The sequence below is a fragment of the Mycolicibacterium sp. XJ879 genome, assembly GCF_053483935.1.
The window spans coordinates 285785-341951 of the sequence record NZ_JBEFTH010000001.1; the positions used below are offsets into that span (position 1 = coordinate 285785).

57 protein-coding genes and 2 pseudogenes (2 of these 59 cut by a window edge) are annotated in these 56167 nt (G+C 67.8%); 43 read left to right on the forward strand and 16 right to left on the reverse strand.

Annotated features, from left to right (window positions below; all coding sequences use genetic code 11):
- Positions 1–56 carry the 5' portion of a phosphotransferase gene (locus ABQF13_RS01410; RefSeq protein ID WP_448390875.1) on the reverse strand. The gene continues 1048 nt to the left of window position 1, outside the view, so 56 of the gene's 1104 nt are visible here — the first part of the coding sequence; its start codon is at positions 54–56; the stop codon falls past the left edge of the window.
- A gap of 53 nt (positions 57–109) precedes the next feature.
- Between ABQF13_RS01410 and ABQF13_RS01415 the strand changes: the two genes are divergently transcribed.
- A complete protein-coding gene (locus tag ABQF13_RS01415; protein ID WP_448390876.1) occupies positions 110–1276 on the forward strand; it encodes a CaiB/BaiF CoA transferase family protein in 1167 nt (388 codons plus the stop codon).
- Here the strand turns inward: ABQF13_RS01415 and ABQF13_RS01420 are convergent.
- Positions 1257–1793, reverse strand: coding sequence for a TetR/AcrR family transcriptional regulator (locus tag ABQF13_RS01420; RefSeq protein ID WP_448390877.1), 537 nt, complete (start codon positions 1791–1793; stop codon positions 1257–1259). The two genes, ABQF13_RS01415 and ABQF13_RS01420, sit on opposite strands and share 20 nt — an antisense overlap.
- A 44-nt stretch (positions 1794–1837) precedes the next feature.
- Here ABQF13_RS01420 and ABQF13_RS01425 point away from each other — a divergent pair, with 44 nt between their 5' ends.
- From ABQF13_RS01425 to ABQF13_RS01435, 3 genes are read left to right on the forward strand one after another with little or no spacing between them, the layout of a single operon-like run.
- Positions 1838–3091, forward strand: a complete 1254-nt coding sequence (locus ABQF13_RS01425) for a cytochrome P450 (protein WP_448390878.1) — start codon at positions 1838–1840, stop codon at positions 3089–3091.
- A gap of 8 nt (positions 3092–3099) precedes the next feature.
- On the forward strand, positions 3100–3291 hold the full coding sequence (locus tag ABQF13_RS01430) for a ferredoxin (RefSeq protein WP_448390879.1): 192 nt from the start codon (positions 3100–3102) through the stop codon (positions 3289–3291).
- Positions 3292–3334: 43 nt separating this feature from the next.
- Positions 3335–4120, forward strand: a complete 786-nt coding sequence (locus ABQF13_RS01435; protein ID WP_448390880.1) for a MarP family serine protease — start codon at positions 3335–3337, stop codon at positions 4118–4120.
- On the opposite strand, the gene ABQF13_RS01440 is transcribed toward ABQF13_RS01435, so the two are convergent.
- The gene (locus ABQF13_RS01440) at positions 4117–4932 is read right to left on the reverse strand and encodes a thioesterase family protein (RefSeq protein WP_448390881.1); all 816 of its coding nucleotides are present in this window, start codon (positions 4930–4932) and stop codon (positions 4117–4119) included. The genes ABQF13_RS01435 and ABQF13_RS01440 overlap by 4 nt on opposite strands.
- A gap of 61 nt (positions 4933–4993) precedes the next feature.
- Entirely contained in the window at positions 4994–5830 is an 837-nt protein-coding gene (locus tag ABQF13_RS01445) for an SMP-30/gluconolactonase/LRE family protein (RefSeq protein ID WP_448390883.1), read from the reverse strand.
- Between the two features lie 49 nt (positions 5831–5879).
- Between ABQF13_RS01445 and ABQF13_RS01450 the strand changes: the two genes are divergently transcribed.
- Genes ABQF13_RS01450 through ABQF13_RS01480 form a run of 7 tightly spaced genes read left to right on the forward strand, consistent with a single transcriptional unit; the run spans position 5880 to position 12639 of the window.
- Positions 5880–6584, forward strand: a complete 705-nt coding sequence (locus tag ABQF13_RS01450) for an NIPSNAP family protein (protein WP_448390884.1) — start codon at positions 5880–5882, stop codon at positions 6582–6584.
- The gene (locus ABQF13_RS01455) at positions 6581–7810 is read left to right on the forward strand and encodes a cytochrome P450 (protein WP_448390885.1); all 1230 of its coding nucleotides are present in this window, start codon (positions 6581–6583) and stop codon (positions 7808–7810) included. The genes ABQF13_RS01450 and ABQF13_RS01455 overlap by 4 nt, the downstream gene beginning before the upstream one ends.
- A 1-nt stretch (position 7811) precedes the next feature.
- Positions 7812–8780 carry a zinc-binding dehydrogenase gene (locus ABQF13_RS01460; protein ID WP_448390886.1) on the forward strand — a complete coding sequence of 323 codons (969 nt, stop codon included), beginning with the start codon at positions 7812–7814 and terminating at the stop codon, positions 8778–8780.
- A complete protein-coding gene (locus ABQF13_RS01465) occupies positions 8777–9520 on the forward strand; it encodes an HpcH/HpaI aldolase family protein (protein WP_448390887.1) in 744 nt (247 codons plus the stop codon). The genes ABQF13_RS01460 and ABQF13_RS01465 overlap by 4 nt, the downstream gene beginning before the upstream one ends.
- Before the next feature lie 2 nt (positions 9521–9522).
- Positions 9523–10224, forward strand: a complete 702-nt coding sequence (locus tag ABQF13_RS01470) for an SDR family NAD(P)-dependent oxidoreductase (protein WP_448390888.1) — start codon at positions 9523–9525, stop codon at positions 10222–10224.
- Positions 10206–11723: a flavin-containing monooxygenase gene (locus ABQF13_RS01475; protein ID WP_448390889.1), complete on the forward strand. Its 1518-nt coding sequence runs from the start codon at positions 10206–10208 to the stop codon at positions 11721–11723. Before ABQF13_RS01470 ends, ABQF13_RS01475 begins: the two co-directional genes overlap by 19 nt.
- Before the next feature lie 7 nt (positions 11724–11730).
- The gene (locus ABQF13_RS01480) at positions 11731–12639 is read left to right on the forward strand and encodes an alpha/beta hydrolase (RefSeq protein ID WP_448390890.1); all 909 of its coding nucleotides are present in this window, start codon (positions 11731–11733) and stop codon (positions 12637–12639) included.
- Positions 12640–12684: 45 nt separating this feature from the next.
- On the opposite strand, the gene ABQF13_RS01485 is transcribed toward ABQF13_RS01480, so the two are convergent.
- On the reverse strand, positions 12685–13155 hold the full coding sequence (locus ABQF13_RS01485) for an SRPBCC family protein (protein WP_448390891.1): 471 nt from the start codon (positions 13153–13155) through the stop codon (positions 12685–12687).
- Between the two features lie 43 nt (positions 13156–13198).
- Here ABQF13_RS01485 and ABQF13_RS01490 point away from each other — a divergent pair, with 43 nt between their 5' ends.
- Positions 13199–14362 (forward strand): acyl-CoA dehydrogenase family protein, encoded by a 1164-nt coding sequence (locus ABQF13_RS01490; RefSeq protein ID WP_448390893.1) that lies wholly within the window; start codon positions 13199–13201, stop codon positions 14360–14362.
- Here ABQF13_RS01490 and ABQF13_RS01495 read toward each other — a convergent pair.
- Positions 14359–15285 (reverse strand): LLM class flavin-dependent oxidoreductase, encoded by a 927-nt coding sequence (locus ABQF13_RS01495; RefSeq protein WP_448391369.1) that lies wholly within the window; start codon positions 15283–15285, stop codon positions 14359–14361. The two genes, ABQF13_RS01490 and ABQF13_RS01495, sit on opposite strands and share 4 nt — an antisense overlap.
- Positions 15286–15383: 98 nt before the next feature.
- Here ABQF13_RS01495 and ABQF13_RS01500 point away from each other — a divergent pair, with 98 nt between their 5' ends.
- Positions 15384–16301, forward strand: a complete 918-nt coding sequence (locus ABQF13_RS01500) for an LLM class F420-dependent oxidoreductase (RefSeq protein WP_448390894.1) — start codon at positions 15384–15386, stop codon at positions 16299–16301.
- A gap of 15 nt (positions 16302–16316) precedes the next feature.
- On the opposite strand, the gene ABQF13_RS01505 is transcribed toward ABQF13_RS01500, so the two are convergent.
- On the reverse strand, positions 16317–17012 hold the full coding sequence (locus ABQF13_RS01505; RefSeq protein WP_448390895.1) for a DUF427 domain-containing protein: 696 nt from the start codon (positions 17010–17012) through the stop codon (positions 16317–16319).
- A 167-nt stretch (positions 17013–17179) separates the two neighbouring features.
- Here ABQF13_RS01505 and ABQF13_RS01510 point away from each other — a divergent pair, with 167 nt between their 5' ends.
- A complete protein-coding gene (locus tag ABQF13_RS01510) occupies positions 17180–17707 on the forward strand; it encodes a hypothetical protein (protein ID WP_448390896.1) in 528 nt (175 codons plus the stop codon).
- Here ABQF13_RS01510 and ABQF13_RS01515 read toward each other — a convergent pair.
- On the reverse strand, positions 17704–17967 hold the full coding sequence (locus tag ABQF13_RS01515) for a DUF2631 domain-containing protein (protein WP_448390897.1): 264 nt from the start codon (positions 17965–17967) through the stop codon (positions 17704–17706). The two genes, ABQF13_RS01510 and ABQF13_RS01515, sit on opposite strands and share 4 nt — an antisense overlap.
- Positions 17968–18049: 82 nt before the next feature.
- Between ABQF13_RS01515 and ABQF13_RS01520 the strand changes: the two genes are divergently transcribed.
- The 10 genes and pseudogenes from ABQF13_RS01520 to ABQF13_RS01565 all read left to right on the forward strand — a co-directional run bounded on the left by ABQF13_RS01520 (position 18050) and on the right by ABQF13_RS01565 (position 27770).
- Positions 18050–18883: a mycofactocin-coupled SDR family oxidoreductase gene (locus ABQF13_RS01520; RefSeq protein WP_448390899.1), complete on the forward strand. Its 834-nt coding sequence runs from the start codon at positions 18050–18052 to the stop codon at positions 18881–18883.
- A gap of 10 nt (positions 18884–18893) precedes the next feature.
- Positions 18894–19542, forward strand: a pseudogene (locus ABQF13_RS01525) (LLM class flavin-dependent oxidoreductase).
- Positions 19539–19940, forward strand: a complete 402-nt coding sequence (locus tag ABQF13_RS01530) for an ester cyclase (RefSeq protein ID WP_448390900.1) — start codon at positions 19539–19541, stop codon at positions 19938–19940. The pseudogene ABQF13_RS01525 and the gene ABQF13_RS01530 overlap by 4 nt, the downstream one beginning before the upstream one ends.
- A gap of 109 nt (positions 19941–20049) precedes the next feature.
- Positions 20050–21210, forward strand: coding sequence for a 1-deoxy-D-xylulose-5-phosphate reductoisomerase (dxr, locus tag ABQF13_RS01535; RefSeq protein ID WP_448390902.1), 1161 nt, complete (start codon positions 20050–20052; stop codon positions 21208–21210).
- Positions 21207–22436 carry a M50 family metallopeptidase gene (locus ABQF13_RS01540; protein WP_448390903.1) on the forward strand — a complete coding sequence of 410 codons (1230 nt, stop codon included), beginning with the start codon at positions 21207–21209 and terminating at the stop codon, positions 22434–22436. Before dxr ends, ABQF13_RS01540 begins: the two co-directional genes overlap by 4 nt.
- A gap of 41 nt (positions 22437–22477) precedes the next feature.
- Positions 22478–23641, forward strand: a complete 1164-nt coding sequence (ispG, locus tag ABQF13_RS01545) for a flavodoxin-dependent (E)-4-hydroxy-3-methylbut-2-enyl-diphosphate synthase (RefSeq protein ID WP_448391370.1) — start codon at positions 22478–22480, stop codon at positions 23639–23641.
- Between the two features lie 55 nt (positions 23642–23696).
- Positions 23697–24551 (forward strand): GNAT family N-acetyltransferase, encoded by an 855-nt coding sequence (locus tag ABQF13_RS01550; protein WP_448390904.1) that lies wholly within the window; start codon positions 23697–23699, stop codon positions 24549–24551.
- 24 nt (positions 24552–24575) lie between these two features.
- Positions 24576–25235 (forward strand): GNAT family N-acetyltransferase, encoded by a 660-nt coding sequence (locus tag ABQF13_RS01555; protein WP_448390905.1) that lies wholly within the window; start codon positions 24576–24578, stop codon positions 25233–25235.
- A 125-nt stretch (positions 25236–25360) separates the two neighbouring features.
- Entirely contained in the window at positions 25361–27166 is a 1806-nt protein-coding gene (locus ABQF13_RS01560) for a penicillin-binding transpeptidase domain-containing protein (RefSeq protein WP_448390906.1), read from the forward strand.
- Between the two features lie 19 nt (positions 27167–27185).
- Positions 27186–27770 carry a DUF1707 SHOCT-like domain-containing protein gene (locus ABQF13_RS01565; protein WP_448390908.1) on the forward strand — a complete coding sequence of 195 codons (585 nt, stop codon included), beginning with the start codon at positions 27186–27188 and terminating at the stop codon, positions 27768–27770.
- Between the two features lie 70 nt (positions 27771–27840).
- Here ABQF13_RS01565 and ABQF13_RS01570 read toward each other — a convergent pair whose 3' ends face one another.
- A complete protein-coding gene (locus ABQF13_RS01570; RefSeq protein WP_448390909.1) occupies positions 27841–28023 on the reverse strand; it encodes a Cif family virulence factor in 183 nt (60 codons plus the stop codon).
- Positions 28024–28064: 41 nt separating this feature from the next.
- Between ABQF13_RS01570 and map the strand changes: the two genes are divergently transcribed.
- From map to ABQF13_RS01590, 4 genes are all read left to right on the forward strand, one after another.
- Positions 28065–28922 carry a type I methionyl aminopeptidase gene (gene map / locus ABQF13_RS01575; RefSeq protein WP_448390910.1) on the forward strand — a complete coding sequence of 286 codons (858 nt, stop codon included), beginning with the start codon at positions 28065–28067 and terminating at the stop codon, positions 28920–28922.
- Positions 28923–29001: 79 nt separating this feature from the next.
- Complete coding sequence (locus tag ABQF13_RS01580) at positions 29002–30501, forward strand: cobyric acid synthase (RefSeq protein ID WP_448390912.1); 1500 nt, start codon at positions 29002–29004, stop codon at positions 30499–30501.
- The gene (locus ABQF13_RS01585; protein WP_448390913.1) at positions 30498–31157 is read left to right on the forward strand and encodes a hypothetical protein; all 660 of its coding nucleotides are present in this window, start codon (positions 30498–30500) and stop codon (positions 31155–31157) included. The genes ABQF13_RS01580 and ABQF13_RS01585 overlap by 4 nt, the downstream gene beginning before the upstream one ends.
- 74 nt (positions 31158–31231) lie before the next feature.
- Entirely contained in the window at positions 31232–31783 is a 552-nt protein-coding gene (locus ABQF13_RS01590) for an alpha/beta fold hydrolase (RefSeq protein WP_448391371.1), read from the forward strand.
- Positions 31784–31786: 3 nt separating this feature from the next.
- On the opposite strand, the gene ngg is transcribed toward ABQF13_RS01590, so the two are convergent.
- Together ngg and ABQF13_RS01600 are read right to left on the reverse strand one after the other, a co-directional pair.
- Complete coding sequence (gene ngg / locus ABQF13_RS01595; RefSeq protein WP_448390914.1) at positions 31787–33577, reverse strand: N-acetylglutaminylglutamine synthetase; 1791 nt, start codon at positions 33575–33577, stop codon at positions 31787–31789.
- Positions 33574–35379, reverse strand: a complete 1806-nt coding sequence (locus tag ABQF13_RS01600; protein WP_448390915.1) for an N-acetylglutaminylglutamine amidotransferase — start codon at positions 35377–35379, stop codon at positions 33574–33576. Before ABQF13_RS01600 ends, ngg begins: the two co-directional genes overlap by 4 nt.
- A gap of 130 nt (positions 35380–35509) precedes the next feature.
- On the opposite strand from ABQF13_RS01600, the gene ABQF13_RS01605 reads away from it, so the two are divergent.
- From ABQF13_RS01605 to ABQF13_RS01625, 5 genes and pseudogenes are all read left to right on the forward strand, one after another.
- Positions 35510–36877: a glutamine synthetase family protein gene (locus tag ABQF13_RS01605; RefSeq protein ID WP_448390917.1), complete on the forward strand. Its 1368-nt coding sequence runs from the start codon at positions 35510–35512 to the stop codon at positions 36875–36877.
- Positions 36864–37631, forward strand: coding sequence for a gamma-glutamyl-gamma-aminobutyrate hydrolase family protein (locus ABQF13_RS01610; RefSeq protein WP_448390918.1), 768 nt, complete (start codon positions 36864–36866; stop codon positions 37629–37631). The genes ABQF13_RS01605 and ABQF13_RS01610 overlap by 14 nt, the downstream gene beginning before the upstream one ends.
- Positions 37628–38992 (forward strand): aldehyde dehydrogenase family protein, encoded by a 1365-nt coding sequence (locus ABQF13_RS01615; RefSeq protein ID WP_448390920.1) that lies wholly within the window; start codon positions 37628–37630, stop codon positions 38990–38992. The genes ABQF13_RS01610 and ABQF13_RS01615 overlap by 4 nt, the downstream gene beginning before the upstream one ends.
- Complete coding sequence (locus ABQF13_RS01620; RefSeq protein ID WP_448390922.1) at positions 38993–39766, forward strand: 3-oxoacyl-ACP reductase; 774 nt, start codon at positions 38993–38995, stop codon at positions 39764–39766.
- A gap of 4 nt (positions 39767–39770) precedes the next feature.
- Positions 39771–40489 (forward strand): annotated as a pseudogene (locus ABQF13_RS01625) (FadR/GntR family transcriptional regulator).
- Between the two features lie 91 nt (positions 40490–40580).
- Here ABQF13_RS01625 and ABQF13_RS01630 read toward each other — a convergent pair.
- On the reverse strand, positions 40581–42515 hold the full coding sequence (locus ABQF13_RS01630; protein WP_448390923.1) for a hypothetical protein: 1935 nt from the start codon (positions 42513–42515) through the stop codon (positions 40581–40583).
- 135 nt (positions 42516–42650) lie between these two features.
- On the opposite strand from ABQF13_RS01630, the gene ABQF13_RS01635 reads away from it, so the two are divergent.
- From ABQF13_RS01635 to ABQF13_RS01645, 3 genes are all read left to right on the forward strand, one after another.
- Positions 42651–42989: an ArsR/SmtB family transcription factor gene (locus ABQF13_RS01635; RefSeq protein ID WP_448390924.1), complete on the forward strand. Its 339-nt coding sequence runs from the start codon at positions 42651–42653 to the stop codon at positions 42987–42989.
- Between the two features lie 152 nt (positions 42990–43141).
- Positions 43142–44536, forward strand: a complete 1395-nt coding sequence (locus ABQF13_RS01640) for a PGRS repeat-containing protein (RefSeq protein WP_448390925.1) — start codon at positions 43142–43144, stop codon at positions 44534–44536.
- 83 nt (positions 44537–44619) lie between these two features.
- Positions 44620–47505, forward strand: coding sequence for an AfsR/SARP family transcriptional regulator (locus ABQF13_RS01645; RefSeq protein WP_448390926.1), 2886 nt, complete (start codon positions 44620–44622; stop codon positions 47503–47505).
- Positions 47506–47561: 56 nt separating this feature from the next.
- Here the strand turns inward: ABQF13_RS01645 and ABQF13_RS01650 are convergent, their stop codons facing one another.
- Positions 47562–48089 carry a hypothetical protein gene (locus ABQF13_RS01650; protein WP_448390927.1) on the reverse strand — a complete coding sequence of 176 codons (528 nt, stop codon included), beginning with the start codon at positions 48087–48089 and terminating at the stop codon, positions 47562–47564.
- Positions 48090–48322: 233 nt separating this feature from the next.
- Between ABQF13_RS01650 and ABQF13_RS01655 the strand changes: the two genes are divergently transcribed.
- From ABQF13_RS01655 to ABQF13_RS01665, 3 genes are all read left to right on the forward strand, one after another.
- Positions 48323–49153, forward strand: coding sequence for a class I SAM-dependent methyltransferase (locus ABQF13_RS01655; protein WP_448390928.1), 831 nt, complete (start codon positions 48323–48325; stop codon positions 49151–49153).
- A gap of 102 nt (positions 49154–49255) precedes the next feature.
- The gene (locus ABQF13_RS01660; protein WP_448391372.1) at positions 49256–49933 is read left to right on the forward strand and encodes an energy-coupling factor ABC transporter permease; all 678 of its coding nucleotides are present in this window, start codon (positions 49256–49258) and stop codon (positions 49931–49933) included.
- On the forward strand, positions 49930–50301 hold the full coding sequence (locus ABQF13_RS01665; protein ID WP_448390929.1) for a PDGLE domain-containing protein: 372 nt from the start codon (positions 49930–49932) through the stop codon (positions 50299–50301). Before ABQF13_RS01660 ends, ABQF13_RS01665 begins: the two co-directional genes overlap by 4 nt.
- Positions 50302–50319: 18 nt before the next feature.
- On the opposite strand, the gene ABQF13_RS01670 is transcribed toward ABQF13_RS01665, so the two are convergent.
- Complete coding sequence (locus ABQF13_RS01670; protein WP_448390930.1) at positions 50320–50892, reverse strand: hypothetical protein; 573 nt, start codon at positions 50890–50892, stop codon at positions 50320–50322.
- A gap of 349 nt (positions 50893–51241) precedes the next feature.
- On the opposite strand from ABQF13_RS01670, the gene cbiQ reads away from it, so the two are divergent.
- On the forward strand, positions 51242–52015 hold the full coding sequence (gene cbiQ, locus ABQF13_RS01675) for a cobalt ECF transporter T component CbiQ (RefSeq protein WP_448390931.1): 774 nt from the start codon (positions 51242–51244) through the stop codon (positions 52013–52015).
- Positions 52012–52743 (forward strand): energy-coupling factor ABC transporter ATP-binding protein, encoded by a 732-nt coding sequence (locus ABQF13_RS01680; RefSeq protein WP_448390932.1) that lies wholly within the window; start codon positions 52012–52014, stop codon positions 52741–52743. The genes cbiQ and ABQF13_RS01680 overlap by 4 nt, the downstream gene beginning before the upstream one ends.
- An 88-nt stretch (positions 52744–52831) precedes the next feature.
- Here ABQF13_RS01680 and mtr read toward each other — a convergent pair whose 3' ends face one another.
- Entirely contained in the window at positions 52832–54247 is a 1416-nt protein-coding gene (mtr, locus tag ABQF13_RS01685) for a mycothione reductase (RefSeq protein ID WP_448390933.1), read from the reverse strand.
- Between the two features lie 5 nt (positions 54248–54252).
- The gene (locus ABQF13_RS01690) at positions 54253–55221 is read right to left on the reverse strand and encodes an alpha/beta hydrolase (protein ID WP_448391373.1); all 969 of its coding nucleotides are present in this window, start codon (positions 55219–55221) and stop codon (positions 54253–54255) included.
- Between the two features lie 189 nt (positions 55222–55410).
- On the opposite strand from ABQF13_RS01690, the gene ABQF13_RS01695 reads away from it, so the two are divergent.
- Positions 55411–55857, forward strand: coding sequence for a GNAT family N-acetyltransferase (locus ABQF13_RS01695; protein WP_448390934.1), 447 nt, complete (start codon positions 55411–55413; stop codon positions 55855–55857).
- Positions 55854–56167: the beginning of a magnesium chelatase subunit D family protein gene (locus ABQF13_RS01700; protein WP_448390935.1), read on the forward strand. Its footprint extends 1519 nt past the window's final position; the window shows 314 of its 1833 coding nt (coding positions 1–314); the start codon lies at positions 55854–55856; its stop codon lies off the right edge, out of view. The genes ABQF13_RS01695 and ABQF13_RS01700 overlap by 4 nt, the downstream gene beginning before the upstream one ends.

Sequence of the window (56167 nt, forward strand, 5' to 3'; positions counted from 1 at the left end):
TGTACACCGCGCCCCAGATGCGACGCCAAGCCCACTACCGGCGCAACCCGATTCACCACGCCAGCTTACAAATTGCGCAAGGTTTGTAAATTACTTCGGAAGGATGCGCATGGCCGGACCATTGGAGGGCATCCGGGTCGTCGAACTCGGGGTCTGGGTGGCCGGCCCCGCGGCGGGCGGCATCCTCGCCGACTGGGGCGCCGACGTCGTCAAGATCGAACCGCCGACCGGCGATCCGGCGCGCACGTTCGGGCGGATGCTGGGCATCGAGGACGGCATCAGCCCCCCGTTCGAGATGGACAACCGCGGCAAGCGTAGCGTCGTGCTCGACCTGACCACTGAATCGGGGCGCGTCAGCGCACTCGAATTACTTTCTGGCGCAGACGTTTTCCTCACCAACGTGCGCCCAGGCGCGCTGCGGCGGATGGGGCTGGACTTCGCGACGGTGGCGGCGGGCAACCCCGCGCTGGTGTACGGGCTGATCACCGGTTACGGCGAGAGCGGGCCCGACGGCGACCGGGCGGCATACGACGTCGCCGCGTTCTGGGCCAGGGCCGGGCTGGCACATCTGTTGACCCGACCCGGCCAGACGCCGCCGTTTCAGCGCGGCGGCATGGGCGATCACGCGGCGGGGATGACGCTGGCCGCCGCGTTGTGCGCGGCGCTGGTGGCACGCACCCGCACCGGCCAAGGCCAACTGGTGAGCACCTCGCTGTACCGGCAGGGCGCCTACACCGTCAGCTTCGACCTCAACACGTTCCTGCTGACCGGCCACACCATCGCGATCGGGCAACGCGAGACGATGGCCAACCCCTGTATGAACAACTACACCGCCGGCGACGGGCGCCGGTTCTGGATCGTCGGACTGGAGGCGAATCGGCACTGGCCGCCGTTGTGCCGGGCGGTCGGACGGCCCGAGTGGTTGACCGATCCGCGCTACGAGACGGCGCGCTCGCGCGCGGTGCACGCAGTCGAGCTCATCGCCGAACTCGACGAGATCTTCGCGACCCGCACCCTCGACGAATGGTCGGAAACCTTTGCCGCCGAACCCGAATTGTTCTGGGCGCCGATCAACTCCGTCGAAGACGTGCTGGCCGACGATCAGTTCCACGCCGCCGGCGGCATCGTGGATGTGCCCGACGGCGACGCCTCGGTGCCGATGATCGCCTCGCCCGCCGACTTTTCGGCCACCCCGTGGGCTCCGCGCTCGGCAGCGCCGCGCCTCGGTGAGCACACCGAGGAGGTGCTCGCCGAACTCAGGGCGCGTGATGCTTGATGCGGCCGGCGTGTCGCAGCTGGGTGAGAAACTCCTCGTCGTCGTCGCTGCGGACCAGGTAGTGCGAGACCGCGACGCGCACGGCGGTCGCCACCGCGAGCCCGGGGTCGGGCCCGGTGGCCAGCCGCTCGAGCCGATGGCGCAGCAGCGGTATCACCCGCGACAACCGCTTGATGACCCGTTCCGGTTCGATGTCGACCATCCGCAGCCCGGGATAGGACTGCTGCAGTTCCACGATCACCCGCAGCGCGGCGTCGAGTCGCTCACCCGGCGGTAAACCGGACGTCGCCTCGGTCACCGCGCGTTCGTAGAGCTGGCGCTCCCACACCACGAAGGCGTCGAGCAAGTCCCGTTTGGAGGGAAACCATCGGTACAGCGTGGGCCGCGACACGCCCGCCTCCTGCGCGACCTCCGACAGGGATAGTTTCGTCATGCCGTGACGACCGAGCACCTCGGCGGTGGCGGCCAGCAGCCGTTCCCGGGTAGGAATATCGGGTTCGGGCCAAAGGTTCGGCATCGTTATAGCTTTACAAAAATTTGCTCAAGTGTCACGCTGAGCCGGTGACTGTCACCAGCCCGCAGTTTCGAAAGTACAGCCCGCACGACGTCTCGACGCGCAAGTTCTGGAGCCAACCCTTCGGCGTTCGAGACCAGACCTTCGCGAAATTGCGCGCCGGAGAAGGGCTCAGCTGGCATGAGCCGCTGCCGTCGCTGTTCGATATGGTCGAGTCGGGCTTCTGGGCGGTGACGCGCCGCGCCGACATCGTCTACGTCAGCCAGCACCCCGAACTGTTCACGTCGGCGCAGGGCGTCGCGCTGGATCCGATGCCCGCCGAGGTGCAGAAGATCGCCACGTTTTTTCTCGGGATGGATCCGCCGCAGCACACCGTGTACCGCAGGTTGGTCAGCGCGGCGTTCACCCCGCGCAACGTGCGCCAAATCGAAGACCAGATCCACAAGAACGCGGTCAGCGTTGTCGACGACCTGGTCGGCGCGGGTGACGTCGACTTCGTGACGGCGTGCTCGGCCCGGCTTCCGATGCTCACCATTTCCGAAATGCTCGGCGTGGCACCGTCGGAACGTGAAGCGGTCGCCAAGGCCGCCGAGAAGCTGTTCTCGATGAGCGACGACGAGTACAGCTCGCTCGAAGAGCGGGCCGAAAACACCATGAGCGAGATGATGTTGTTGGTCAATACCGGTATCGAGCTCGCCAAGTTCCGGCGCAAACACCCCGGCGATGACCTGATGACCAGCATAGTCGAGGCGGAGGTCGACGGACACCGGCTCACCGATGCGGAAGTCGGCGCGTTTCTGCTGCTGCTCGCCTCGGCGGGCAACGACACCACCAAACAGACGACGTCCCACGCGATGCTGGCGCTGGTGAACCATCCGGCGCAGCGGGACTGGCTGATGGAGGACTTCGACGGGCGAATCACCTGGGCGATCGAGGAATTCGTGCGGTGGTCCACCCCGGTGCTGCAGTTCGCCCGGTTTGCCACCGAGGACACCGAGCTGGCCGGCCAGCAGATCAGCGCCGGGGAGAAGCTGGGGCTGTTCTACTGTTCGGCCAACCGCGACGAGACCGTCTTCGACGACCCGCACACGTTCAACCTGCAACGCTCACCGAACCCGCACCTGGGCTTCGGCGGTGGCGGGCCGCACTTCTGTCTCGGAAACCAGCTGGCCAAGACGGAGCTGCGAAACCTGTTCCGCGAGTTGCTGACCCGGCTCACGAGGATCGAGTTCGGCGAACCGGATCTGCTGCTCAGCAACTTCGTGCACGGGATCAAACGGCTACCGGCGCACCTTCGCTAGCAGAGCTGATGCGCGTCGAAGTGGACCTCGACAAGTGCACCGGACACGGCATCTGCGAAGCGGTCGCCGAAGACGTGTTCGAGGTGAGCGACGATGGCGTCGTGGAGATCCACGGCAACCAACGGCCCGGATCCGACCGGGAGCGGATGCAGCGGGCCGTCACGCAGTGCCCGGCGGCGGCGCTGCGCCTGATCGGCTGAACCGCCGAATAGCGGACCGCGGCTTACATCTATCGTTTTCTCAATGAGACCGATTCGACGGGCGGTGGCGGTGGTCGCCGGCGTCTTGACCGGGGCCTTCTTGTTGGCCGTAGTGGCCGGGTGCTCGGGCCCTTGGCCGGCAGCTGAGGTCACGCTGCCACCGGCCGAGACGGCGACGGTGGCCAAGGTGGAGCCACCGGATGCGGCGTTGGCGAACAGCCCGGTGGTCGCCGAGGCGCAGCGCAGCGTCGCCAAGATCCACAGCATGGCGCCGTCCTGCCAGAAGATCCTGGACGGCAGCGGTGTGGTCTTCGCGCCGAACCGGGTGATGTCCAGCGCCCACGGCGTCGCAGGCGCCACCGACATCACCGTGTCCGTCGACGGCGGGGACTATCCGGCCACGGTCGTGTTCTACGACCCCGACGCCGATATCGCCATCCTCGACGTGCCCGGGTTGCAGGCGCCGCCGCTGGCCTTCGCCGAGGAGGTGGCCCCGTCCGGCACGGACGCGTTGATCCTGGGCTACCCGGGCGGCGGCCCGTTCGTCGCCACCCCGGCGCGCATCCGCGACGTCATCGAGCTCAGCGGGCCCGACATCTACCGCACCAAAACCGTGCACCGCGAGGTGTACATCGTGCGCGGCGGGGTGCGCCAAGGCGGATCCGGCGGCCCGCTCATCGATCTGGACAGCCGCATCCTCGGCGTCGCGTTCGGCGCGGCCGTCGAGGATCCCGACTCCAGCTTCGTGCTCACCGCAAAACAGCTCTTCGGCATGGCGGTCAGTGCGAACGGTTCGGCGCCCGTGCCCACCGGCGAGTGCGTGGGCTAGCGACCGGGCATCGGCCGTACCAGCACCGACTGCTGAATGCCTGCGACCGCGCCGGTTTCGTCGAACAGCGAGCCGATCGTCGTGCCGATGCCGTCGGGCCCGTAATTGGTGTCGGCGCGGATGCCGATCCACTCGCCGTCGGGGACTCGGTGGATGTGGACGACGAGGTCGGTGTTCATGAACGTCCACTTGGTGGGGTCGAGTTTGGTGCCGATGCCGTTGGCGTCGTCGGCGACGGCGAACAACCGCTCGAGCTGTGTCATGGACTCGCCATTGACCAGATCGACCTCCGGTTTGATCCAGGATTCGCCGGGTTCCTCGCTGAGCGGCTTCGTCAGCCACCGCCAGTCCAGGCTGTGCACGTAGTTGCGGTCCCAGTCTTTTTTCATATCGCGGCTGCGTGCCTCGCTGACCGGGCGCAGCGGCGGCGCCGACGCCTGCCGCAGGGTTGCCGTGTCGATGGTCTTCAGCCGCCATCCGCTGGCCTTGGCGACCGGGCGCGGCTCACCGTGCGGGCCGCATGCGAGCATCTCGGCACTCACCAACTCGATCTGCCTGCCAGCGCGCTCGATTCGCGACCGCACCCACAGATCGCCTTCGGCGGGAACACCGCCGAGCAGATCGACCATCACCCGGCTCAGCCGCGTGTCCGGCCGCGCCTCACAACGCTCCAAAGCCCGCACCAGCAAGGCGGATACGGGGGCGCCGTGCTGGATGCTCGCCGACCAGGTGCTGCGCACCAGATCGGTTGCGGCGAACCGCTCGCCGAGTGGATCGGTGCTGTCGATCAGTTCGTAGTACGCGTCGCTCATGCGGCGGCCTCGCCGGCTCGGACGCCGCATTCCGTGTTGATGATTCGCTCGCAAGCTTCGCTCATGGCAGGCCGGCTCCGGGGATTTCGACGGTCGTCGTGTCGACGCGGGAATTCTTGGTGCCGGCCAACCGCTTCGGATAGGCGTCGGCGGCCGACAGCAGGAACAGGGTGCGCCGCTGCGGGCCGCCGAGCATGCAGGCGATCGCGGCCCGGTCGCCGATGTCAATGCGGTCGGTGACGTTGCCGCCCTCGGTGATCCGCTCAAATTGGTGCGCCAGGGTCATCGCCGCCCAGACCCCGCCGTCGGCGTCGAGGCAGATCCCGTCGGGTGGGCCGTCGAGTCCGTCGGCGAATATCCGTCGGTCGGTCAACGACCCGTCCGGTGCGACGGTGAACGCCGTCAACCGTCGCCCGACGGACTCCGCGACGATCAGCGTGGCCCGGTCCGGTGTCAGCACCATCCCGTTGGGGAAGGCGAGGTCCTCGGCGACGACGGTCGGGGTGCCGTCGGGGTCGATCCGCATGATCACGCCGCCTTCGAAGGCCTGTGATCCGACGTAGGCGCGGCCGACGTCATCGATGACCATGTCGCCGAGGTCCGCGGGTGCGGTCGCAGACAGGTCGGCGACGGTCGTCACGGTGTCGCCGTCGTAGCGCAGCACCGCGCGCTTCTGGGTCGAGACGATCAGCAGCGAACCGTCGGGGCAGAAGCCCAAACCCGAGGGGGCGTGACCGGGTAACGTCAACGTGGTCATCGCGCCCTGCAGGGTCACCGTGTGCACGGCCTCGCCGAGCATGTCGGAAAACCACAGCAGCCCTTCGAACCAGCGCGGGCCTTCGCCGAAGCAGAACCCGTTTGCCAGCGGGCTCAACACCTCGACACCTTTACAAATCACGCGCTAAGTGTCACGCTCGCAGGGTGTTACTGTCAAATGGGCGCAGCTCATGAAGCGATACCACGGCCACACCCTCCTCTACCTCCACGAAACGATCGACCTCGGCTCCGGCCGTGCCGAGCGCTTCACCGAGACGTTCAGCGACGTCTACCACCCGATGATGGCCGAACTGGGGGCGCGGCTGTTCGGGATCTGGGAGACCACCCCGTACAACGGCCACTGGCCTCAGGTGACGATCATCTGGGAGATCGACCAGTTCGCCGACTACGCGCGCATCGGCAGCGCGCAGGCCCGTGGCGGCAGCCACGAAGCGGCCGTGGCGAAATGGTCGCAGTTCCTCGCCGAGACCGGCGCCCGCGGCGAGGGCCGGATCATGTACGCCGGCCGGAGCAACAGGACGCTGGCGCAGCTGCAAGAGGCCAACTGCACAGCCGGACTGGTGATCCAGGAGATCATGCAGACCAAACCCGGCCGTCAGGACGACTACATCCGCGAGCTCGAGCGCCTCTACGTGCCGTGGTCGGAGCGCACCGGTAAGCGCTGGCTCGGTTCGTTCATCACGACGTTCCGGTTCAACGAGGTGATCCACTACTGGGCGCTGGAGGGCGACTGGGACTGCTTCGCCAACCACTACCCGTCCTGGAAAGACAACCCGCCCGCCGAAATCGTCACCTGGATGAGCGTCGCGCCCGCCCTGCGCGACGGCTGGGAAGACTCCATTCTGGCGGCCCTACCCCCATCACCACTGCAATGACAACTACTGCGCTGCAAACGTTTTCCTACGATCCGTTCGATCCCGCCGTGATGGCCGACCCGCTACCGTACTACCGGGTGCTGCGCGAGAGGTACCCGGTGTACTACGTCGAGAAGTGGGACACCTACGCGCTGTCGCGGTTCGACGACATCTGGCGGGTGCTGGCCGTCAACGACGGCACCTTCGTCGCCTCGGAGGGGACCTTGCCCGCCGCCACGGTTCTTGCACACCACAACGACGGTCCGGTGCCCGACCCGCCGCTGCATCCGATGCCGTTTCACGCCAACTTCGACAGCCCGATCTACGAGGGCGTGCGACGCTGCACCGCCGGGCAGTTCCGGCCGAAGCCCGTCGCCGCAATGGCCGACCGGATCCGCGCCCTGGCCAATGAGCGACTCGATGAACTGCTGCCGCGCGGATCCTTCGACCTCACACAGGATTACGGCGGTATCGTCGCCGCATCGGTGGTCTGCGATCTGCTGCGCATGCCGGTCGAACTCGCGCCCGAGGTGCTGGCGACCGTCAATGCGGGCAGCCTCGCCCAGCCGGGCAGCGGTGTGGAGGTGGGTAACGCCCGACCCGGCTATCTGGAATATCTCATCCCGCTGGTGCAGCGCAGCCGCGCCGAGGTGAGCGACAACCCGATCGCCGAAAACCTTCTCGACTACCGGCTGCCCGACGGGTCGGCGTTGGGCGACGTCGAAGCCGCCACCCAGATGCTGGGCGTGTTCATCGGCGGCACCGAAACCGTGCCGAAGATTGTCGCACACGGATTGTGGGAACTGACAAAACATCCCGACCAGTTAGCCGCCGTGCGCGCCGACCCCACCGCCAACGTGCCCGTCGCGCGCGAGGAGATGATCCGCTACTGCGCCCCCGCGCAGTGGTTCGCCCGCACCGTACGCAAACCGTTTTCGATCGCCGACACCACGCTGGGCCCTGGTAGCAGGATCATCACCCTGCTCGCCTCGGCCAACCGCGACGCACGCGAATACCCCGAACCGGACGCGTTCGTCTGGAACCGGCCGATCGAAAGGCTGCTGGCATTCGGCCGCGGTCAACACTTCTGCCTCGGTGTGCATCTCGCACGCCTCGAAATCGCGATCCTGGTGTCGGAATGGCTGCGCCGCGTACCCGAATGGCGCATCGTCTGCGAAGCTGCGGCACGGCCGCCGTCGAGTTTCCAATGGGGTTGGAACAGTGTTCCCGTCCAGGTGGAGGTCTGACGTGTGGTCCTACCGGCTGGTGGCGCCCTACACCTTCGAACGCCACGACGTCGCCGAGATCTCACCCGAATCACTGGGTGACCGCCAGGTGCTGCTGCGGTTCCGCGCCGCGGGGGTGTGTGGCAGCGACCTGTCGCCGTTTCGCGGCGTGCGCGGCAAGATCGCCGGCGATGCGGGCCAATACGCCGCGGAGAAACCGGGTTTCCCGATTCACGAGGTGGTCGGGGAGGTCATCGCGAGCCGGCACCGCAGCCACGGCGTCGGCGATCCGGTCGTGGGCTGGGCGTCGGGATTCGATGGCCTGATGCAGCACGTCGTCGCGGACGGCGACGGGTTGGCGCCTTACGACCCGGCGCTGAGCCCCCAGCATGCGGTGGCCCTGCAACCGCTGGCCTGCGTGCTGTACGCGATGGAGCAGATCGGCAGCGTCAAAGGCCGCCATGTCGCGGTCATCGGGCAGGGCTCGATCGGGCTGCTGTTCTCCTATGTCGCAAAGGCTTTCGGAGCTCGCAGGGTGACGGGTGTGGATCCCGTCGACCGCGACGGCATCGGGCAACGGTTCGGCGTCGACACCATCGTGCGCGCTACCAGCGACCGGTGGGTCAGCCACCGGATCCCCGACGACCGCCCCGATGTGGTCATCGAAGCGGTCGGCCACCAGGTCGCCACCCTCGGCCATGCCATCGAGGCGACCGCACCCGGCGGCACGGTGTTCTACTTTGGGGTGCCCGACGACGACAGCTACCCGATCAGCATGCGGACCATGCTGCGCAACAACTTGACGCTCAAATCGGGGGTGACCCTTGAGCGGCGCCGAATGCTCTCTGCCGCCGATGATTTCGCCCGCCAACACCCCGAGCTGCTACCCGCCTACGTCACCCACCCGTTCGGTATCGACGACGTCCAGGCGGCTTTCGAGCTGGCCTGCCGGCCGACGCCCGAACGTATCAAGATCGCGATCGTCGAGTGACCAGTAGCCTGCAGCAGGCACTGGCCGCCAAAGAGCGGGTGTGGGGCGGCTGGGTGGTGGGCCCGACCATCATCGCTCCGGAGGAGTTCGCCCACGCCGGCTACGACTACGTCGGATTCGACCTTCAGCACGGGTATCTCGACGACGCCGACGTCGCCCTGCTGTTGCGCAGGCTCGAGCACGTGCCGATCGGCACGGCGGTGCGGTTGGCGTCGGCGGACCCCGCACCGATCGGCCGGGTGCTCGACGCAGGCGCCGACGCGGTGATCGTCGCGATGGTCGAGTCGCCCGAACAGGCCGCTGCCGCCGTCGCCGCCACCCGGTACCCGCCGGCCGGGGTGCGCAGCTACGGTCCGCTGCGGGCCAGTTTGGGCCGAGAACCCGCTGAGCACGAGGCGCGGGTGACGGTGCTGGCCATGATCGAGTCCGCGCAAGGGCTTTCGGCGCTCGACGAGATCTGCGGCGTGCCCGGTCTTTCGGGAATCTATGTGGGACCCGCGGACCTGGCCATCAGCCTCGGGCGCCTTCCGGCGGAGGCGTGGACCGCACCGGCCGTACAGGATGCGATCATCCGCGCCCACGACGCCGCAACAGCGGCCGGGCTGATCGCCGGCATCCACGCCGGTGCCGGGCCGCACGCAAAGACGATGGCGCAGACCGGATTTCAGATGATTACGCTGGCCTCGGAGTCGCAGGCGCTGCGCAGGGGCGCCGCCGACTACCTGCGGGAGGCACAGTGACAATGAGCGACCGGGTCGCGCTGGTGACCGGCGCCGCGCGGGGGCAGGGTGCGGCGATCGTGGCGCGGTTACGCGCGGACGGGTTCCTGGTCGCCGCATGCGATGTGCTGCCCATCGACATCGCGGACGAGGGTGTTCTTTCGGTCGCGCTCGACGTCACCTCCGAAGACGGGTGGCGCGCCGCGGTCGACGCCGCCGCCGACCGGTTCGGCACGCTGACCACGCTGGTGAACAACGCCGGGGTGCTGCACCGCGCCGCGCTGGCCGACGAAACCCCGCAGGGCTTCGAAAGCAGTTGGCGTGTCAACTGTTTCGGCCCGTTCCTAGGCATCCAGGCCACGCTCGAGCACCTCCGGGCCGCCGACGGCGCGGCAATCGTCAACACCTGCAGCACCGGCGCAATGCGGGCGTTTCCGCATCACGCCGCCTACGGCTCCTCGAAATGGGCGCTGCGCGGGCTGACCCAGATCGCTGCCGCCGAACTGGCGCACGACGACATCCGGGTAAACGCTGTCTTCCCCGGGCCGATCGCGACACCGATGCTCGACGACGCGACCCAGAGCCGGCTCACCGCGTCGTTCGGACGGCTCGGACAACCCGTCGAGGTCGCCGACGCCGTGGCGTTCCTGGCCTCCAATCAGGCGTCGTTCATCACGGGAAGCGAACTTGTCGTGGACGGAGGACAATGCCTGCGCATCGGATGAACCTGTCGGTCGGCATCATCGGCGCCGGGCCGGGCGGGTTGGCGCTGGGAATCCTCCTGCGTAAAGCCGGATTTGACAACTTCACGATTTTCGATCGCGAAGACGGGGTCGGCGGCACCTGGCGCATCAACACCTATCCGGGCCTGGCCTGCGACGTCAAGTCGCACCTGTACTCGTACTCCTTCGACCTCAACGCCGACTGGTCACGGCTGTGGTCGGCACAGCCCGAGATCCTCGAGTACTTCGAGAACTGCGCGCGCCGCTACGAACTAGAACCGCACCTGAAGCTGCACACCGAGATCGTCGCAGCGCATTGGGACGACACCGCAGGCGAATGGCGACTCACCGCCGCCGACGGCCAGACGTACCGGTTCGACATCGCGGTCTCCGCGGTGGGGATGTTCACCCGCTCGGTCATGCCCGAATTGACCGAAGAAGAGCCGTTCACCGGAGCGCTGATGCACACCGCGCGCTGGGACCACTCGGTGGACCTCACCGGCGCCAGGGTGGCGGTGCTGGGCACCGGATCCACCGCGGCACAACTGGTTCCCGAGGTCGCCAAGGTGGCCAAGAAGGTGTACTCGGTGCAACGCTCACCGACATGGGTGCTCCCCAAACCCGACCGGGCCTACTCCGAGCGCGAGAAGTGGGTCTTTCGCCATGTCCCGTTGGCCAAGAAGATCTATCGCACCCGGCTGTGGCTGCGCAGCGAGGCCAACATCTCGGTGATCGAGCACGGCAGCGACAAGACCCGAGAGTTCCGCGACATCGCGCTGCGCGTCCTCGAAGCCACCGTGCCCGACGCCGAACTGCGGGCCAAGATCACCCCCGAGCATCCGCTGGGCTGCAAACGGCTGGTGTTCGCCACCGACTACCTGCAGGCATTGACCCAACCGCACGTCGAGGTGGTCGACAGCCCCGCCCGGTCGCTGCGCGCATGCAGCCTGATCACCGAGGACGGCCGCGAACTCGACGTCGACGTGGTGCTGTGCGCGACCGGCTACGCCGCCGCCGACTACCTGGGCCAACTCGACGTCGTCGGCGAGCACGGGACGACGCTACGGCACACGTGGCGCGACGGCGCGCACGCCTACCTGGGCATGACCGTCCCAAGCTTCCCGAACTTCTTCCTGCTCTACGGCCCGAACACCAACGTCGGCTCCAACAGCGTCATTTTCGTCCTCGAAGCCCAGGCGCACTACGTGGTGAGCGCGCTGAAGTACATGCGGCGCAAACGCAAGCCCTACATCGCGGTCCGACCGTCGACCACGGCGGCGTTTCTCGCCAAGATCGACGAGTGGATGAAGGGCACTGTCTGGCTCACCCGGTGCAGCAACTACTTCCGTGCCCCCAACGGCCGGGTGGTCACCCAGTGGCCCCGCAGCGCCCGCGCGTTCTGGGCGATGACGCGCCGGTTCCGGCCCGCCGACTACACGTTCGATGCGCCGGTGCGATCGAACTCCGCTGCTGCCGAACCGCGTACGGCGGCCAACCGGTAGCCGGGCCGTGAACATCGCCGAGCGTCTCGACCCCGCGCTGCGCCATCTCGCCGGGGCCCGCACCGATCTGACGCCGAGCGTGCTCGGCGTCGTCCGGGATTCGCTGAGCCAGCGCCGCGCCGAAACGGCCCGCGGCGTCGACACCATCGGCGTCGAGGTCGAGAACCGCACGGTGGCGTCGGTCCCGGTGCGGATCTACCGCGCGACGTCGTCCCCGGCACCTGCGCTGATCTACTGCCACTCAGGGGCGTTCGTACTCGGAAACCTCGACACCGACCACCGCCAGTGCGTCGAGTTCGCCAGGCGTGGCTGCTGCACCGTGGTCTCCGTCGACTACCGGCTGGCGCCCGAACACCCGTATCCGGCCGCGCTCGACGACGCGTCGGCGGTGCTGGAGGGTGCGGTGACCAGCGCATCGGTGCTCGGGATCGACTCCGGCCGGCTGGCGGTGGCCGGCAGCAGCGCGGGCGGTGCGCTGGTGGCACGGCTGGCCCAGCGCGCCGCAGTCGGATCCGCCCCGCCCGTGAAATTTCAGCTGCTGCACCAACCCGTGCTCGACGACCGCCCGACACCGTCCAAGCAGGAGTTCGACACCACGCCCGGATTCGACGGCCCGGCCACGGAAGCGATGTGGCGCCACTACCTGGCCGGCCAACTGGTGACCGCCGATGCTGCGCCCGCCCGTGCTGACGAATTATCCGGTATGCCACCAGCTTTCATCAGCTGCTCAGATCTCGACCCGCTGCGCGACGAAGCCATCGACTACGCCACCCGGCTGCTGCGGGCCGGGGTGGCCACGGAGCTGCACGTGTTCGCAGGCACCTGTCACGGCTTCGATTCGCTGCTGCCGGACTGGGAAGTCAGCGAGCAGCTGTTCGCCCTCCAGGGGGCCGCGCTGCGCAGAGCGCTTTGGTGATTTGTGTGCGTTCAGGCGCGCGTGGCGCTCGCGAACGCACACAAATCACGACGCCAGCTCCCTAGCGACCGCGGCGTGGTAGGCGTCGATGTGGGCGGGATTGACGGTGCGGAAGAACCCGTCGGGCAGCGGAGCGTGCTTGTAGGCCTCGACCGTCATCGTCCTGGTGAACAACGTGACGATCGGTCCGGGCCGGGTGAAGTGGTACTGCACCGTGATGCGGCCTTCCATGCCGCCGTTGCCGTCGGCGTCGTGCCCGAGGCGACCGACCGAGTTGAAGACCCACATGCTCGGGCGCATGGCGATGGCCAGATGCCAGGTGAAGATGCGGTCGCCGTCGGGTCCCGACTCGGTCCAGGTGTCACCGACTTTCAGCGGCAGGTCCGCGGGCAGGCCATCGATATGCGCGCTACCGGGGTAGGTCTTCGTCCAGTTGGCGGGGTTGGTGACGAAGTCATAGATCACCTCCGGCGCCTCGGCGAAGGTGGTTTCCGAAGTCGTGGTCACAATACCCATCCGGGTACTTTACAAAAAGGCATTCGAATGTCACGGTGTCTCGGTGGACTTCTCGCACGTGCAGCTGTCCGACGAGGACCGGGCGTTCCGCGACGAACTGCGTAGCTTCCTGAGCACGGTCGTGACCGACGAGGTCATCCGCCGCGACCGCGAGACCGGTGAGAACTTCGACGAGGGCGTGCATCTGGCGCTCGGCGCACGCGGCTATCTGGCCGCCGACTTCAAACCCGAGTCCGAGGGCGGCTTTTCAGCCGTGCGTCGCCGCATCTGGGAGCTGGAGATCGGGCGCGCACACACCCCGTGGTTTCACTGGCCCACCACAGCCATGGTCGCGCACACCGTCGAACAGTTCGCGTCACCGCAACTGCGCGAGGAGGTGCTGCCCAAGGTGCTCACCGGCCACTACCGGCTGTGCCTGGGCTATACCGAACCCGAGGGCGGCTCGGACGTCGCCACCTGCAAGACCCGTGCGGTGCGCGACGGTGAGAGCTGGGTTATTAACGGCGCCAAGATGTTCACCTCCAACGCCCACAACGCCCACTACGTCTTCCTGATCACCAACACCGACCCCGATGCGCCCAAACACCAGAGCCTGACCATGTTCCTGGTGCCGCTGGACAGCCCCGGCGTGGAGATCCAGCCCTTGCGCACCGTCGACGGCGACCGCACCAACATCACCTACTACAGCGACGTGCGCGTCGATGACCGGTACCGCGTCGGCGAGGTCAACGGCGGCTGGGCGGTGCTGCGGCAAGCGCTGAACGCCGAACACGGCACCGTGGAACGCGACGCGCAGGGCCTGCAGAAGCTGGCGACCATGACGGAGCATCTGCTGCTGCTGGGCGAGGCCGTCGACCGGGTCGCGGCGGTGACAAGCGACGACGACGCGGTGCGATACCGGCTGGGCCGCGCGATCGCCCGGATGGAGGCCGCGGCCAGCGCCCCCGAGATGTTCGGCCGAGTCGCGATCGCGCAGACGATGCGCGATATCACACCGGATCTGATGGACATCCTGGGCGCCGCGGCGGCCCTGCCCGTCGACGCCGAGGGCGCCGCCGCCGACGGCGGGGTCGAGTACCTGTTCCGGTTGGCCGTACCCACCGGCATCTACGGCGGCACCCTGGAGGTGTTCCGCAACATGATCGCCCAGCACGTGTTGGGGCTCGGCCGCCCCAACTACTCCCCGCCGGTCAAGCGGCCCGCCTAGAGCGCGGCGATCACCTCGGCGGCCAGCAGCTCCAGCGTCTCATCGGATCCACGGTCGTGGGTGAACAACACGATCTGGCCGAAGCCCAGCTCCTGCAGCTCGCGCAGCCGGTCAACGACGGCCGGCGGTGTGCCTACCAGCCCGCCCTCCTTGAGCCCGAAAGCCGGTAGGCCGAAACGCTTTTCGGCCAGCTGCCGCACCGCGGGCAGCGACGCGTCGTCGGGCGCCAGCGCCATCACAACCTCCACCGACAACACGATCGTCGAGAAATCGCGGCCGACCTCGTCGCAGATCGACCGCAACACCGACGTCTTGTGCGGGAGTTCGCCGAGCGCATAGGTGGGCACGTTCCACACATCGGCATAGCGCGCCACCAACGGCAGCGTGTACTTCTCGCCGACACCGCCCACGACGATCGGCGGGCGCCGCACCGGACCAGGCTTGACCGGGAAGTCGCGCACCTCGAAATGCTTGCCGGCGAAGTCGATCACCTCATTCGCGAACGCCTGGTGCAGGATCTCCAGCGTCTCACCCAGCCGATCGGAGCGTTCCCGAAACGTTCCCCACGCCAACCCGGCCCGGTGGTGCTCATCCTCGATCGACCCGCTGCCGATACCCAGCTGCAGGCGGCCCGCCGAGATCTGATCGAGCGTCGTGGCCATCTTGGCCAGCACCGCGGGATGACGAAACTGGTTGCACAGCACCATATGTCCGATCTCGATGCGTTCTGTGTGGCTGAGCAGTGCTGTTGCCAGCGTCCACGCCTCCAGCGACGGATAGTCCGGAACGCCGGGCCCGTAGAGGTGGTCATAGAGCCACACCGAGTCGATGCCGAGCTGCTCGCAACGCCGGGTGCGGTGCAGGATCTGGTCGTAGGTGAAGCCCATCTGCGGTAAATACACGCCGATCTCCGGCTTGGTCATCGAAACCGTTCCCATCGTCAGATCCTGTACATTCGGCTGCCCGCATGGTAACGACATTCTCAGAAATCAAGAAGACGGTTCTAGAGCGGAGCACCTCTATGCGGTTCGCGTTCACGCATCCGATGCACAGCCATCCGTACAACCCGGAGTTGGTGACCGGTTCGGGGATCGCGGCGGTGGCCGCGGCCGCCGAGAAGGCCGGCTTCGACGGGTTCGGGTTCACCGACCACCCTGCACCCACCGAGCGGTGGCTGCAGGCCGGCGGACACGACGCCGTCGATCCGTTCGTGGCGATGGGTTTCGCTGCCGCCACGACGACGACATTGCGGCTGATCCCCAACATCGTGGTGCTGCCGTACCGCAACCCGTTCGTGGTGGCCAAAGCGGGCGCCACGCTGGATCTGCTGTCGGAAGGCCGGTTCACGCTCGCGGTCGGGGTGGGATATCTCAAGCGGGAGTTCGCCGCGCTGGGGGTCGAGTTCGACGAACGTGCCGCGCTGTTCGAAGAGGCGCTGGAAGTCATCCGCGGGATCTGGACCACCGACGACTTCTCGTATGCGGGCCGCCACTTCACCGCCGACGGCATAACGGCGCACCCGCGTCCGGTCAGCGACCCGCATCCGCCGATCTGGATCGGCGGCAACACCGCGGCGGCCCGCAGGCGGGTGGCCGCCTTCGGTGACGGGTGGTGTCCGTTCGCCGCGCCGGCCATGCTGGCGCGCACGGCACGCACCGCGGAGCTGGACGCCGACGGGCTGGCCGCCGGCGTCGACGATCTGCGCAGGCGGTTCGACGAGGCGGGCCGGGACTTCTCGACCGTCGACGTCACGTTCACCAACGCCGACGGCGGCACTCCCGGCAGCGACGGCTTCAATGCCGACGCCTACCTCTCCGGGCTGGAAAAACTTGCCGCCGTGGGGGTTACCTGGGTGCAGGTCGGGCTGCCCGGCGACAGCCTGGCCCATGTGCTCGACACCGTCGAGGAGTTCGGGAGATCGGTGATCGCCGCCGGGTGAGCCTACGCGCGTCGATCAGGTTCCTGTGGGGCGTGCCGCGGGCTGAGGCAGTTCGGCGAACACGTCGATGCGCTCGCCGTCGAAGCTGAAAAACCCTTTGACGGGCAGGGTTTCGGGCGGCGGGTCGTCGTAGCTGAAGGCCACGTCGTCGACGACCTCATCGCCGATCACCGCCGACCAGTAGGTGGCGTAGCCCTTGTAGTTGCAGTAGCTGGTGGTGTCGGAGCGCCGCAGCAGATCGGTGCGCACCTGTTCCGGATCGACGTAGAGACGGGTCTGCACGGCGGTCTCGAACACGATCACCGTGTCGGCAGTGTCGACGAGCGTAGTGTCGGCGACGGTGACGCGTAGCCGCCGGTCGGTCGGGCGGCAGTCGACGCGGTGATACGGGTTGGGCGGGTAGTGCACGAGCCGGCGCCCTTCCTCCAGCCAGGTGTCCACGGCGTCCCATGGCACCCGCACGTATCCGGGCGCCTCCGAAACCGGCTCGCGCGGAAGCTCGCCGACCTTCTCGACCGGGAACGCGTAGCTCAGCGGATGACCGCGTCGGTGCACCAGCAGCACCCGTTCGGTGTCGATGACGGCCCGGCCGTCGCGCAGACCCTGCACGCGGCGCGGGTGCGGCTCGACATAGACCACCTCGGGCAGCGGGGGAGAGAACCATCCGGCGGGATCCGTGCTCAACGGACCGCGCCCGGCGACCAGACTCATGGACACCACTCTGACACGAACGAGCCGTCGAAACGGTACTCCCGCACACACTTACCCGGTTTCGACACGAGATCACGGCGAACCTCGTAGCCTTTACAGATCAGCGTAAAAATGTCACGCTCTATGTGTGCCGCCCGCACGCGATGGACTGATCGGATAGGACTGACATGGCGACCCGACCCATCACCGCGCCCGACAAGGTCGACGAGGCCGCAAAGGAAGCCGAACGCCACCAGCTCACCGTGGTGGCCGCCAGCGTCGCCGATCTGGTTGCGGCGTCGGGCGGCTGGATCTATGACCGGGCCAGCGCCGGCTGGACCGTCAACGTGCTGGTCGATACCGACGACGTGCGGGCGCTGACGATCCTTGGCGCCACCCCGATTTCGGCCCTGGACCCCTCGGCGGGCGGCGCGTTGGCGGTCAGCGCCGACCTGCTGCGCAGCGACGCGGAACTACGTGAGAAGGTGCTGGCGCTGTGGAACTCCGCGGCCGCCGAGGTGACGGTGTGGGGGCAGTCCTGGCCTGATGAACTGGGCCGTCGCATCGATCCGCAGCAGCACCGGCTCAGCGTCGCGGCGCGGGCGTTCAAGGCGCACGCGTTGGCTGCCGCGCGGGTGCCGCACCGGGGTGTCGGCGCCACCGAAACCCTGTACGACCTCGGGGCCGAAGCGTTTCGGCCGGTGTACCCGGTTTAGCGGATCCAGCCGCGGCGGCGCAGCCACCAGTCACGCGCGACGAAGGCGACGATGAGCGCCGCGAAGCCGATGAGGAAGATGTCCTCGACGCGACCGACGTGGTTGCCGTGCATCATGATCAGCAGAAACGCGGCCGCCAACAGCCCGCCGATGTGGATGACCTTCGGGTTCTCCTTCGACCAGCCCCATTCGGCCGACGGCACATCCTCGACGTCAACATCGTTGGCGCCGGTACGTCGCTCAAGCTCGGTGCTGGGCACGGCTGCTCCTTAACGGTCGGTCTTCGGTGCTAGCCGACATTCTGGCATAGGCCTACTACACGCCGCCGTAGGGTGAGTCCTCATGACATCCCAGTTCGACGGCAAGGTCGCGTTCATCACCGGTGCGGCGCGGGGTCAGGGCCGCGCGCACGCCGTCCGGTTCGCCGAGGAAGGTGCCGACATCATCGCGGTTGACCTGTGCGAGCAACTCGACAGCGTCGAATATCCGATGCCCACCCCGGAGGATCTCGACGAGACCGTCAACCTCGTGGAGAAGACCGGGCGGCGCATCGTGGCCGAACACGGTGACGTCCGCGACTTCGCGCGGTTGAAACAGATCGTCGACCGCGGCGTCGCCGAATTCGGGCGCATCGACTTCGTGCTCGCCAACGCCGGCATCTTCCCGGCGATCGGGGACCGGCGCAACGAGATGGCGTCGTTCATCGACGCCGTCGACATCATGCTCAAGGGCGTGTACTACACGGTCGAGGCGGCGCTGCCGGCCCTGCTGGGCCACGGGGACGGCGGCGTCGTGGTCATCACCAGTTCAGCGGCCGGGCTCAAGTCCGTCAGCTCTGGCTACGACACCATGAGCCACGGTGCGGCCGGCTACACCGCGGCCAAACACGGCGTCGTCGGCCTGATGCGCCACTATGCGAACTCGTTGGCGGCCAAGAACATCCGCGTCAACTCCGTGCATCCCGGCGGCGTGGCGACACCGATGATCCTCAACGAGGCCGCCGGTCGCTTCGTCGAGGAGCACGCCGGGTTCGGCGCCGCGCAACAACCGCTGCTGCCGGTCCCACCGGTGGAACCCGAGGCGATCAGCGATGCGATGGTCTACCTGTGCGGAGACACCGGCCGGTACCTGACCGGGGTGACGCTGCCCGTCGACGGCGGTCTGACCGCCAAATAGGAGAAGCGGCATGGAGTTCTGGTCCGGCACGGCCTTCATGAAGACGTCGGAGACCGTCGCGGTGGCGCAGATGTTCGACGAGGCCGGTTACGACGGCATCGTGTGTTCGGATCACCTCATCTATCCGCGTGAGCTGTCGTCGCCGTACCCAGACTCGCCGACCGGCAAGCCGATGTGGGGCTCCGGAGACGGCGTGGCCGGACTGCTGGGTGCTGATCGGCGCGATGGCGGCGGTGACGCGGCGGCTGCGGTTCTCCGGCAGGCACTATGAGGTGCCCGAGATGATGATCGAACCGCATCCGGCGCACCCGGTGCCGATCCTGTGCGGCGGGGAGTCGGAGGCGGCGCTGCGCCGGGCTGCGCGGTTGTGCGACGGCTGGGTCGGCTACGCCTATCTATTGGATGACGCGATGGCCTACGTCAACAGGCTCAACGAGTTGCGCCGCGAATACGGCCGGCAGGACGAGCCGTTCGAGATCATCCTGGCGCTGCCCGACACGCCGTCACCGGATCTGTACAAGCGTGCCGAGGATTTGGGCATCACCGCGGTGATGTGCAGTCCGTGGGCAGGGCTGGACCTGCCCACGGGAGACGTCGAGCGGTTCCGCGCACCGATCGAACGGTTCGCCGAGAACGTCATCCAGAAGGTGCGCACATGAGTTTTCAGGCCGACGAAATCCGCGAACTGGTGGAGGGTCTGTACGGCGCGATCGACAGGCGCGCCTGGTCGACGCTCGAGGAACTCGTGTCACCGCGGGTGGTCGTCGAAGTCGGCAGCGCCGGGCCGATCGGATGGGACGCGTGGCTGACCCAGCTGCGGGAGTTCAGCGAGGCGTTTCCCGACGGCCGCCACGTCATCGAGGAAGTGCTCGTCGACGGGTCCCACGGGGTGTCGCGCTGCCGGTTCGAGGCGACGCACCGCGGCGATTTCCGCGGTATCGCGCCGACGGGCAACCAGGTGTCGGTCGCGGGGATCCACATCGACCGCTTCCAGGGCGACGCGCTGGTGGCCCATCGCGGGCAGCTCGACATGCACGGGCTGCTACAGCAGCTCTAGTCGCGCACCCTTCCGGCCGCGAGCAGCAGACGCAGAAGCGTGTGGAAACGGGGCCTTTGACCCCCTGCTCTGTCTGCTCGTGGATGTGAAGACAGGGCACAATGGATCGGTGAGCAACAGACAGCGGGTGCTGCTGCTGGGCAGTACCGGCTCGATCGGCACCCAGGCGCTGGAGGTCATCGCCGCCAACCCCGACCGATTCGAGGTCGTCGGGCTGGCAGCCGGCGGCGGCAGCCCGGACCTGCTGGCCCGGCAGCGCGCCGGGACCGGGGTGACCAACATCGCCGTCGCCGACCTCGCCGCGGCCGAGCGCGTCGGTGACGTCACCTACGCCGGGCCGGACGCCGCCACCCAACTGGTCGAGAACACCGAAGCCGACGTCGTGCTCAACGCGCTCGTCGGCGCCCTGGGGCTCAAACCCACCCTGGCGGCATTGGCCTCCGGCGCCCGGCTGGCGCTGGCCAACAAGGAGTCGCTGGTCGCCGGCGGCCCGCTGGTGCTCAAGGCCGCCGCACCCGGACAGATCGTGCCGGTGGACTCCGAGCACTCCGCGATGGCCCAGTGCCTGCGCGGCGGCACCCACGCCGAGGTCGCGAAAATCGTGCTCACCGCGTCGGGCGGCCCGTTTCGCGGCTGGACCGCCGAGCAGCTCGAAACCGTCACCCCCGAACAGGCTGGCGCCCACCCCACCTGGTCGATGGGCCCGATGAACACCCTGAACTCGGCGTCGCTGGTCAACAAGGGCCTGGAACTGATCGAGACGCACCTGCTCTTCGGCGTGCCGTACGACCGCATCGAGGTGGTCGTGCACCCGCAGTCGATCGTGCATTCGATGGTGACGTTCACCGACGGCTCCACGCTGGCTCAGGCCAGCCCACCCGATATGAAGCTGCCGATCGCGCTGGCGCTGGGCTGGCCGTCGCGGGTACCCGGCGCGGCGCTGGCCTGCGATTTCACCACCGCATCGAGGTGGGACTTCGAACCGCTGGACGATTCGGTGTTTCCGGCCGTCGACCTGGCCCGGCGCGCCGGCGCGAAAGGCGGTTGTCTGACCGCGGTATACAACGCCGCCAACGAAGAGGCTGCCGCCGCGTTTCTGGACGGGCGGATCGCGTTTCCGGGCATCGTGCGCACCATCGACGACGTGCTGCGCGGTGCCGACGAATGGACGGGTGAACCCGCTACCGTGGATGAGGTACTTGACGCCCAACGGTGGGCACGGGACCGGGCACGCAGCGCGGTCGAACGAGAGGTTGTCGCCACCAGATGATGTTCGTAGTCGGTGTCGTGCTGTTCGCGTTGGCCATCCTGGTGTCGGTGGCCCTGCACGAATGCGGGCACATGTGGGTGGCGCGCGCCACCGGGATGAAGGTGCGCCGCTACTTCGTCGGGTTCGGCCCCACGTTGTGGTCCACGCGGCGGCCCAACAAGCTCGGCGAAACCGAGTACGGCGTCAAGGCGGTCCCGCTCGGCGGCTTCTGTGACATCGCGGGCATGACCGCGGTCGAGGAACTGGGGCCCGACGAGCACGAGCGCGCCATGTACAAGCAGAAGACGTGGAAGCGTACGGCGGTGCTGGCGGCTGGGCCCGCAATGAACTTCGTCATCGGCCTGGTCCTGATCTACGGCATCGCCGTCGTGTGGGGGCTGCCCAACCTGCATCCGCCCACCACCGCCGTCGTCGGTGAAACCGGTTGTGTGGCAGCCGAAGTCACCAAGGGTGAGCTCGGCGACTGCACCGGCCCCGGACCCGCCGCCCTGGCGGGCATCCAAGGCGGCGACACGATCGTCGCGGTCGGCGACACCCCGGTGGCCAACTTCACCGAAATGGCCGCCGCGGTGCGCGAACAGAGTGGGCCGACGCAGCTGACCGTGCAGCGTGACCAGGACGGCCAGACGCGCGAGTTCACCACCGTCGTCGACGTCACCCAGACGCAGCGCTGGACCGCCGACGGCGAGGACGGGCCGGCCACGGTCGGGGCCATCGGGGTCAGCGCCGCGCAGTTCGGCCCGACCCACCACAACCTGCTCTCCGCAGTACCGGCGACGTTTGCGTTCACCGGCGATCTGACCGTCGAACTGGGCAAGGCGCTGGCCAAGATCCCCACCAAGGTGGGCGCGCTGATGCACTCCATCGGCGGCGGCGAACGCGATCCGGAAACCCCGATCAGCGTCGTCGGCGCCAGCATCATCGGTGGTGACACCGTGGATGCCGGGTTGTGGGTGGCGTTCTGGTTCTTCCTGGCGCAGTTGAACTTCGTGCTCGGTGCGATCAACCTCGTTCCGCTGCTGCCATTTGACGGAGGTCACATCGCGATCGCGGTTTACGAGAAGATCCGCAACATGATCCGGTCGGCGCGCGGCATGGTGGCGGGGGCTCCGGTGAACTATCTCAAGCTCATGCCCGCGACTTACGTAGTCTTGGTGGTGGTGGTCGGCTACATGCTGCTGACCGTGACCGCAGACCTGGTCAACCCGATCAGGCTCTTCCAGTAGGAGAGAAACACGTGACTTCCGCCGTCGGCGTCGGTCTCGGAATGCCGGGACTGCCCGCCCCGACGTTGGCGCCGCGGCGCAAGACCCGCCAGTTGATGGTGGGCGACGTCGGGATCGGCAGCGATTATCCGATCGCTGTGCAGTCGATGACCACGACCAAGACCCACGACGTCAACGCGACCCTGCAACAGATCGCCGAGTTGACCGCGACCGGCTGCGACATCGTCCGGGTGGCCTGCCCGCGTCAGGAAGACGCCGACGCGCTGGCCGAAATCGCCACGCACAGCCAGCTCCCGGTGATCGCCGACATCCACTTCCAGCCCAAGTACATCTTCGCCGCGATCGACGCCGGCTGCGCGGCCGTGCGGGTGAACCCCGGCAACATCAAGGAATTCGACGGCCGCGTCGGGGAGGTCGCCAAGGCCGCGGGCGCGGCGGGGATCCCGATCCGGATCGGCGTCAACGCCGGATCGCTGGACAAGCGCTTCATGGAGAAGTACGGCAAGGCCACCCCGGAGGCGCTGGTCGAGTCCGCGCTGTGGGAGGCCTCGCTGTTCGAGGAACACGGCTTCGGCGACATCAAGATCAGCGTCAAGCACAACGACCCGGTCGTCATGGTCGCCGCCTACGAGCAGCTGGCCGCCCAGTGTGACTACCCGCTGCACCTCGGGGTGACCGAAGCGGGCCCGGCGTTTCAGGGCACCATCAAGTCCGCCGTGGCGTTCGGTGCGCTGCTGTCACGCGGGATCGGCGACACGATCCGGGTTTCGCTGTCCGCGCCGCCGGCCGAAGAGGTCAAGGTCGGCAACCAGATTCTGGAGTCGCTGAACCTGCGGCCGCGCTCGCTGGAGATCGTGTCGTGCCCGTCGTGCGGGCGCGCGCAGGTCGACGTCTACAAGCTGGCCAACGAGGTGACGGCCGGGCTCGATGGGCTCGATGTGCCGCTGCGCGTCGCGGTGATGGGCTGCGTCGTCAACGGTCCGGGCGAAGCCCGTGAGGCCGACCTGGGCGTCGCATCCGGCAACGGCAAGGGGCAGATCTTCGTCAAGGGCGAGGTGATCAAGACGGTCCCCGAGGCACAGATCGTCGAAACCCTGATCGAGGAGGCGATGCGGTTGGCCTCGGAACTGGGCGAGGCAGCCGGGGAAGCCGATGGCGGCGGCGAAACAACTGCGAGCGGTTCGCCGATTGTCACCGTAAGCTGAACGTGGCTCCGCCAGCGCAGCCACCCACCGCCGGGATTGGTTAGAAAGAGTCTCCATGTCGGCTCCGCCGCTGTTTCGTCTCGCAGAGGATCGACGGGTGTCGGTGGCGCGCGACGTCGGCGCGGTGATGCAAGTGCTCGACGAGGATCCAGTCGGATCCTGCATGGTCACCGCGCGGGTCGCCGAACACGGTGTGGAGCCCGCGGCGATCGGCGGCGAACTCTGGACGCGGCGACGGGTGAACGAATCCCTGTGTTTCGCCGGTGCCAACCTCATTCCGCTGCGCGGTCAGATGACCGATCTGGAGGCGTTCGCCGACAAGGCGACCAGCACGGCGCGGCGCTGTTCGTCGTTGGTGGGTCGCGCCGAGTTGGTGCTGCCGATGTGGCAACGCCTCGAGCGCACCTGGGGTACGGCCCGCGATGTGCGTGAACACCAGCCGTTGATGGCGTTGAGCACGTCGCCGCGGTGCGCCACCGATCCGGCTGTGCGGCCGGTGCGCGCCGACGAACTCGACGCATACCTGGTGGCCGCCATCGACATGTTCATCGGCGAGGTAGGTATCGACCCACGGATCGGCGACGGTGGACGCGGCTACCGGCGTCGGGTGGCCGGGCTGATCGCCGCGGGCCGGGCATGGGCGCGTTTTGACCGCGGCCAAGTGGTGTTCAAGGCCGAAGTCGGTTCGCAATCACCGTCGGTGGGACAGATCCAGGGCGTGTGGGTGCACCCCGACTACCGCGGCCGCGGGCTGGGCACGGCGGGCACCGCGACGCTGGCGTCGGCGATTGTGCGCAGTGGTCGAATCGCCAGCCTGTACGTCAACAGCTTCAACACCGTGGCCCGCGCGACGTACGCGCGCATCGGCTTCGTCGAGGTCGGTACGTTCGCCACGGTGCTGCTCGACTGAGAACGTTCTCGTTACGCTCAGACCATGACCGACGTGGACCCGAGGGTGGTGCGCAGAGAGATCGCCGATGCGCTGATGCGTGCGCTCGAACACCGTCACGAGTTGCTCGACGTCATCGTCGAGGCCGAGGACTACGACGCGGCCATCGAGGCCATCGCCGCGCACCTCGGCACGTCGGCCATGGCCGCCGAAGCGGTGTTGCGGCTATCGTTCGACCGACTCACCAAGGTGGCGCGGCGCAGAATCACCGCCGAACTCGAGGATCTCAACAACCAGCTCAGCTTCACCATGGGTGAACCGGTCCGTCCGGTCGACACCATGGTGCTGCGTCCGTTCAACCCCGATGAGGACCGCGACGTGTTCGCGGCGCGCACCGCCGATGTGCGGGAGGCTGGGGACGGGTCGCGTGCACCCGCCGGTGATCTCGACGAGGAGATCCGGGCCGGGCTGTGCCGCGTCAACGCCGAAGAGGCCGCGTGGCTGGTGGCCGTGCACGGGCCGCGCAAGGTCGGCATGGTGTTCGGCGACCTGGTATCCGGTGAAGTCAACGTGCGGATCTGGATTCACCCCGAGCACCGCAAGCAGGGCTACGGCACCGCCGCGCTGCGCAAGTCGCGTACCGAGATGGCGGCCTACTTCCCGGCGGTGCCGCTGGTGGTGCGCGCCCCGGCCGCGGGGTCCTAGCGGAGCGCCGAGACCGACGCTTTGGTCGATTTCGCGCGCGCTTTTCCGCCAAAATGTCGGTTTCGGCGACAGGCTGGAGCGCGCCTACGGGACGTTTAGGTCTCGGCTTCGTAACATCTGCCCCAATGGCAACTTCAGTATCACGCGTAGCGGGTCTCCTTGCGGCCGCGGCTTTGGTCGTCGGCCTCGTGGGGTGTACACCCCGGCCAGCCGGCCCCGAGTCGACCGCCGAAAAGTTCTTCGCCGCGCTGGCCACCGGCGATACCACCGCCGCCGCGGAGTTCAGCGACCATCCCGCCCAGGCACGCCAAGCGCTCAACGAAGGCTGGGCTGGGCTGCAGGCCACGCATCTGGACACCCAGATCCTGGGCTCCAAGTACACCGAGGACACCGGCAGCATCACCTACCGCTACACCTGGCACCTGCCCAAAGACCGGACCTGGACCTACGACGGCCAGCTCAACATGGTGCGCGACGAAGGCCGCTGGAAGGTGCGCTGGAGCGCGACCGGGCTGCACCCGTCACTCGGAGAGAACCAGAGCTTCACGCTGCGCGCCGACCAACCACCGCGCGCGTCGGTCATCGAACGCAGCGGCACCGAAGTGCTGGTGCCCGGCTACCGCTACAGCTACGCGCTGGACGCCAAGGCGGCAGGGGAGGCGTTGATGCCGACCGCCCGCGTCGTCGCCGAGGCGCTGCACCCCTTCGACCACACCATGGACCCGCAGCGGCTTGCCGAGTTGGCCAGCTCGTCGAAAGAGCCGCTGCACCTGATGATCCTGGCTCAGGCCGACCACGACCGGGTCAAAGGCGCCATCGGGGCGCGCCCGGGTGTGGTGATCACCCCGCAGGCCGCGTTGTTGCCCACCGACGAAAAGTTCGCGCCGGCCATCATCAACCAGGTCCGGTACGCGGTGCAGGGCGAACTTGACGGGCAGGCGGGCTGGCGCGTGGTCACCGTCAACCAGAACGGGGTCGACGTCGACGTGCTGCACGAGGTGCCGGGTGAACCGGCGCCGTCGATCAGGATCAGCCTCGACCGGGTCGTGCAGGACGCCGCGCAGCAGGCCGTCAACACCACCGGCAAGCAGGCCATGATCGTGGCACTGCAACCGTCCACCGGTGAGATTCTGGCGGTGGCGCAGAACGCCGCGGCCGACGCCGAGGGCTTGATCGCCACGATGGGGCTGTATCCGCCCGGTTCGACGTTCAAGATGGTCACCGCGGGCGCGGCCATCGAACGCGATATGGCCACGCCCAACACGCTGCTGCCGTGCCCGGGGACCATGGACATCGGGCACCGCTCTGTTCCCAACTACGGCGGCTTCGACCTGGGCACCGTGCCGATGTCGCGGGCGTTCGCGAGTTCGTGCAACACCACGTTCGCCGAACTGGCCAGCCGGATGCCGCCGCGCGGGTTGACCAAAGCAGCCGCCAAATACGGCATCGGCGCCGACTTCGACATCGAGGGGCTGACCACCGTGACCGGTTCGGTGCCGCCGACGGTGAACCTGGCCGAACGTACCGAGGACGGCTTCGGCCAAGGCAAGGTGTTGGCCAGCCCGTTCGGCATGGCGCTGGCCGCAGCGACGGTCGCGGCCGGCAGAACCCCTGTGCCGCAGCTGATCCAGGGCCGCCCCACCGAGGTCAACGGAGACCTGGAGCCGATCAGCGACAAGATCCTCGACGGGCTGCGGCCGATGATGCGGCTGGTGGTGACCAACGGCACGGCCGAAGGTCTGCAGGGCGCCGGTGACGTGCGGGGCAAGACCGGTGAGGCGGAGTTCGCGGGCGGATCGCATTCCTGGTTCGCCGGCTACCGCGGCGACCTGGCGTTCGCGGCGCTGATCGTCGGCGGGGGATCCTCGGAGTACGCGGTGCGGATGCTCAAGGGCATGCTCGACGGACTGCCTGCGCACTATCAAGCCTGAGTAGCCTGTCGGAAGGGCTATGACAGGGATCGACGACCACGCCTTCATGCGGGTATCCGACGCCGACCGCAGCGGCACGCTGCGTCGGCTGCACAACGCCGTCGCGCTGGGGCTCATCGATATCGACGAGTTCGAAGAGCGCTCGGCGGCCGTCGCGCAGGCTCGACTGCACTCCGACCTCGAAGCGCTGGTCGACGACCTGCCCGGACCCGGTGCGATCGTCACCTCGGCCACCGACCGGGTGGAGCTGCGCGGGGTGCTGGGCTCACTGAAGCGCCACGGCGAGTGGACGGTGCCGACCCGGCTGGCGCTGCGCCGCCGGATGGGGTCGATCGATCTGGACCTGACCAGGGCACGGTTCGCCGGCCCGATGGTCGTCGTCGAGCTCGACCTCAGGTTCGGCGGGCTGGACCTGCGGCTGCCCGACGGCGCCAGCGCGTCGATCGACGACGTCGAGGTGCTCGTCGGCAGCGCGCGCGACCACCGCAGGGACGCGCCCGCCGAGGGCAGACCGCATGTCGTACTCACCGGCAAGGTGGTGTGCGGATCGGTCGACATCCGCGGGCCGCGGCGACCGTGGCGGTTCGGCCCGTTCGACCGTTAGCGCCGAAACAGCTGGGAACCAATGCGCGCCAACCGGTCCCAGCCGGCCGGGCGGGCGACCAGCTTGCCGATCAGCAGCGTGACGCCTCCAGGCAGGCCTGCTTACCGCGCAGCGTGCCCATCATCGGCTGGCTCAACACGGTGTTCTCGCACCACAGCGCCTCATGTTTGGCCAGGTCGGGGCTGCGCCAGGCGTCGGCGAAGCGCTCGGCGAACCTGGCGGCGAACTGGGCGTCCACCTCGTCGATCGTCATCGCCACCGAATTTAACCGGACGCTCCGACTATTCTGGCGTCATGCCCGTTCGCACCGCTCTTCGCCCCGGCGAGGTGTCACCGACCCTGCCGGTGCCCAAACACATCGCCCGCCCGGAGTACGTGGGCATGCAGACGGCGCGCGAGGGCAGCGAACCGTGGGTGCAGACCCCGGAGGTGATCGAGAACATGCGCATCGCCGGCCGCATCGCCGCCGGTGCGCTGGCCGAGGCCGGCAAGGCCGTCGCCCCCGGTGTGACCACCGACGAACTGGACCGCGTCGCCCACGAGTACATGGTCGACCACGACGCCTACCCGTCCACCCTGGGCTACAAGGGCTACCCGAAGTCGTGCTGCACGTCGCTGAACGAGGTCATCTGCCACGGCATCCCGGACTCGACTGTCATCGAGGACGGCGACATCGTCAACATCGACGTCACCGCCTATATCCACGGGGTGCACGGCGACACCAACGCCACCTTCTTGGCCGGCGACGTCGCCGAGGAGCACCGCCTGCTCGTCGAACGCACCCGCGAGGCCACCATGCGCGCGATCAAGGCCGTCAAACCGGGCCGGCAGCTGTCGGTGGTCGGCCGGGTCATCGAATCGTATGCAAACCGGTTCGGCTACAACGTGGTTCGTGATTTCACCGGCCACGGCATCGGCACCACCTTCCACAACGGTCTGGTGGTGTTGCACTACGACCAGCCCGCCGTGGAGACCGTGCTGGAACCCGGGATGACGTTCACCATCGAGCCGATGATCAACCTAGGCGGGCTGGACTACGAGATCTGGGACGACGGCTGGACCGTGGCGACCAAAGACAGGAAGTGGACCGCGCAGTTCGAGCACACGCTGGTGGTCACCGACGACGGCGCCGAAATCCTGACGCAGTTGTGACCGCCTTCCCGCGAGCAGACGCAGAAGCGTGCGAATTCGACGCGGATAGCAACCCGCTGCGTCTGCTCGCGCAAGAAAAATGAGCGGCGCGCTGCTGGTGGCCGGCACCACATCGGATGCCGGCAAGTCGATGGTCGTCGCGGGGCTGTGCCGGCTGTTGTACCGCAAGGGCATCCGCGTCGCGCCGTTCAAGGCGCAGAACATGTCCAACAACTCGGCGGTCACCGTCGACGGCGGCGAGATCGGGCGCGCGCAGGCGGCGCAGGCCCGCGCCGCAGGTCTGGCCCCGCACACCCGGTTCAACCCGATCCTGCTCAAGCCGGGCAGCGACCGCACCTCACAGCTGGTGGTGCGCGGCCAGGTGACCGACACCGTCAGCGCCAGGGACTATTTCACCCATCGCGAACGGCTCGCAGGCGTGGTGGTCGAGGGAATGCGGCAGCTGCAAAGCGAATTCGACGCGGTGATCTGCGAAGGCGCCGGTTCGCCGGCCGAGATTAACCTGCGGGCAACCGATCTGGCCAACATGGGGCTGGCCAGGGCGGCGAACCTGCCGGTCGTGGTGGTCGGCGATATCGACCGCGGCGGTTTGCTGGCCCATCTGTACGGCACGGTCGCGGTGCTCGACGGCGCCGACCAACGGCTCATCGCCGGGTTCGTGGTCAACAAGTTCCGCGGCGACCCCGCGTTGCTGGCCCCAGGCCTGGATCAGTTGCAGCAGTTGACCGGTCGGCCGACCTACGGCGTCATCCCGTATGCCGACGGGCTGTGGCTGGACACCGAGGACTCCGTCTCGGTGCTGGCGCGTCAGGTGCTCGGGGATCCGCAACCGCCGCGCGGCATGCAGTGGCTGCGGGTCGGCGTGATCCGGTTGCCGCGCATCTCCAACTCCACCGACGTCGAGGCGCTGGCGTGTGAACCCGGCGTGCTGGTGCGCTGGGTCGCCGATCCCGCCGACTTGGCCGACACCGACGTGATCGTCATCCCGGGCAGCAAGGCCACCGTCGCCGACCTGGACTGGCTGCGCCGACGCGGGCTGGCCGGGCCCATCAGCGCGCACGCCGAAGCCGGTAAGCCGGTGCTGGGGGTGTGCGGTGGCTTTCAGATGCTGTGCCGACGCATCGACGATGCCGTGGAGTCGGGGGAGGGCGCGGTCAGCGGTTTGGGTCTGCTCGACGCCGACATCGTGTTCGCACCCGACAAGACCCTGCGCCACCACGACGCTCCGCTACACGGCTATGAGATCCACCACGGCCGCCTCACCCGCTGTGCCGCCGACGACTGGCTGGGCGGTACGAACCCCGTGGGGGTGCGGCGCGACATGGTGTTCGGCACCCACTGGCACGGGCTGCTCGACAACAACGACGTTCGGCGGCAATGGCTTTCGGAGGTGGCGGTGGCCGCGGGCCGGACGGGGTTCGTGGTCGCCGACGATGTCGACGTCCGTGCGCGCCGCGATGCCCAACTCGATGTGATGGCCGATCTGCTGGCCGCCCACCTCGACGTCGACGCCGTGCTGGATCTGCTCGACGGTGACCCGCCGCCCCGCCCGACGATCACCGCGAAGCTGGCACCGTGACACGGCGCGTCGTCGCAGCGGCCGTCGTCGCCGTGACCCTGGCCGGGTGCGCACATCACATCGCAGGCACCCCGACGTGGCCTGGCGCCCGGCTGGACAAGGTGCTGCTGAGCGCCGCCGACTTTCCGCCCGGTGTGCAGTACGAGCGCATCACCGAGGGCGCCGGCGAGCCCGAGGGCGGGCTTACCGCGCCGTCCATGGTGTCCAAACCGGCGGGCTGCTCCGACGGTCTGACCCGGGTGATCGCCGACTCCGGTGAGCGCGGCCCGGGCAGTGCCGCGGAATACCTCGTCGGCTACGACGGCGCCCGGATGGTGATCACGGTGCTGACCTGGCCGCTGGATCTGGACCGGCTGGCCGCCACCGCCGAGCGCTGCGCGCGTTTCGAGACGTTCTTCGACCCGTCGGAGCCGGGCATACCGATCACCACCACCAAGGTGGCGGCGCCGCGTGCGCAGGCGTTGGTGTACCAGCAGACGATGCGCCTCGGCGACGTCGACAACAGCGTCTACTTCTCGTTCGAGAACGTCGGCCCGATGGCGGTTTTCGGTGTCGCCTTTCCCACCCCCAACCCGACGGTGCCGGTCAAAGGTCCGCTGCCGCAGACTTTTCTGGATCTGACAACCAAACAGGCGCAGCGCATCGAAGCGGCATGACCCAGCTGTTCGTCCACAGCAAAACCCGCCCGTGGCCGCGCTACCCGCGCTAGCGTGGCCCAGTGCCGTCCTCCATGGTCACCGTCGACGGGTTCAGCGTGCCCGTCCTGGTCTCCGGCCCCGACAAGGGGTCGGTGGTGCTGCTGTTGTGCGCTGCCCATCACTCGCCCACGGCGTACGAGGCGGTGTGTCAACGGCTGCACACCGCGTCGCTGCGGACCATCGTCGTCGGCGCCGATCCGCGGCTGACGGCCAAGTCGGTGATCGGGATCCTCGACGCGCTCGGCGTGAAGTGGGCGCTGCTGGTGGGGGACCGCGTCGGCGGCGAGTTGGCCTGGGAGCTTGCCGCCACCCGGCTGGACCGGTTCATCGGGCTGGTGGTGATCGACCGCGGCCACCCGTGCGTCGCCGACGTGTCCGGGGTGGTGCGCGACGAGCACTGCCCGCCGGTGGAGCTCAACACCACCGCACTGGTCAGCTCGGCGCCCTCGCGGTCGGTGACCCGGGCCAGCCAGCGCTACGTGTACGGCGACTTCCGGATCGTCGACCTGCTGGGCCGGCGCAACGCCGAGGACTCGACCGCGCAGTTGGCCGCCGAGATCGTGATGCGCTCCAGCACCTGGTAACCATCAGGGGGTGGGTGATTCCTCCGGCGTCCACGCCGACGGCAGCGCGGGGCTGCCCGGGAACAGGAAGTCGACGAAAGCCTTTGCGGTGGGCTGGGGCTCATGGTTTGCCAGCCCCGGACGCTCGTTGGCCTCGATGAACACGTAATCCGGCTTGGTCACGTCGGGCACGAGCAGATCGACGCCGGTCACCGGGATGCCGATCGCGTCGGCGGCCGTGACCGCCACCTCGCACAGATGCGGGTGAACCTTGGCCGTCACGTCGTGGATCGTGCCGCCCTGGTGCAGGTTCGCAGCCCGCCGCACCCGCAACCGCTGTCCTTCGGTCAGCACGTCGTCAAACGACCATCCCGCCTCCCGCACCGTCGCTTCGGTGATGTCGTCGATGGGGATACGGGATTCACCGCCGGTGGCCGCGGCACGGCGTCGGCTCTGGGCCTCGATCAGTTCCTGGATGGTGTGGTGACCGGTGCCGAGGATCTCGGCGGGCATCCGCAGCGCGGCGGCCACCACCTTGCCGTCGATGACCACCAGCCGCAGATCGTCACCGGGCGCGCGCTGCTCGATCAGCACCTCGGGATGCTGTTCACGGGCACGCGCCAGCGCGGCTTCCAGTTCGGCCACGGTGTCGATGCCGACGGTGATGCCCTTGCCCTGCTCGCCGCGGGTGGGCTTGACCACCACGTCGCCGACCTCCTCGAGGAAGGCGTGATCTCGTTCGTCGAAGCTCGCTAGGCGTCCGCGGGACACGATGATTCCGGCGTCGGACACCAGGCGCCGGGTCAGCCGTTTGTCGTCGCAGCGCGCCATCGCCACCGCAGATGTGAACTCCGACAAGGACTCTCGTGTGATCACGGCGCGCCCGCCGTGCGACAGCCGCATCTCACCGGCCTCGGCGTCGAGCACCTCCACCCAGATTCCGCGGCGCATGGCCTCGTCGGCGATGATCCGCGCGTAGGGGTTGAGGTCGTCGACGGTCTCGGGCGGGTGGGTGAACAACGGCTCGTTGATGGCGTTCTTGCGTTTGACCGCCATGACGGGGACGCGTTCGAAGCCCAGCTTCTCGTACAGCGCGATCGCGGCGTCGTTGTCGTGCGCGACCGACAGGTCCATGTAGGCCCGGCCGCGGTCGCGATACAGCGTGGCCAGCGCCCCGGTCAGCGCGGCGCCGACGCCCGGAAGACTGGACGTGGGGTCGACGGCCAGGGTCCACAGGCTGGAGCCGTCCTCCGGGTCGGAGAACAACCGCTTGTGGTCGACACCGGTGACCGTGCCCACCACCGACCCGTCGTCGTCGCGCACGGCGAGCAGATAGTCGACGGCCGGCTGGTGCCGGTGGTTGTTCCAGATGACGTCGACCCGGGCGGGGACCATGCCGCACTGGACGTAGACACGGTTCATATCGTCGGCGTCCTCGGGGCTCTCCAGCCCGCGCAGGCTGAACCCGTTGAAGACCGGTTCGGGCGGCTCGAGCTCGGCGAAGCGCAACCGGTAGGTGTGGCTGGGGTCGATGAACAACTCGGCTGGCGCCTTGGCGATGAGCACATGCGGTTCACGCGCGTAGATGCAGATGTCGCGCCGACCGGGGCCTTCCTGGCGCAACACCTCGGCGAGCTTTTCGGGCTTGGCGAACGTCTGGCCGAACACCAATCGGCCCCAACCCATCTCGACGACGACATCGCTGGCCATGGCGTCGACCAGGTGTTGTGGCGAGGCGTCGTGCAGGCCGAGCGTGATGGCTTCGGTGTGGTCCTCGCTGTGCTGCTGCGCGGCGTTGTTGTCCAGCCCGGTCATGCCGCGGCCCCGTTGATGCCGTGTTTCTGCAGCCACAGCTCCAGCAGCGCGATCTGCCACAACTCGTTGCCGCGCAGCGGGGTCAGCCGTCCGTTCGGGTCGGCCAGCAGCCGGTCCACGGACTCGGGTCGGAACAGCCCGCGTTCCTTGGCTGCGGGCGCGTAGAGCGCGTCGCGGATCAGGTCCAGGTACGGCCCCTCGAGGTGCGTCAGCGCCGGCACCGGGAAATACCCCTTGGGGCGGTCGATGACGTCGGCGGGAATCACCCGGCGGGCAGCCTGCTTGAGCACCCCCTTGCCGCCGTGCGCGGTCTTCAACTCGGGCGGGCAGGTGGCGGCGAGCTCGACGAGTTCGTGGTCCAAGAACGGCACCCGGCCTTCCAGACCCCAGGCCATCGTCATGTTGTCGACACGTTTGACCGGGTCGTCGACCAGCATCACCGTGGTGTCCAGCCGCAGCGCCCTGTCGATGCCGGTCTCGGCGCCGTCGCGCCCGAAGTGCTCGGCGACGAAGGCGCCGCTCGGGTCGCCGTCGGCGAAAAAGGCCGGGGTCACCAGCGCGGCGATCCCGCCGGGATCGCGGTCGAAGAACGCTTGGCGGTAGCGGTCCACCGAACCCTGCAGCGGCTCGGCTTCGGGCTCTCCCATCGGCGGGTACCAGTGGTAGCCGGCGAACACCTCGTCGGCGCCCTGCCCGGACTGCACCACCTTGACGTGCTTGGCGACTTCCTGGCTCAGCAGATAGAACGCGACGCAGTCGTGGCTGATCATCGGTTCGCTCATCGCGCCGATCGCGCCGTCGAGCGCGGGCAGCATCCGTGCGGTGTCGATGCGGATCTGGTGATGGTCGGTGTCGAAGCGTTTGGCGACGACGTCGGAGTAGCGGAACTCGTCACCTTTGACCCCGCCCACCGATTCGAACCCGATGGAGAACGTCGCCAGCCCGTGCTGGCCGGCTTCGGCCAGCAGGCCGACGATGAGGCTGGAGTCCACGCCGCCCGAGAGCAGACACCCCACCGGCACGTCGGCGACCAGGCGGCGGTCGACGGCGACGCGCAGCGACTCCAGAACCGCGTCCTCCCAGTCGCGTTCGGACCAGTCGGCGCGGTCGGCACGCCGGGTGAAGTCCGGTGTCCAGTACGTCGTCGTTTTCGTGGTGCCGTCGGGTTCGATCGCCACCAGGGTCGCGGGCGGCACCTTCGTCACGCCGCGCAGGATCGTGCGCGGCGGCGGGACGACGGAATGGAAGCTCAGGTAGTGGTGCAGGGCGACGGGGTCGATGCGGGTGTCGACCTCACCGCCCGCCAGCAGCGCGGGCAGCGACGACGCGAATCGGATGCGCGCCGAGTTCTCGGTCAGGTACAGCGGTTTGATGCCGAGGCGGTCGCGGCCGAGCAGCACCCGGCCGCTGTCGTGTTCGGCGATCGCGAACGCGAACATGCCGTGCAGGCGTTCGACGAACCGGTCACCCCATCGGTGGTAGGCCTTGAGCAGCACCTCGGTGTCGCTGTGCGAGAAGAAGCGGTAGCCGTGCTCGCTGAGCTCGCGGCGCAGCTGCTTGTAGTTGTAGATGCAGCCGTTCCAGGCGATCGAGAGCCCCAGCTCGCCGTCGACCATCGGTTGGCCGCCGGCTGCCGAAAGGTCGATGATCTTCAGGCGGCGATGCCCGAACGCCACTCTGCCCTGGGACCATGCTCCCGCAGCGTCAGGCCCCCGGGGTGCCATCGTCTGGGCCATGGCCGAGACGGCGGCAATGTCGGGTGTCTGGCCGTCGAGACGTACCTCGCCGGTGGCTCCGCACACGTATTCGACCCTACCCGTTGCACGCCAGTTCCTAACGCCTGCGTCGGATGCCGTCGCACCGTCGGCGCCGTTCTCTGGCGCTTTGTCGCCCGTATGTCCCAATTGGCATCACAGCTGGCAAACTCACGACATGGTCGAAGGCCAGGGAATGCTGTCGCGGGCCGATCTGGAACGGTTGGTGGCCGCCGGCGACATCGATACCGTGATCGTCGGGTTCTGCGACATGCAGGGCCGACTGACCGGCAAGCGGGTGTCGGGACGGCTGTTCGTCGAAGAGGTCGCCGAGCACGGCGCGGAATGCTGCAACTACCTGATGGCGGTCGACGTCGACATGAACACCGTCGACGGCTACAGCATGTCGAGCTGGAACACCGGCTACGGCGACATGGTGATGACGCCGGACTTCGCCACGTTGCGGCGCATCCCGTGGCTGCCGGGTACCGCGTTGGTGATCGCCGACCTGTGCTGGCACGACGGCAGCCCGGTGGCCGCCGCACCGCGCAGCGTGCTCAACCGCCAGATCGACCGGCTCGCCGACCAGGGCCTGGTGCCCTACGTCGGCACCGAACTCGAGTTCATGGTGTTCGACGACGGGTTTCGGGAGGCGTGGGCGAAGGGGTACCGCGCGCTGACGCCTGGTTCCGACTACAACGTCGACTACGCGATGCTGGCGTCCACGCGCATGGAGCCGCTGCTGCGCGACATCCGGCTCGGCATGACCGGCGCGGGCATGTACTGCGAGGGCGTCAAGGGCGAATGCAACCGCGGTCAGCAGGAGATCGCGTTCCGCTACGACCACGCGCGGGTGACCTGCGACAACCACACGATCTACCGCAACGGCGCCAAGGAGATCGCCGATCAGCACGGCAAGAGCCTGACGTTCATGGCGAAGTTCGACGTCCGAGAAGGAAACAGCTGCCACATCCACATCTCGCTGCGCGATCAGGAGGGGGCGGCGGTGTTCGCCGATCCCGACGATCCGCTCGGTATGGCGCCGATGTTCCGCAGCTTCATCGCCGGCCAGCTGGTCACGATGCGCGAGCTGACGTTGATGTTCGCCCCGAACATCAACTCCTACAAGCGTTTTGTCGACGGCAGCTTCGCGCCGACGGCGATCGCCTGGGGGCTGGACAACCGGACGTGTGCCCTGCGCGTCGTCGGCCACGGCCACGGCATGCGGATGGAGAACCGCGCGCCCGGCGGCGATGTGAACCAGTACCTTGCGGTGGCAGCACTGATCGCAGGCGGTATGTACGGTGTGGAACACGAACTGGAACTTCCGGATCCGGTGCAAGGCAATGCCTATGCCAGCAGCGCCGAGCGGCTGCCGACGACGCTGGCCGAGGCCGCCGAGCTGTTCGGCAAGTCCGAGGTGGCGCGCACGGCGTTCGGTGACGACGTCGTGGAGCACTACCTCAACAACGCGCGGGTGGAGCTGGAGGCGTTCAACTCCGCGGTGACCGACTGGGAAAGGATGCGCGGCTTTGAGCGCCTCTGATCCACGCCGAGAAGGGGTGCGGCCCGTGCTCGGGCTGACCACCTACCTTCAGCAGGCCCAGACCGGTGTCTGGGACGTGCGGGCCAGCATTCTTCCGGCGATCTACTTCGAAGGTGTCAACCGGGCCGGCGGTATCGCGACGCTGCTGCCTCCGCAGCCTGTCGACACCGATATCGCCGACCGGTTGCTCGACGGGCTCGACGGGCTGATCATCACCGGCGGTAAAGATGTCATGCCCGCCAGCTACGGCCAGCATCCTCACCCCGCCACCGACGCCGACACCGCCGACAACCGCGTGCGCGACGCGCTGGAATTCGCGCTGGTTCGGGGGGCCCTGCTGCGCGGTATGCCGCTGCTGGGCATCTGCCGCGGCGCCCAGGTGCTCAACGTCGCACTGGGCGGCACCCTGCATCAGCATCTGCCCGACATGGTGGGCCACACCCACCATCAGCAGGGCAACGCGGTGTTTTCCACGTCATCGGTGCGCACGGTGCCGGGCACCCGACTGGCCGCGCTGATCGGCGAATCATCGGATGCCCAGTGCTATCACCACCAGGCCATCGACCGGCTCGGCGACGGGCTGGTCATCAGCGCCCAGGACGCCGACGGTGTCATCGAGGCCATCGAAATCCCCGGTGAGAACTTCGCTTTGGCGGTGCAGTGGCATCCTGAGGAGCGGCTCGACGATCTGCGGCTGTTCGCCGGTGTGGTACAGGCCGCCGCCGGGTTCGCGACCGAAAGGCTGGGCGCATGACGACTTCGCAGATCATCAATCCCGCCACCGAAGAGGTGCTGACCACCGTCGCGCAGACCGACGTCGCAGGCGTCGACGACGCGGTCGCCCGCGCCAAGGCCGCCCAACGGGGTTGGGCGGGACTGCCCCCCGCCGAGCGGGCAAATGCGCTGCGGGCGTTCGCCGATGAGGTGGATGCGCACATCGACGAGCTGGCCGCGTTGGAGGTGGCCAACTCCGGACACCCGATCGGCAACGCCGAATGGGAGGCCGGACACGCGCGCGACGTGCTGCGCTACTACGCCGGCAGCCCGGAACGTCTGTCAGGCAAGCAGATTCCGGTGGCCGGCGGCCTCGACGTCACGTTCCACGAACCGCTCGGCGTAGTCGCGGTCATCACGCCGTGGAACTTTCCGATGACGATCGCGTCGTGGGGATTCGCCCCGGCGCTGGCCGCCGGCAACGCGGTGCTGATCAAACCCGCCGAATGGACCCCGTTGACCACGATCCGGCTGGGGGGGTTGGCGGTGCGGGCCGGGCTTCCCGCCGACCTGCTCTGTGTGCTGCCCGGTAAGGGTTCGGTGGTGGGCGAGCGGTTCGTCACGCACCCCGACGTGCGCAAGATCGTGTTCACCGGCTCGACGGAGGTCGGCACCCGGGTGATGGCCGGTGCCGCCGCGCAGGTCAAACGCGTCACCCTGGAGCTTGGCGGCAAAAGCGCCAACATCGTGTTCGACGACTGTGACCTGGAGAAGGCGGCGGCCACCGCCCCGTACGGGGTGTTCGACAACGCCGGCCAGGACTGCTGTGCGCGTAGTCGAATCCTGGTGCAGCGCAGCGTCTATGACCGGTTCATGGAGTTGTTGGAGCCCGCAGTGAAGGGCGTGGTGGTGGGTGATCCGCGCGCCAAGGACACTGAAATGGGACCGCTGGTGTCCAGGACCCACTTCGACACCGTCGCGTCCTACGTGTCCGACGACGCGCCCGTGGCGTTTCGCGGGAACACCCCGTCAGGACCCGGCTACTGGTTCCCGCCGACTGTGTTGACGCCGCAGCGCACCGACCGCACCGTGCGCGAGGAGATCTTCGGCCCGGTGGTCACGGTGCTGCCGTTCGACGACGAAGCCGACGCGATCGCACTGGCCAACGACACGCCGTACGGGTTGTCCGGATCGATCTGGACCGACAACCTGTCGCGGGCGGTGCGGGTGTCGCGGGCCGTGGAAGCCGGGAACCTGTCGGTCAATTCGCACTCGTCGGTGCGCTACAACACCCCGTTCGGTGGGTTCAAGCAGTCCGGCCTGGGCCGTGAACTCGGACCCGACGCACCGCTGTCGTTCACCGAAACCAAGAACGTCTTCTTCGCAGTCGAGGAGAGCTGAATGGACCTGTCCCAGCGGCTCAAGGACAAGGTCGCCGTCGTCACCGGCGGGGCCAGCGGCATCGGCCTGGCAGCCGTCAAGCGGATGCGCGATGAAGGCGCGATCGTCGTCATCGGCGACGTCGACGCGACGCTCGGCAAATCTGTCGCGAACGACCTCAACGTGAGCTTCGTGCAGGTCGACGTCGCCGACCAGGTCGAGGTGGATCGATTGTTCGACACCGCTTTCGAGTTGCACGGCGCGGTCGATATCGCGTTCAACAACGCCGGCATCAGCCCGCCCGAAGACGACCTCATCGAGAACACCAGCCTGGACGCGTGGCAACGCGTGCAGGACGTCAACCTCAAGTCGGTGTTTCTGTGCTGCAAGGCGGCGCTGCGCCACATGGTGCCCCAGCAGCGCGGGTCGATCATCAACACCGCGTCGTTCGTCGCGGTGATGGGGTCGGCGACCTCGCAGATCTCCTACACCGCCGCCAAGGGCGGGGTGCTGGCCATGTCGCGGGAACTCGGTGTGCAGTACGCGCGCCAAGGCATCCGGGTCAACGCGCTGTGCCCGGGCCCGGTGCACACCCCGCTGCTGCGGGAACTGTTCGCCAAGGATCCCGAACGGGCCGCGCGCCGGTTGGTGCACATACCGGTCGGACGGTTTGCCGAGCCCGGCGAAATCGCCGCCGCGGTGGCGTTTTTGGCCAGCGACGATGCGTCGTTCATCACCGCCTCGACGTTCCTGGTCGACGGCGGCATCAGCGGCCACTACGTGACCCCGCTGTAAGACCATGACCGCCGATCGAGACGCTGCACTGGTCAGCGAGGCGCTGCTGCGGCCGGTGCGGCTCGGCAACGCCTTCGGAGACACCGTCGGGCGCCTGTTGCAGACGATAAAGCTCGGCCTGTTGCAGCCAGGCGAATCGCTGCCGCCCGAGCGGGAACTCGCCGCGCGGCTCGGCGTCAGCCGCGACACCGTGCGCGAGGCGATCAAATCGTTGGCCGGCGCCGGCTACCTACTGTCGCGACGCGGCCGCTACGGCGGCACGTTCCTGGCCGACGAGCTGCCGAGGCACACCGGCGACGCCGACGGGGTGACCCGCGCAGATCGACGACGCGCTGCGGCTGCGGGATCCTCGAGTTGGGCGCGGCGCGGATGGCGGCCAGCCGCACGCTGACCGCCGCCGAGCGCGAAGTGCTGGGGAGCCGCCTGACCGTTTTGTGCGGGGCGGCGCCCGACGACTATCGGCGACTGGACTCCCGGTTGCACCTGACCATCGCCGAAGCCGCTGGATCGCCATCGCTGGTGCCGATACTCGCCGAGAACAGGATGTATCTCAATGCGCTGCTGGACCAGATCCCGTTGCTGCCCCCCAATATCGAGCACTCCGACGAGCAGCACGAAGCGATCGTGATGGCCATCCTCGCCGGCGATGCCGACGGCGCGGCCGAGGCGATGAAGGCCCACATCGAGGGCTCGGCCACGCTGTTGCACGGCTTCCTGGACTAGCTCGGCCCGGCCCGCCTGTCCCCGCGAGCGGGCGTGTTTGCGGCCGACATGCAGACGTTTGTCGCGAGTTTGCGCACGCTCGGCCGGCGCGTCAGTCGCGGCTGGCCATCCAACTGCGGTGCCGCATCGCGGCCTTGCGGGCAGCCTTGGCGAGCTTGCGGTCGGGATGGTCCTGCCCCAACACGTCGAGCACTGCGGCGGTTTGTGCCGACGGGTGTCGCCACATCTGTTCAAGCGCCGTGTATTGGTCGGCAGGATGTGGTGCTTGCGAAAACATCGCGCATAGCACGTCGGGTTCGTCCAAAGAGGAGGCCAGCACGTCGACGAACACCCCGATGTCGACGAGGTGACGGACTTCGGCGTCGTCGGCCAACCCGCGGCTTAGCAGGTACAGGGCCGCGTGACCCGCCACAGGACCGTCGAGTAGCTCGCGCAACTGCGGGCCCACGATGGCGGCGTCAAATAGTTCCAGTGCCGCGAATGCACTGAGCTGCAACGCTGGGTCATTAACCGCGCCAAGCACTTCGACGATCTGTTGCACGCGCCCGGCAATGTCGGTACCGGGCTGCCAAGAGTCCGCGACCATCTGGCGATCCTCGTCTGGCACCGAGTCGAGGATGGCGATGAACGCTGATGCGGGTGCTTCGGCGAGGTCGTCGACGCGGCGCAGCAAGTAGCCGGCTTCTTCCAGGTGGATCGGCACCAGGTAGCGACCAAGCGCGGTGAGGCGGATCGTTCCACCGGTTGGATAGGTGTCGAAGGTCCGGACCACCTGGCGCCGGTCGGTCCATTCGACGACGCCGGCGCCCTCGAGAGTTTGGAAAACCTGGCTCAAGCCGTACCGTGCGGTGCTTTCGATACTGTCCGACCATTGCGGCCAATACGGTTCGATCTCGTCACGCAACACCGGTTCGACGAACTCGACGAGCTCATCGAGATCGACCGCGGTGTCGGGGTTGAGGATGCGCGCGAGAAAGTGCACAGTGCTGCCGTCGAGCATGTCGTTGACGCTGTCGAACACTTGGTACGTGCCGCCCCTGGACCCGAGCGCACCCAGCTCGATGATTGCCCGATACACCGACGTCGCCCGGCCCGTCATCGAGGCGCGCGACCAGCTTTTCACCGGTACCAGTCGTTTCCGGTACAGGCGAACGGCGCCAGCCTTTTTCGCGATTTCGATGATGGAGTTCAACCCCGGTAGCCGCCCGGTCGTGCTGGTTCTGAAGGTTCGCTCGCCGAACGTCGGGTCCATTTCGTCGCCCGTGTCGAGCAGCTCGATCAGCGCCTTGCCGTCGGCTCGCTTGATATTTCCCCGGTCTGTCAACGTCTTTCCGGTTTCGCCGAGATAGTCGCGCAACGCCTCAAGTTTTCGCAGCAGCGGTGCCGCTGCGGCAACGGATTCAACGTCTGCCTCGGTCGGCGGCACATACAGGAACGGCAGCAGGACGGGCTCTGGTTCCGCACGGAGGTGTGCCTCGATGATCGCGGCCTGCTCATCGGCTGGCAACGCCTTGAACTCGGCCATTCGAGAGTGAAGTTCGGCCTTCATCTCATCTTCGGACATGGACTCCGGTAACGCGAGGAGTTCGATGTAGCGTGGTTTGCCCGGTGGATTGAAACCCGGGTGGGTCAAAATGGCTTTTGGGTCGCTCTCGGGTTTGGTCATCGTGTTGTGCATCGCGGACGCGAGGCCCAAGGCCAAGTGGCTCAGCCCATTCCCGCGGTCCGTCCCCGCCGGTAGCCGGCCGGTGTCTCCGAGGAACTCGAGAAATGCGCCGAGCGACGCGCAGCACAGGTGGCACTCTTCGGACGTGAGCGCCATATTGGCGGGGCACCAGTCGAGCAAGTACTCGACGATGTCGTCCTCGTTGATCGCGCCGAGACTGTTATCCCGCGCGACAAACCAGTCGACGAACACCTCCGCGGCGGACACCGTGTCAAGGGGGAAGGGGTCGTCCGCGGCCGACAGCCACGTGCCGAAGTCTTTGAACAGCGTGGTATCGGATAAGGGGTCATCGTAGTCCAACAGAAATCCCGTCGCAGCGAATCTGCCGCATGGGCACGATCGGCTCGAACCCGCGGCCCACGCTTCTTTCGGGTCCGACGATACGCAGCGCTTCGGCCGCCTGTTGCATGGTTTCCCTGCGACGGCTGGATTAGATTGTGGGCAGTGGAAACGCAGAGTGACCAGTCAAAGGTGGAACAGGCGGCGTCGGCACTGGCCGACGTCGACTCTGCCGTGTGGACTCAGCGCTTCGACCTGCTATCGGATACCAACCGGCTGGAAATCCTGCTCACCTTGCACCGCGCACCGGGCATCTGCGTGGGTGACCTCGCCGCCGCGCTCGGCCGATCGGAGAACGCCGTATCGCAAGCGCTTCGTGTACTGCGCCAGCAGGGCTGGGTGAGCTCGACGCGCGTCGGGCGCTCGGTCAGCTACCGACTTGAAGACGAGATCGTGCACGACCTCCTGCACTGGATCGGCGCCCGGCACGGCTGAGAGCCGTTCGCACACCTCCTTGGTGCCTGACGTCGCATTGGCGGCTGTCACCCGGTCATTTCATCGCCGCTTCAGCGTCGTTGAACGTCCGCGGATCACCGTTTAGCCATCAGATGGCAACGCTGGGCTGCGCCCGGCACGACGTTTTGGAGATGGCAATGTCCAAACACATGGGACGGGTCGGGGTGCTCGCGGTCGCACTGGGAGTGTCCGCGCTCGCTCCGGCAGTCGAAGAGGCGCCCGAACTACGGTTGACGACAACGGTCAATCCCGCCGTGGCGGTCTCCACACCGCGGGCACCACAGCTGCCGATGCCGGCGTTTGTGGCCGCGCGAATGCCTACCCCACCGGCCGTCCCTGTGCCGTCGGCGCAGGTATTCGCCGAGCCTGGCGACGCGGGTAGGTCCGCAACTCTCCGCGCCGGCGGCGAGCCTTCGCGGCGGGCCCGGGTTGCCGGGCATGTCTCGCTGGTGTTCGCGACCGCGGCGCACACTCCCGCGCGAACCGGCGTACACGCGCGAAGGTCCGCGACGGCCTCGCCCGCGGTGACCGGTCTGGCGCCCAGCGGCGACCCGATCAGCGCGATGGTAGGTGTGCTCATCGGCGACGGCGACGAACCCGGTGAGAACGCTGGTCTGCTGATCGGCAACGGTGCCGATGGCGGGCCGGGACAGAACGGGGGCCGGGGCGGGTTGCTGTTCGGCAACGGCGGCAACGGTGGCAACGGGGAGTACGGCCAGCGCGGCGGAAACGGCGGCCAAGGTGGGTTGTTCGGCAACGGCGGCAACGGAGGGCTCGGCGGAGCCGGCGCCCGCGGCGGCGATGGCGGCAATGCGGGGCTGTTCGGCAACGGCGGCAACGGCGGGCACGGCGGTGCCGCGGTCTCGTCCAACGTCGCCAGCGCCATCGGCGGTAACGGTGGAAACGGCGGCACGGGCGGCACCTTCCGGGGCAACGGCGGTCTGGGTGGAAACGGTGGGTTTGCACAAACCGACAAGGGTGTCGCGACCGCCGGCAACGGCGGCAACGGAGGCGCACCGGGGGCGGTCGGCGACGGCGGCATCGGCGGCAACGGTGGCAACGCGGTAACCCTCAGCGGCACAGCCAATCCCGGAGCGGGCGGCCACGGCGGCGACGCCAAGATCCTCGGCGACGGCGGCAGCGGGGGCGACGGCGGCGATGCGACCGCTGCGGCGGCCGGTGGCTACGCCGGCGGAAACGCCGGAGGCAACGGCGGCGACGGCGGCAGGCTTTCCGGCGCGGCGGGCAACGGCGGCACGGGCGGCGACGGTACGAGTGTCTCGACCAGGGCAGCCGGCGGCACCGGCGGGGACGGCGGAAACGGAAGCCCCGGGTCGGCGGGGGGCCGCGGCGGCGACGGCGGCGCGGCCAAGTCCACCACGGGCCAGGCCGTCGGCGGTAACGGTGGGGCCGGCGGAGACGGCGGAGCAGGCGCCCCAGGCGGAACGGGCGGCACCGGAGGCACCGGCAATGGAAACCCGACGAGCACGAACGGCACCAACGGCAGAAACGGTGCCGACGGCTAGGAAATGATCGGGTTGCACGCCCGGCGATCGGCTATGGCGATTCGCCGGGCGCGCAACGGCATTGTGTTGGACGCTGTACTGCGATGACAACGGAGTTTCGGATACTCGGCGAGGTCGAGGCATTCGTGGACGGACGGCCCGTCGAGGTCGGTCACGCCCGTCAGCGCTGCGTGCTCGTCTGTCTGCTCGTCGACATCAACCGGCCCGTGTCATCAGATCAGCTCATTGACCGCATATGGGCCGAACAGCCCCCGCACAAGGCGCGTAACGCGTTGGCAGCCTACATATCCCGATTGCGGCGGCTGTTCGTCAGCGACGAGGTCGAGATCGTCCGTGGCCCCGCCGGATATTTGCTGAGGGCCGATCCGTTGTCGATCGACCTGCATCGGTTCCGGCACCTGGTGTCCGAAGCGCGAGCGTGTTCGAATTCCGGTGAGGCAACTGAACTGTTCAATCAGGCACTGGGCCTTTGGCGAGGCAGACCGTTCGAGCTAATTGATGCGCCGTGGGCGAACGGGGTGCGGGACGCCCTGGAGCTGGAGCGCTTTTCGGTGATGTTGGACCGCAACGATGCCGCTTTGGCCGCCGGCAGGCATTCCGACGTGCTGGCGCAACTGATTACGGCGTTGGAACAGCACCCGCTTGACGAACGGATGGCCGGCCAGCTGATGCTGGCCCAGTACCGCAGCGGGCGACAGGCCGACGCGTTGGACACCTACCGCGCCATGCGTGAGCGGCTCGTCGAGGAGCTCGGTGTGGAGCCGAGCCCGTCGCTTCGCGCCGTACACCAACAGGTCCTCGACGGTGACCCGGGCGAACCCGCCCGCCCGGAAAAGCGGTCACCACCCGCCGTGGCCCCCGCCCCCGAGCTTCCGCGTCGCGCAAGCAGTTTCGTCGGCCGGCAGGGGGAGACGGCGCGTCTCTGCGCGGCCATCCACCACGGCGCCATGGTGACGCTGACCGGTGTCGGGGGAGTGGGCAAGACACGGCTTGCTCTGGAGGTGGCCGACCGCGAACGGGAGCACTTCCATGACGGGGCGTGGATCTGCGAGCTGGCCCCCCTCGACGACGGTCGGGCGGTTAGCCAGGCCGTTGCGGTGGCGCTTCGCCTTCAGCCCCGCGACGGTTTCGACTTCGACGAGACGGTGATCGAGCACCTGCGGACGCGTGAGCTGCTGCTGGTGGTGGACAACTGTGAGCACCTGCTGGACGACGTGGCGGCGCTGATCGACCGGATCACCCGGTACTGCCCCCGGGTCTCGGTGCTGGCCACCAGCAGGGCAGCGCTCGCCATCGAGGGCGAGCAGGTGATACCGGTCGAACCGCTCGCGGAATCGGACGCCATCGCGCTGTTCGCCGACCGCGCCAAGGCGAGCCGCGGCGACTTCGCCCTGGAGCAGCAGCCGGTTGGGGCGGTGGCCGAAATCTGCCGGCGACTCGACGGGTTGCCGCTGGCCATCGAATTGGCCGCGGCCCGCATGCGGGCGATGAGCAGCCTCGACATGGCCCGAAGGTTGGACCGGCTGCGGCTGTTGAGCGGCGGCTCGCGTGGCACGCATCCGCGGCAGCACAGCGTCACCGCGACCATCGACTGGTCGTACCGGTTGCTCAGCGCCGAGGAGCAGTCGCTGTTCGAAAGGTTGTGCGTGTTCGCCGGTGGTTTCGACTTGGATGCGGCGCACGGAGTCTGCGCCGACAGCGGAGATGTCTACGACACCATGGACCTGCTCACCGGGCTGGTCGACAGGTCCATGGTGGTGGTGCGCGCCGACGCCGCCGTGACCCGTTACGACATCCTGGAGACATTGCGCGCATACGGTCGGGATCGGCTGCGTGAGAAGGGGATTCACGACCGGCTCGCCACGCGTCACGCGACGTACTTCACCGAGTTCCTCGAGTGCGCGACCGCAGGGGAACACGGGGCCGAAGAACGATGGTGGGTCGAGCGGCTGACCCCGGACGCGCGCACCACATTCACCGCCCCCGACTACGACAACCTCCGCGCGGCGTTCGACCGCTCGATCGCGGCAGGCGAGATCGGCCTCGCGCTACGTCTGATCACGGCGATGCCCGAGTCGATCCATCTGCGGATCGGATACCACTCGATCGAGTGGGCGGAACGTGCAGTCGAGATAGCCGACCCCGACCACGCGCTGTTCGTGGCGGCGGTCGGGGTGGCCGCGCGAGGCAGGTGGGTGCTCGGCGAGTTCGCCCGAGCCCGGCGGCTGGCCAAACTGGCGCAGGGGCGCAGACCCAGCCCCGGCAGCTCGTTCGTGGCCTATCCGGACGACACGCTGGCCGATGTCCGTCTTTACGAGGGCGATGTCGCATTTGCCCTGGCGCACTATGAGCGCGAGACCGAGCTGGCGCGCCGAGACGCCGATTCGTTCCGGCTGCTGTGGACCCTCTACAACGTAACGATCTGCCACGACGCGTTGGACGCGCCGGCGGCCGGTGTGGATGCCGCACAGGAGGCCATGCGCGTCGCCGACACCACGGCAAACCCGTCGGCGCGGGCGATGGCGCGCTGCGCGCTGGGACGAGCGCTCAAGGCGCCGGACCCAGACCGAGCACTGAACCTGTTGGAGGAGGCCGCGACAGTCGCCGCCGCCGTGCAGAACAACTGGCTGACGGGCATAGCGCGTACGGAGGTCGCAGCGGTCCGCGCCGCGTACGGCGCGCCCGCTGCGGCGGCGCGACTGTTCCTCGAGGCGTTCGACCACTGGGACCACGGTGGGCCGGGAACCGGTGCCCTGCACTGGCTCACACTGCACTACGTGACCCGATTTCTGGCGCGGGTCGGCGCATACGCGGACGCCGTCACGTTGCATGGCGCCGTCGTGGCGGCCGGCCGACGGCCGCCACTCGACATCGCCGTGGTGCCCGAAACCGCTGCAGCGGAACCGAAGACGTTGGGGGGAGCGGAAGCCGTTGCCCTCGCCCGCAGCGTTCTGCAGCGCTACTGCTGATACCGAAACGTGTCCAACGCACCATGTCTCGATGCGCTGGACACGTCTGCGCCTCGTCAGAACAGGCGGGTGATGACCTGTGAGGTTTGAATCCTGATCTTGCAGTCCGAATCCTTGAAGTGCGCCTGGGCATAGATCTCGTCGTTGTCATCGAAGACCCCGCTGTCCTCGTTCAAGAAGCTCTTCCGCAACTGGATCTGGGTTCGGTACTCCAAGCCCTGCGAACTCGCCTTCAGGTAGCCATCGGGGTTGTTGTGGGCACCGAGGACCGGCTTGAAGTGGATGTACCTGGCGCCTTCGTCGCCGTCGTCGTCGCCGAAGACGTAGTAGTTCATGCCGCCCTGGCAGTCCCCGTTGTTGAGGTTGTTGAGGAACCCGACCGCGTCGGCCTGCGGCATCGGGAAGCGCCCGAGGATGGCGAGTAGGTAGTTTCCCTGGTTCTGGGGATCCTGAATGATGTGAAGCGTCGCCCCCGACTGGCCGGGAGCCGCGGAGGCGGGCGTCGCGCCCGCGACCACTCCGGCGGCGGTGACGACCAATGCCGCACCGTTCATCAACCACGCCAACGCTTTTCGTGCGTTCATTTTCGTTCTCCTGTTTGGTGAGCGCTACGGCTCGGTTCTGGACGGTGCAACGGTGCGCGCGGGCGTTTCGGTGAGGATGATGAGTTCGTGAAATGTGCTCGTCGGGGCACGGTTCGACGGCGCGAAAGTGATGCGAAGTCCCGTTGATCAGGAGATTTCACAGCCGCCGAACGAACGCTGAATTCCACCGCCGCAACCTGAAGACGTCGTTGACCGAACGTAAGGAGAATCCGATGACTGCTGTCGACGTCGAAGCGGACCGGAAGCTGAAGACCAATCACCGGACGATGTGGGCGTCCGGTGATTACCCGGCGGTGGCCGCGCAGTTGATCCCGGCGTTGGGTCCTGAACTCGTGCGTGCCTGCGGCGTGCAAGCGGGCGACCGCGTCTTGGACGTCGCCGCCGGGTCAGGGAACGCGTCGATCCCGGCCGCGCTCGCCGGAGGGCTTGTCACCGCAAGCGATCTCACACCGGAACTCTTCGCGCCCGGAAAGACCGTTGCTGCTCAGCGTGGTGTCGAGTTGGAATGGGTCGAAGCCGACGCCGAGGCGTTGCCGTTCGCCGACAACAGCTTTGACGTCGTGATGTCCTGCGTCGGGGTGATGTTCGCACCACGTCACCGAGCAGCCGCCGACGAGTTGGTCCGGGTGGTGCGCCGCGGCGGCACGATCGGGTTGATCAATTGGACGCCTGACGGGTTCATCGGCATGCTGTTCGCGACGATGAAGCCTTACGCACCGCCGCCACCGCCGGGCGCCGACCCGCCGCCGTTGTGGGGCGACGAGGACCACGTCCGTGCCTTGTTCGGCGACCGGGTCAAGAACCTGACGATGCGGCGCCGGGTTGTCGTGCTCGACCACTGCGCGACCCCGGCGGAATTCCGTGCGTACTGGAAGCGCAACTACGGGCCGACCATCGCCGCCTACGCCAACGCCGAGAAATCCAACCGGGTCGCGGCCCTCGACCGCGACTTCCTCGATTTCCTCACCGAGTGGAACTGCGGCGCGCCTGACCGGGCGTACTGGGAGGCCGAGTACCTTTTCGTCACCGCGCGCAAGCGGTAGACGGCTAAGCCGCCCTGGGCAGGCTTACCTGAACACCTGTCCAGCTAGACATATATAGGCGGCGGTTCTACGCTCAGACGGGTGACTGTCCACAACGTCGCCATGCACATGAGCGACGGCATCGTCGACGCCCCGACCTCCCTCATCTTCGGGGTCATCGCGGTCGCGGCAGTCGGTCTCAGCGCGGTGAAGGCACGCAACGAACTCGACGAGCGCACGGTCCCGCTGGCCGGCCTCGTCGCCGCGTTCATCTTCGCGGTGCAGATGATCAACTTCCCGATCCTGCCCGGGGTCAGCGGCCACCTGCTGGGCGGTGCACTGGCCGCCATCCTGGTCGGCCCCTACACCGGGGCGCTGTGCATCGCGATCGTGTTGGTGGTGCAGTCGCTGTTGTTCGCCGACGGCGGTGTGACCGCGCTGGGCACCAACATCGTCAACATGGCGGTCATCGGCGTCGCGGCGGGGTACGCGACGGCGGTGGGACTGTTCACCCTTGCCCGCAGGCGCGCGGAAGTGCCCACGGCCGGCTTCGGCGTCGTCGCGTTTATCGCCGCGCTGGTCGGTACCGTCTGTGCGGCAATGGGTTTCGTGCTCGAGTATGCAATCGGCGGCGCGGCGACGACCTCCCTCGGTGCCGTGGCCGGCTACATGTTCGGCACGCATGTACTGATCGGGGTCGGTGAGGGCCTGATCACCGCGGTGACCGTGGTGGCCGTCGCTCGTGCGCGTCCCGACCTGGTCTACCTGCTGCGCCGGACGCGCGCGGAGGTGCGGGCATGAGCTCGCGGTGGCGGTTCTGGGTGGCATTCGCCGCCGTCACCCTGCTGATCGCCGGCGTTGTCTCCTACTTCGCCAGCTCCAGCCCCGACGGGCTGGACGCCACAACCCTGCGCGGCTGCGAGGTGGTCGAGACGGCCGACGGTGAACAGCTCGCGGGGCACTGCATCGCCCAGCATGCCGACGAGCATGCCCTTTCGGGGTCGCCGCTCGCGGACTATGCGATCGGCGGGGTCGGGGGCACCGGCGGGATCGCCGGGGTGATCGGGGTCCTCGTCACCGTGGCGGGGGCGGGTTTGTTGTTCTGGTCGATCGCCCACCGCCGGCGACGAAGTCCGCGGTCGGAGGGTGCCGGTCGGTCGGCCGGGTAGGCGAACGTCCGCCGAAGGTCACATCCCGCCCGAGATTTCGTCGAACTGGGCCGAGACCGGGTTCGTGTACGCCAGCAGCGAGCCGGCGCCCGATTGGACGAACCGCGCGGATACGTAGATTTCGTCAATGCGCCGGCCGGTAGTGCAGCCGACACTTCCGTCGTTGAAGCACTTGTCCTCGTTGAGCAGATGCTCGGGGACGCTGAGATGGCGGCCGAAGTGAATACCGGCCTGTCCCGCGTACAGGTAGCCACCGGGCGGCCCAGGAGCGCCGATGAATCCGTGGGGTGGGCCGATGCGCGAATCGGGCTCGCCAGGGTCGTCGGCGAACACGATGTAATCCATGCCGCCGCTCGATCCGAGGTTGTCGATTCTGTCGCGGGCCGAGCCCTCGCTCATCGGGAACACGCCCTGAATCCAGAAGAGCAGGTTTCCCTGGACGGCCGGGTCGGCGCCGCGCAACGTCAGGGTGACCCCAGGGCTCTGCTGCGGAGCCGCGGAGGCCGGCGCTAGCCCGACGGTCAGCCCGACGGTGGCCGCGATCACGGCCGTCCCGCCCAGCAGCGATCCGATGTCCTTCAATGCGGTCATTTCAACTTCTCCTCGCTTTGGTGGGGCCGTCGTACGCCCCCGATGGAACGGTTTAACAATGCTCGACAGCGATTCGACGAAGCTTGTTCGTTCGTGAAATGAGCTGGTGAGGCTGGATGGATCGAGCGTTTGGGCGTGCCCGGCCGGGACGAGAAAGCCGCGAGAAGCGCGGGACGAATCAGCCCACGCCTGCAGATCTGTTCAGCTAGACAGGTAATCGCCCGCGTCCTAGGCTCGGGTCATGGCAGTCACCTTGGTCGCCAAGCACATGAGCGATGCGCTCACGTCGGCGGTGGCAGGATCGTCGTTGCGGGTGATCGACGACCACCGGCAGCAAAGTCGGCGGTAGATGGGCGCCGGGGCCCACCCGCTCTACCGCCACGGCGAATCGGCGGTGCACCGGGCACCCGCCGAGGTGAAGATCGTCTGCCTGCTGGTGTTCGTGCTGGCCGTCGTCGCCACCCCGCGAGAGATGTTCTGGCCGTTCGCCGTCTACGCGACGATCATCGTGGTGGTCTGGCGGCTCGCGCGGATACCGCTGCGGTGGGTGCTGCCGCGGATGCTGATCGAGGCGCCATTTCTGGTGCTGGCGGTGCTGCTGCCCTTCGCCGAGGGCGGTGCCCGCGTCGAGGTTGCCGGACTGCAGCTTTCGGTGAGCGGGCTGTGGGCCGCGTGGGGAATCGTCATCAAGGGCACCCTCGGTGTGGCGGCGGCGCTGACCGTCGCCGCCACCACGTCGACGACCGAGTTGCCCGCCGCCTTGAGCCGACTGGGTGTTCCGGCGGTGGCGACCTCGGTGCTGGTGTTGATGCTGCGTTATGTCGATCTACTGGCCGCGGAGGCCGGCCGGATGCGGATGGCGAGGATCTCGCGTGGCGATTCGCCGCGGGTGCTACATCAGGCCGCGGCCATCGCGAGGGGGATCGGCGCGCTGTTCCTGCGCTCCTACGAACGCGGCGAGCGGGTGTACGTCGCGATGTTGTCACGGGGATTCGACGGCAGCGCACCGGATCTGGCGGTCATCGGGGCACCGCCGCGGGCCGCTGCCGCGCAGTGGGTCGTCGCGCTGATCCCGGCGTACGCCGCCGTCACGGTGGCAGTGATGGCGTGGGTGTTGCGATGAGTGCGATCCGCATCGAGGCGCTGCACTACATCTACCCGGACGGGCAGGTGGCGCTCGACGGCGTCGACCTGACCGTCGCGCCCGGTGAGCGGATCGCGGTGCTCGGGCCCAACGGCGCAGGCAAGACCACCTTGATGCTGCACCTCAACGGAGTGCTCACCGCCACCGCCGGCACGGTCGAGATCTGCGGTATCCCCTTGAACCGCAAGAGTGTTCAAGAGCTGCGGCGTCGGGTCGGGCTGGTCTTCCAGGATCCGGACGATCAGCTGTTCATGCCGACCGTCGCTCAGGACGTCGCGTTCGGCCCGGCCAACTTCGGTGTGCGCGGCGAGGCGCTGGCCGCCCGGGTCGGCCGGGCGTTGCAGGCCGTGTCGCTGACCGAACAGGCCGAACGCAGCCCGACGCACCTGTCCGCCGGGCAGCGCCGGCGCGCGGCGCTCGCGACCGTGTTGGCCTGCGAGCCCGACATCTTGGTTCTCGACGAGCCGTCGGCCAATCTCGACCCGGTCGCGCGCCGGGGGCTGGCCGAGACGCTGACCGGGCTCGACGCCACCATGCTGATCGTCACCCACGACCTGCCCTACGCCGCGCAACTGTGTCAGCGGGCGGTCGTGATGGACAGCGGGGTCATCGTCGCCGACGGCCCAATCACCGAGATTCTCTCCGACGCCGATCTGCTTGCTGCCCACCGCCTCGAGTTGCCGTGGGGCTTCTCGGTCACCACCTAGCCACCACCCCCGGCCCCGTGAGCAGACGCAGGAGGTTGTTCCTCGACGCCGAAATAGCTGTTGCTGCATCTGCTCGCGCGAGAAACAGCTAGTGCCGTTTGGACGGTGGCCAGGAGGGCTCACCGCATAAGGCCAGCAACGCGTTTTCGACAACCTCAGGCAGGGCGGGATGAATCCAGTACTGCCCGCGCGCCATGTCCTGGGCCGGCAGGCCGAAGCTCATGGCCTGGATGAGGGGCTGAATGAGCGAGGACGCCTGATGGCCCATGATGTGCGCGCCGAGTAACAAGCCGGTCTCGCCGTCGACGAGCACCTTGGCGATGCCGGTGGTGTCTTCCATCGCCCACCCGTACGCGACGTCGCTGTAATCCTGAACTTTGACCCGGACATCGAAACCCTGCGCCCGGGCCTGGTTTTCGGTCAGCCCGACGCTGGCGATCTGCGGATCGGTGAACACCGCCGACGGCACGTAGCGGTGATCCGAGGGCATCAGCGCGGCGGTGTCGTCCCAGTCCTGCAACAGGTTATTGCGCACCACCCGCGCTTCGTGGTTGGCGACATGCTTGAGCTGGTACTCCGACGACACGTCACCGAGCGCGAAAACACCACGCGCGGTGGTCCGCTGGTACTCGTCGACGACGACGCGACCGTCGGCGGTCACCTTGATCTCGGCCTGCTCGGCGTCGAGCAGATCGCCGTTGGGCACCCGGCCGGTCGCCACCAGCAGCGCGTCGCCGCGCACCATCGTGCCGTCCTGGCAGGTGACCTCGACACCGTCGCCGACCTGGCGCGCGTCGACGACCTCGAGATGGTCGCGGATCGCCCACTTCTTCGCGGCCAGATCGGTGAAGCGCATGGCGATTTCGTCGTCGTGGCCGCGAAGCAGCGTACTGCCGCGCAGGATCATGGTGATCTGAGCGCCGAGCGCGGAGAAGATATGGGCGAACTCGCAACCGACGAAGCCGCCGCCCACGATGATCAGATGCTTGGGCACCTCGGCGATGCGCATGACATTGTCGCTGGTGTAGTAGGGCACGCCGCATTCGGCGATGGGCTCGGGGACCACCGCACGGGACCCGGCGGCGATCACCACCTGGTCGGCGGTCAACTCGTCGCCATCTTCGGTGCGCAAGGTGTAGCGGCCGTCGGGTCGGGTCGGCCCGAACCGGGTGTGGCTGGCGAACACCTCGACGTTGGGTGAGGCACGCCGGTAGTTCTCGCCGCTGAGCGCGATCGGGTCGATGCGCCCGAAGACCCGCGACACGATGTCGGGCCACCGCACTCCGTCGATATGGGCATCGATTCCGTAACGCGCTGACTCGCTGACGTTTTGAGCTACGTCGGCGCCGTAGACGAACATCTTCGTCGGGATACAACCGACGTTGAGGCAGGTGCCGCCGAACACTCCCTTCTCACAGATCGCCACCTTCTTGTCGGTGTAGCGCTCATCGAGGATCGAGTTGCCCGAACCGGTGCCGATGATCGCGATGTCGAAATGGGTCATGGTGGTCATCCTCGTTCGGAATGCGGGGCGGCATGGGTGATCTCGCGGGTGTACCAGTCGAGCCACCGGTCGAGTTCGCGGTAGGCCTGCCGGCGTACGTCGGGCACCGACAGGAACACGTCGTGTTTGGCGTCGCTGACCGGCACGATGGTGCTCCGGTTACCGATACACCCTGCCCATCGGGCGATCTGCTCGACGTCCAGGACTGCGTCGCCGCGCTGGATCTCCTCGACGCGCTCAGTGGCCTCGCGCACGCTGCGGTCCGAGCGCAGAATGAGGTTGGGCACGCCGACGTCGAGGCCGCGGTGCAACTGGGCATGTCCGCGCCGGATGGCGTGGATCCAGCCGAGCAGCACCGGAAAGCCGCCGACCGGTTTCCATTTCAGGTCGTAGTCGAATTCGCCGTGGTAGTCGCGGTGCAAGGTGGTGCCGTAGCCGCCCTGTGTGGGACGGCGCACCACCCAGCGCTTACGGACCCGCGATGCCGCCCTGATCGCCGCGGTGGTCGGCGCGGCACGCAGCACCGCTGGGCCCTGCAGATCCAGCCAGGGGCTGTTCAATATCAGGCCGGTCACCCGTTTGCGCGGGGTCAGCCCCCGTCGGCGCAACCCATCCAGCCACAGCGACACGATCAGCCCGCCGGCCGAATGCCCGTAGACCAGCACGTCGGGCTGCTGCAGCTCCGCGCCGATCACATCGAGGGCGCGGTCGAGTTCGGCGAAGTAGCGAGACAGGTCCGTGGTGAAGTGCGGGGTTTGTCCCTCGCGCCAGGAGCGGCCGCATTTGTGCAGGTCCAGAGCGTAGAACGCGAAGTCCCGCGTGGCGAAATGGTCGGCGAGTTCGGTGTTGAAGAAGTAGTCGGTGTAGCCGTGCACGAGCAGCACTGCCCGCCTCGCCGGCGGATCGACATCACCGCGCCGCACCAGGGTGGCGACGAGCTCACCTTCCCCGTCGGGGTCCGGTCCGAGCGCCATCGAATGCTGCCGGTAACCAGGCAGCACATCGGCCTGCCATTCGGGCACGGTTGCAACCTTAGTCGGCGACACACCGTCGGCGTTTCCCGCTAACGCGTCGGGCTAACCTGAGGTGACCACGCCCAACGGCCACGCGACGACGGAGGACCGACCACCAGTGCCTGACCATGTACCGACAGCGGCGGCGGAATGACCGTTGCGCTCCGTCGCAGTTGGGCCAAGGACCTCGACGCCGCGACGCTCTATGAGCTGTTGAAGCTGCGGATCGAGGTGTTCGTCGTTGAACAGGCGACCCCCTATCCCGAGCTCGACGGACGCGATCTGCTCGCCGAGACCCGCCACTTCTGGCTGGAAGCCGCCGACAACGAGGTCGTCTGCACACTGCGGCTGATGGAGGAACATCCCGGCGGGCAGAAAGGATTTCGGGTCGGCCGCGTGTGCACCAAACGCGAAGCGCGCGGGCGCGGCCACGCCACCCGGCTACTTTCGGCCGCGCTGGCCGAAGTCGGCGACTACCCCTGCCGGGTCGACGCCCAGATATACCTGGAGGCCATGTATGCCCACCACGGGTTCGTCCGTGATGGTGAAGAGTTTGTCGACGACGGAATCCCCCACGTACCGATGGTGAAATCATGACCTATCCCTTCAGCGCGCTCGTCGGCCACGACCGGTTACGACTGGCTTTGGTGCTGTGCGCGATTCGACCCGACATCGGTGGCGTGTTGATCCGCGGTGAGAAGGGGACCGCGAAGTCGACCGCCGTGCGTGGGTTGGCCGCGGTGCTGGCGGCCGTGGATGACGACGCCTCGCTGGTCGAGTTGCCGATCGGCGCCACCGAGGACCGCGTGGTCGGATCGCTGGACCTGCAGAAGGTGCTGCGCGACGGCGAGCATGCGTTCTCACCGGGGCTGCTGGCCCGCGCCCACGGCGGTGTGCTCTACGTCGA

Excerpts from the sequence above, each read along its gene's own strand:
- ABQF13_RS01415 (WP_448390876.1), top strand. The coding sequence starts at position 110 with ATGGCCGGACCATTGGAGGGCATCCGGGTCGTCGAACTCGGGGTCTGG.
- ABQF13_RS01420 (WP_448390877.1), bottom strand. The coding sequence starts at position 1,793 with ATGCCGAACCTTTGGCCCGAACCCGATATTCCTACCCGGGAACGGCTG.
- ABQF13_RS01430 (WP_448390879.1), top strand. The coding sequence starts at position 3,100 with ATGCGCGTCGAAGTGGACCTCGACAAGTGCACCGGACACGGCATCTGC.
- ABQF13_RS01435 (WP_448390880.1), top strand. The coding sequence starts at position 3,335 with ATGAGACCGATTCGACGGGCGGTGGCGGTGGTCGCCGGCGTCTTGACC.
- ABQF13_RS01440 (WP_448390881.1), bottom strand. The coding sequence starts at position 4,932 with ATGAGCGACGCGTACTACGAACTGATCGACAGCACCGATCCACTCGGC.
- ABQF13_RS01450 (WP_448390884.1), top strand. The coding sequence starts at position 5,880 with ATGAAGCGATACCACGGCCACACCCTCCTCTACCTCCACGAAACGATC.
- ABQF13_RS01455 (WP_448390885.1), top strand. The coding sequence starts at position 6,581 with ATGACAACTACTGCGCTGCAAACGTTTTCCTACGATCCGTTCGATCCC.
- ABQF13_RS01470 (WP_448390888.1), top strand. The coding sequence starts at position 9,523 with ATGAGCGACCGGGTCGCGCTGGTGACCGGCGCCGCGCGGGGGCAGGGT.
- ABQF13_RS01475 (WP_448390889.1), top strand. The coding sequence starts at position 10,206 with ATGCCTGCGCATCGGATGAACCTGTCGGTCGGCATCATCGGCGCCGGG.
- ABQF13_RS01485 (WP_448390891.1), bottom strand. The coding sequence starts at position 13,155 with ATGGGTATTGTGACCACGACTTCGGAAACCACCTTCGCCGAGGCGCCG.
- ABQF13_RS01495 (WP_448391369.1), bottom strand. The coding sequence starts at position 15,285 with ATGACCAAGCCGGAGATCGGCGTGTATTTACCGCAGATGGGCTTCACC.
- ABQF13_RS01500 (WP_448390894.1), top strand. The coding sequence starts at position 15,384 with ATGCGGTTCGCGTTCACGCATCCGATGCACAGCCATCCGTACAACCCG.
- ABQF13_RS01505 (WP_448390895.1), bottom strand. The coding sequence starts at position 17,012 with ATGAGTCTGGTCGCCGGGCGCGGTCCGTTGAGCACGGATCCCGCCGGA.
- ABQF13_RS01510 (WP_448390896.1), top strand. The coding sequence starts at position 17,180 with ATGGCGACCCGACCCATCACCGCGCCCGACAAGGTCGACGAGGCCGCA.
- ABQF13_RS01520 (WP_448390899.1), top strand. The coding sequence starts at position 18,050 with ATGACATCCCAGTTCGACGGCAAGGTCGCGTTCATCACCGGTGCGGCG.
- ABQF13_RS01530 (WP_448390900.1), top strand. The coding sequence starts at position 19,539 with ATGAGTTTTCAGGCCGACGAAATCCGCGAACTGGTGGAGGGTCTGTAC.
- ABQF13_RS01540 (WP_448390903.1), top strand. The coding sequence starts at position 21,207 with ATGATGTTCGTAGTCGGTGTCGTGCTGTTCGCGTTGGCCATCCTGGTG.
- ispG (WP_448391370.1), top strand. The coding sequence starts at position 22,478 with ATGCCGGGACTGCCCGCCCCGACGTTGGCGCCGCGGCGCAAGACCCGC.
- ABQF13_RS01550 (WP_448390904.1), top strand. The coding sequence starts at position 23,697 with ATGTCGGCTCCGCCGCTGTTTCGTCTCGCAGAGGATCGACGGGTGTCG.
- ABQF13_RS01555 (WP_448390905.1), top strand. The coding sequence starts at position 24,576 with ATGACCGACGTGGACCCGAGGGTGGTGCGCAGAGAGATCGCCGATGCG.
- ABQF13_RS01560 (WP_448390906.1), top strand. The coding sequence starts at position 25,361 with ATGGCAACTTCAGTATCACGCGTAGCGGGTCTCCTTGCGGCCGCGGCT.
- ABQF13_RS01565 (WP_448390908.1), top strand. The coding sequence starts at position 27,186 with ATGACAGGGATCGACGACCACGCCTTCATGCGGGTATCCGACGCCGAC.
- ABQF13_RS01570 (WP_448390909.1), bottom strand. The coding sequence starts at position 28,023 with ATGACGATCGACGAGGTGGACGCCCAGTTCGCCGCCAGGTTCGCCGAG.
- map (WP_448390910.1), top strand. The coding sequence starts at position 28,065 with ATGCCCGTTCGCACCGCTCTTCGCCCCGGCGAGGTGTCACCGACCCTG.
- ABQF13_RS01580 (WP_448390912.1), top strand. The coding sequence starts at position 29,002 with ATGAGCGGCGCGCTGCTGGTGGCCGGCACCACATCGGATGCCGGCAAG.
- ABQF13_RS01590 (WP_448391371.1), top strand. The coding sequence starts at position 31,232 with ATGGTCACCGTCGACGGGTTCAGCGTGCCCGTCCTGGTCTCCGGCCCC.
- ngg (WP_448390914.1), bottom strand. The coding sequence starts at position 33,577 with ATGACCGGGCTGGACAACAACGCCGCGCAGCAGCACAGCGAGGACCAC.
- ABQF13_RS01605 (WP_448390917.1), top strand. The coding sequence starts at position 35,510 with ATGGTCGAAGGCCAGGGAATGCTGTCGCGGGCCGATCTGGAACGGTTG.
- ABQF13_RS01615 (WP_448390920.1), top strand. The coding sequence starts at position 37,628 with ATGACGACTTCGCAGATCATCAATCCCGCCACCGAAGAGGTGCTGACC.
- ABQF13_RS01620 (WP_448390922.1), top strand. The coding sequence starts at position 38,993 with ATGGACCTGTCCCAGCGGCTCAAGGACAAGGTCGCCGTCGTCACCGGC.
- ABQF13_RS01640 (WP_448390925.1), top strand. The coding sequence starts at position 43,142 with ATGGCAATGTCCAAACACATGGGACGGGTCGGGGTGCTCGCGGTCGCA.
- ABQF13_RS01645 (WP_448390926.1), top strand. The coding sequence starts at position 44,620 with ATGACAACGGAGTTTCGGATACTCGGCGAGGTCGAGGCATTCGTGGAC.
- ABQF13_RS01650 (WP_448390927.1), bottom strand. The coding sequence starts at position 48,089 with ATGAACGCACGAAAAGCGTTGGCGTGGTTGATGAACGGTGCGGCATTG.
- ABQF13_RS01655 (WP_448390928.1), top strand. The coding sequence starts at position 48,323 with ATGACTGCTGTCGACGTCGAAGCGGACCGGAAGCTGAAGACCAATCAC.
- ABQF13_RS01660 (WP_448391372.1), top strand. The coding sequence starts at position 49,256 with ATGCACATGAGCGACGGCATCGTCGACGCCCCGACCTCCCTCATCTTC.
- ABQF13_RS01665 (WP_448390929.1), top strand. The coding sequence starts at position 49,930 with ATGAGCTCGCGGTGGCGGTTCTGGGTGGCATTCGCCGCCGTCACCCTG.
- ABQF13_RS01670 (WP_448390930.1), bottom strand. The coding sequence starts at position 50,892 with ATGACCGCATTGAAGGACATCGGATCGCTGCTGGGCGGGACGGCCGTG.
- cbiQ (WP_448390931.1), top strand. The coding sequence starts at position 51,242 with ATGGGCGCCGGGGCCCACCCGCTCTACCGCCACGGCGAATCGGCGGTG.
- ABQF13_RS01680 (WP_448390932.1), top strand. The coding sequence starts at position 52,012 with ATGAGTGCGATCCGCATCGAGGCGCTGCACTACATCTACCCGGACGGG.
- mtr (WP_448390933.1), bottom strand. The coding sequence starts at position 54,247 with ATGACCCATTTCGACATCGCGATCATCGGCACCGGTTCGGGCAACTCG.
- ABQF13_RS01690 (WP_448391373.1), bottom strand. The coding sequence starts at position 55,221 with ATGGCGCTCGGACCGGACCCCGACGGGGAAGGTGAGCTCGTCGCCACC.
- ABQF13_RS01695 (WP_448390934.1), top strand. The coding sequence starts at position 55,411 with ATGACCGTTGCGCTCCGTCGCAGTTGGGCCAAGGACCTCGACGCCGCG.